This is a genomic window from Marinobacterium lutimaris (assembly GCF_900108065.1).
Taxonomy (GTDB): Bacteria; Pseudomonadota; Gammaproteobacteria; order Pseudomonadales; family Balneatricaceae; genus Marinobacterium_D; species Marinobacterium_D lutimaris.
The window spans coordinates 171867-228141 of record NZ_FNVQ01000005.1 but is presented as its reverse complement, the minus strand read 5'-3'; the positions used below and the strand labels follow the sequence as shown (position 1 = coordinate 228141).

The following is a 56275-nucleotide window of genomic DNA, read 5'->3' as shown; positions in this document are numbered from 1 at the left end:
CGCGTTATCCAGATCGACGGTCTTTGTCACGATCTGCGCAGGATCAAAGCGGCCCTCGGCGATGTGGTTGATCAGCGCAGGATAGACGTCGCGGTAGCCCACCGAGGTTTGCAGCCGTATCTCCCTGTTCACCAGGTCGAAGGCATCCAGGCTTATCTCTCCCATCAGCCCGACCAGCACCACTTCGCCGCCTTTCTTGGCTGCCTGCAGTGCGGTGGTGAAGGTGGCCTGGCTGCCAGCCGCCTCAAACACCGTGTCAAAGCCGCCGGCGGAGAGCTGCTGCAGCAGTGCGTGCAGATCATCCTGGCGGCCGTCCAAAACGCTCGTGGCGCCAAGCTGACGGGCCTTTTCCAGGCGCTCCGGGCTGACGTCGACCGCACAGATCTCTTGGATGCCTCTCAGCCGTGCCAGCATGATCAGCAGCAGCCCGATAGGACCAAGCCCGATCACCAGGCAGCGGCCGCCGGGCTGGAGCGAGCTCTGGTTCAGCGCATGCTCGGCCACGGCCGCAGGTTCCAGTACCGCCGCCTGGCGGTAACTGACACTGTCTGGCAGCGGGTTCAGCATATAGTCGGGAACGGCTACCTGTTCGGCCATGCCGCCGTTACCCATCAGGCCGATAAAACCCATGGATTCGCACAGGTTGTAATCGCCGGCCAGGCAGTAGCGACACTCCTGGCAACGGTATTCCGGCTCGATGGCGACCCGGTCGCCCACCTGGACGCCGCGGACATGATCACCCACGGCCACCACCTGGCCACAGAATTCATGCCCCAGGGTCAGCGGCGCCTGTTCTCCGGATACCGGATGCACCGAGCCGCAGGGTATCGCGTGTGGGCCATCCTGGTACTCGTGAAGATCGCTGCCGCAGATTCCGCAGTAAGCCACCTGCACCAGTACTTCGTTATCCCGGTTCACGGCGGCGGGAACTTCGCTTACGCGCAGATCTCTGGCGCCGTGCCAGCGTAATACCTTCATCCGTTATTCCTCAGGTAGGCGGGGCTGTTGGTTTCAGTGTCGTCAGCGACTGGCTGAGCCTGGTTGCGGCGCGCCAGGACGGCGGGAGCCGTTTCCTTCAGCAGCAGCGAGAGGGCAGCAGCGACAATAGCGGCGCCACTGCTGACAAACATGACGATCTGCAGGCCGTACTGGTCGGCGGCGAAGCCGGCCAGGGTGGGGGAGACAAACCCGCCGATCAGCTCGCCTATGCCCATGATCAGGCCCAGCGCGGTGGCGATCTGGCCGCGGGAGACGGTCTCCGCGGGGATGGTCGCCATAAACAGGGTGAAGCAGCCAAGGCCGGTATAGGTCAGGATCACCAGCGCACCCATCACCATGGGCGTTTCGCTGTAGAGCAGCACCATGGGGCAGCAGGCCGCCAGCAGCGTGAAAATGACCAGTGTGGGTTTGCGACCGATCCGGTCCGATACGCCGGCGACGACAAAGCCCCAGATCACCCAGGCCACGCCCAGACAGCTCATGATGCTGCCCATGGTGGCGGGCTCAAAACCACGCACCTTGACCAGGAAGGTCGGCGTGAAGGAGATCAGTACCACGAACCAGGTCAGGTAGAAGCAGCTGATCAGGGTGCAGAGCAGAATATTGCGGTTGGACAGCAGCGTTGTATAAGCCTTGAGGCCGCGCGGTTTAGGCTCTTCCTGATCCGCGCTTCCATCCAACGACTGATCCACGGGCTGAGCCGCAGTTTGGCTGGCGCTCTGGCTGGCAGTATCCGGTTTAACGTATTTCCACACCAGAAAGGCGATGATCAGGCCGGGAATCAGCGACAGGATAAATGCCTGACGCCAGCCCCAGGCTTCCGCCATGGCGATGATCACTGGCGGCCCGATAACCGCTCCAAGCAGACCCGCGGCCGACCCCTGCAGCAGGCCCATGTTCAGACCGCGACGATGCGGTGACGAGGCTTCCACCATCATCGATTGCGACAGCGGCAGTATCGGTCCCTCGGCCAGGCCCATCACGGCGCGGAATATCAGCAGGCTGATAAAGCCTGTGACCATGCCGGACAGAGCCGAACAGAGCGAGAACAGGATGATGGCGACAATCAGGATCGGCTTGCGTTTGCCGATGCGATCGGACCAGGCGCCGACCAGCGCACCGGAGACGGCCCAGGCCAGCGCCAGGACCGAAGACAGCAGCCCCAGATGGCTGTTGCTGAGTTGCAGTTCCTCCTCCATGAAGGGGAACAGGAAAGACAGCGCCAGCCGGTCGAAAAACACAAAGCCGAAGGTCAGGAACAGGACGCTGAGCAGGACATTTTCGTAAGTGGCGTATTTATTGTTGTTCACCGGGGTGTTCTCCTGACCGCACGCAGCGCGATACCGCGTGCGGTACAACGTTGGGATTGAGACGGACGGAGATCAGCGGAACAGGGTGTCGACGTAGGCGGCGCCGATGCCGACTTTTTCGTAGTGCTCACGGCACATGGCGATGTAGTCATGCACATCGAAAATGCCCTCGGTCTCGCCTTTTTCGTCGAGCCAGATCAGCGGGCCCTTGACGATAAAGAAGGCGCGCATCGGCTCTTCGTGCTCGTAGGCGACCAGGGTGTGGCCCTCGCCCGGAGTCTCGTAAACAAAGTCACCGGCGGTGGCGGTCCAGTCGTGCTCTAGGTAACCCCATTTGCCCGAAATGGTGTAGGCAAATACCTCATGCGGGTGGTAATGACGATTGACCAGCCCGGCACTCTTGGCCATCAGAATATCGCACCAGCGGTTCTCGGTTGGCGAGATCCACAACGGGCGTGAGGAGACGGTTTCGGTAAACGGGACGTAGAGTTTTTCGTCTTCGGTGGGCGCATTGGAGATATACACCTCCGGCTTGGCGTCCGGCTTGAAGCAGTTGGGGATGGCGGGGATATCTTTCCAGAATTCTGATTTGGCAAGCTCCGGCATTTGGGGACCTTCAGCATTGTTGTTATAGGAAGCGACAGTCTAGGCTGGAGGCAAACCCTGGTTTTGTGAAAACCGGACCGGATGTTTGTATTTTTCGGACATAAAAGAGCGCTGAAAACGCAGTTTCTGCCGTCAATTATTGACCTGGATCAGGCTTTTTCGGTTAATTAGCACCAGACGTTCAGTGAGTTGAGACGTAGCGATAGCCGGCGGAGACTGGCTTCGGAGAATAACTATTATGCAGCATCCAGCGACTCTCACCGTCCAGACAGCCTCTACCCGGAATGTAGCGCCGGAGCAGCGGTTTCAGTACTGGGACCAGTTTAACGCCAGCCATTTTGTCGGTATCCGCTGCTCCTCCTACGTGCCGGAGGGGCTGGCCGCCACCCAGCACAGCCTGCACCTGGACGGCATGAAGCTGAACTGGATCGAGGGCAATGGTCATGTGGTTGAACGTGATCTGACCCTGGTCCAGGCCGAGCCGAAAGAGTCGGTGCTGGTCTCTATTGGCATGGGCAAGAACGCCTTTTTCCATCAGGGCAAAAGCTGTGAAATGCTCGAAGGTCAGTATGCGCTGCTGTATCGCACCGACCGGCCCTATCTCGTTGGCTTCACCGACCAGATGCACCAGCTCACCATCGATATCCCGCTGGAAAAATTCCATCAGCACTCACAGTACAGCTTCGACAGTCCGCTGCGCATCGACACCCATGATCGCCTGGTCAACCTGCTGATCCGCAGCCTCTACCGTCAGGTAAACCGTTTTATGCAGACGCCTGATGCTGGTGAGGCCGAAGCTTTTCAGCGTCAGGCCTGGCGCCTGATCGACGCCATGCTGGTGCGACAGAATTCGGCGGGCGATGCATCGTCCGTCGCCATGCATCACCGCCTGATGGCCAAACAGTATATGGATGAGAACCTCGGTAGAGCCGATCTCGGCGTTGAAGAGGTGGCCGCTGCGTTAGGAATCACCAGCCGTCATCTTAACCGGCTGTTCTCGGAAGAGGCGCTGACCCCGCGCCAGTATCTGCTGGATCAGCGTCTACAGCAGGCCTGGGCCCTGCTGACCGATCCCCGCCGCAATGGCTACGGTATCGCCGATGTGGCCTATCAGTGCGGCTTTTCCAGCCAGGCCTATTTTGCGCGGGTGTTCCGTCGCCAGTTTGGACTGACGCCAACCGATGCGCGACAGAAACATATCTCTGCACCTCTCGGCTGAAGGGCGCAGTTGATCAGTTCTGACAGGTCTTCAATACGCAGAATAAGCGCAAGGAAAGCGCAATAGAGGCGGCAAGAGAGAGGAAAGCGGTGCGCAAACCGCTGGAGCTGATCCAGGCGGATCAGTTATCCAGCATCGCTTCCAGTTCGCGCTCCAGCAGGGCTTCGTCGCCCAGGTTCAGCTCCACCAGACGGCGCAGGTGGCTGACACTCTCGATCTCCATATCGCCGGCCACGAAACCGTATTGCTCGCCTTCGATATGTTTCACCGTGCCGGGCATGCGGATCAGAATGTCGTTGGCCAGGTAGATATGCAGCTCGGCGGTCTCGCCGGGTTCCAGCTGCAGCGGCCGGGCTGACTCGATCAGGGCACCTCGCAGCGAGATATCCACCAGCTGTACCTCCGCAGGTCCCTTGGGAGTATGGAGTTCACAGCCCGCATCAAACCGGATTCGGCTGAAACGGCGGCGTTCGTTTTGGTTCTCGGTCACGCTAATCACCCTGGAATGCATTTATGTTGAGCGCGGGGCTCTGAAACAGGGCCTGACTGGCCAGGTTGGGTCTATGCATGTTATTACACAGCGCCTAGTTTGTGAAAGTGATGACGCCACGCAAGGATGGCTGATTTAAAACAGAGTAGGGTTAAAAACAGGGTTGTTTTCGCTGGTTACATGGAAGGTTTGAGGGCGGGTTTGGTCAAAATGTTGCTTGATATATTGGATGTGTTTTCGGTATCGCGGCATTCGCGATATTTCAATCAGACTCGTGCGCATCATCTGTACAGACGCGTACGCCTGATAGCGCTGCTGCTGGCCGTATTGCAGACAGCCTGGGTGTTTGTCGATCAACTGCTGTTGCCGGCGGAGGTACAGAACAGCATAGCGATCGGGCGAGTGATCAGTAGCGGTGCGTTGCTGCTTCTGCTGGTCTGGTACAAGCATCCCTATAACCTGGGGTGCGCGCTGCTGCGCCTGGCACTGCTGATAATGATTCTTTCCGGTTTTCAGACCTATTCAAACACCGTGCTCTTTACGGCCGGCTACGAACACTCGGTGGCGGGCTACCAGTTTTTCCCCTTTATGATCGTTGCCATGCAGGCGATCTTTCCGCTGACCGTGGTTGAGGTGGTGGCGGTGACCGCTGCCGTGATGTTGATTGAGGTGCTGACACAGACTCTGTCGGGCCAGTTTGGCGGTGTCGCGGAGCTCAACGCGCTCTGGCTGCTGGGTGTGCTGGCGGTGATTGCGGGCTGGGCCTCGATCAACCAGCTGGGCATGTTGCTGGGGCTGTATCGTCAGGCAACGCGTGATGCGCTGACTGGCCTCGCGAACCGCCGTCAGGTGATGGAGCACCTGGAGGGCGACGTGCTGCTGTGCCAGGAAGAGGGACGACCGATCTCGATCCTGATGATGGATCTGGACAAGTTCAAGGGCTTCAATGACAACTACGGTCACGCGGCCGGCGATATTGTCCTCAAACAGTTTGCCAAGATTCTGCGCAAGCAGGTGCAGCCCAAGGCGCGTGATCGCAAGGGTAACCTGGCCGGGCGTTTCGGCGGTGAGGAGTTTCTGATCATCCTGCCGGGGCAGGCTGCGGAGCAGGCGGTAGAGATGGCCGAGCAGATCTGTGCGGCCTGCCGACTGTCGCCGGTGCGGATTCCCAGCGGTGAACAGGTGGGCTTCACCACCAGTATCGGCGTGGCCGCCTTGCTGCCGGACGAAACGCCATCCGATCTGCTGCGCCGGGCCGATGAAGCTCTGTATGCTGCCAAGTCTTCAGGCCGTGATCGCTACGTTGTCGCCAACAGGGAAGATGAACAGTCAAATAATGAATATCGCTATGAGCCGGCTTGATTAACCGGCTAGAAAAAACCATTTGTTTAATAGTGGTATTCGATTGATTTGGGCGATTGCCGGAAAATATTTTAGTCAATGTAGAGTTATCAGTTATAAATAAATGCCTGGCGGGATAGTTCCAGTAATAAGTCATCCCGCCAAGCAGGGGAAAAAAGCGCTTTGTGTAAATTAATTGTTACACTTTGAGAATGCTGCAATGATAGGGTGCTTCAGGATTGCGCCCGCCGATGCGCCGCATGGGCGATGATTGAACAGTTTTTCTTGATTGATAACCCTTATTGTTGTGCGTGTTATGTCAGGCTTTATATGCCCGGTACATCTCGATTGATCTGATTATCTCCTTTCTCCAGGATAACGTCGTTTTATAAAACTCTGTTTTTCATTTAACTTTGTTAATACCTCCCACCATAGATAAAAAACGCTGCTAGAATCCCGCGCTTGCTTTCCGGTTGGGCATATTTTCTTAATCGGGACTATCCTCTCAGTTATTCCTCACTCCGTTTAAAGAATCAAATGAATAGCAATCACTCCAAAACCGGTGTGACGCGCAGGGGTTTTCTGGCTGCCAGCCTGGCGGCCGGCAGTCTGACCCTGATTCCCCATGCGTTAGCCAGCACCACCCCAGCAAGCGTGGCGGACAGCGATGCCTACCGGGCGTTTATCGCAGTGTCCCAGCAGATCACCGCCAATACGGCCCTCAAGCCCGCCATGGCCGAACGTCTTTACCTGGCCCTGGTGCGGCACGACGACTCCTTTGCCGGGCGTATCAAGCAGCTTGATCGTTTTATCACCGATCAGGCGGTTGCAGTCTCTGAACTTCAGGCGCGGGTTGAAGCTGAAGCGCCCGAGCTGAAAGATCTGCCGCCGGCTATCGCCACCGGCTGGTTCGAAGGCCTGGTCGGCAGTGGCAAGGACCTTGAGCTGATCGCTTTCAGTGAAGCACTGATGTATGTCGCCGTTGCCGATGTGCTCAAGCCGCCCAGCTATTCCCTGGGTGAGTACGGTATCTGGCAGAGCAAGCCGGCCAAGGCGTAGGAGTTTTTATGGCACAGCAAACTACATCAGCCGACGTTGTTATCGTCGGTTCAGGCATTGTCGGCTCGCTGATGGCGGAAAAGCTGGCACTGAGCGGTCTCTCCGTGATGATTCTGGAGGGCGGTCCGCGTATCGACCGCAACCAGGTGGTGGCGCGTTTCCGTCACGAGACCAACAAAAGCGATTTCATGGCGCCTTACCCCTATAACGACTGGGCACCGGAACCGCGCAAGGACAACGGCTACTTCCAGCAGGAGGGGCCGGTTCCTTACTCCGCGTCCTATATCCGTGGTGTGGGCGGCACCTCCTGGCACTGGGCCGGCATGGCCTGGCGCTACCTGCCCAACGACTTCCAGCTGCAGAGCAAATACGGCGTGGGTCGTGACTGGCCGTTCAGCTACGACGACCTGGAGCCGTTCTACTACGAAGCCGAAGTGAAGATGGGCGTTTCCGGGCCGCTGAATAACGGCTCGCCCCGTACCAAGCCGTTTCCGATGGAGCCGGTGACGCCATCCTGGGCACACCAGCGTGTGCGTGATCGCCTTGCTCCTCTGGGCTTTGAGGTCACCACCAACACCTCGGCACGTAACAGCCGTAACTACGACGGTCGCCCGGCCTGCTGCGGCAACAACAACTGCATGCCGGTCTGCCCGATCGATGCCCAGTATCACGGCGGTATCTCAGCCCAGGCGGCAGAGCGCGCCGGCGCAAAGATCATCACCGAGGCGGTGGTCTACAAGATCGAGCACGGCGCCGACGACAAGATACAGGCGGTGCATTACTACACGCCGAACAAAGAAAGCCATCGCGTCACCGGCAAGATCTTCGTGCTGGCAGCCAACGCCATCGAAACACCGAAACTGATGCTGATGTCCACCAGCGACAAGTTCGCCAACGGTATCGGCAACAGCAACGATATGGTCGGTCGTAACCTCTGTGACCATCCGCGTACCAAGGTCAGCTTCGATGTGGATGAGGAGATCTGGCCGGGTCGCGGCCCTGTCAGCGAATACTCCATCCAGAGTGAGCGCGACGGCGACTGGCGTGGCGAAGAGGCTGCGTTCCGTATCGACTTCTCCAACTCCAACCCGGTGGCGGGAGTGACCTCCAAACTGATCAGCCAGGGGGTTTACGGCAAGGATCTGATTGCTGGTATCCGCCAGCAGTCCTCAGTGACTCTGGGGCTTAAGAATATCGTTGAGCAGCTTTCGGACCCGAATAACCGGGTGATGCTCGGTGATCGTCGCGACTCCCTCGGTATCCCCAATCCCAAGTTCTACTTCTCGGTGGATGATTACACCCGCCGCGGTAATGCCCGCGCCCGTCGAGTGTTCCAGGAGATCGCCGAAGGTCTGGGTGGCACCAATATCAAGTTTATGGACGAGAACAAGTTCAGCCTGGCCAACCACATCACCGGTACCCTGGGGATGGGCAACAACCGGGCGACCACGGTCTGTAACGGTGAAGGCCGTTCCCACGACCATGAGAACCTGTTCCTGGCCGGCACCGGCGTGCTGCCCACAGTAGCGACCGTCAACTCCACGCTGACCGCCGTGGCCGTGGGCCTGCGTACCGCGGAGTTCATCATGGAGGACCTGGCATGAAGCAGACGCTGATGCTGAGCGCCGCGTTGGCGCTGGGTTCGCTGAGTAGCGCGGCGATTGCCGCCGAAAGCGATTACGCCCTGATCGAACGCGGCCACTACATCTCCACCGCCAGCGACTGTGTCGCCTGTCACACCACCGAGGGCGGTGCCGAGTTTGCCGGCGGTAAGGCGATCGAAACGCCCCTGGGTGAGATCTTCGCGCCGAACATTACGCCGTCCAAAACCGGTATCGGTTCGTACACCTACGAGCAATTCGATGCTGCCGTACGCGAGGGGATCCGTGCCGATGGTGCGCATCTCTATCCGGCGATGCCCTATACCGCTTACGCCAAGATCACCGATGAGGATATGAAGGCGCTCTACGCCTACTTCATGCAGGGTGTTGAGCCGGTGGAGCAGGCGTCGCCCGAGAGCGAGCTGCCGTTTCCGTTCAACATCCGCCTGTCGATGCTGGGCTGGAACCTGCTGTTTCTCGACGGCAAGCCCTACCAGGCTGACAGCAGCAAGAGCGATCAGTGGAACCGCGGCGCCTACCTCGGTGAAGCGCTGGCGCACTGCTCAACCTGTCATACGCCGCGTAACCTGATGATGGCGGAAGATCGTGGCCAGCTGCTCGGTGGCGCAAGCCTGGGTACCTGGTACGCGCCCAATATCAGTTCGGATGTGAACAGCGGCATCGGCAACTGGTCTGAGGCGGAGATCGTCAGCTACCTGAAAAGCGGCCATGCTGATGGTAAATCCCAGGCAGCAGGTCCCATGGCCGAAGCGATCGCTCACTCGCTGCAGCATCTGAACGATGAGGATCTGCAGGCACTGGCGGTGTGGCTGAAGTCGGTTCCGGCGGTCAGCGATGCGGGCGATACCCAGCCGGCGGACAGCCATGGTCAGGCGCTGGCCGATCCCGATGCGGTGCTGATGGAGCCCCTGCCGGAGGATATGGCGGATATGAGCGGCGCCCAGCTGTATGAAGCGGCCTGCTCCTCCTGTCACCAGGCGGATGGCACCGGGGCCGGCGGCCTGCCGTCACTGGTGAACAACACCGTGCTCGGGCGCAGTAACACCGATAACCTGGTGATGGCGATTCTCGATGGCGTGAAATATCGCAACGAGATCAAGACCAGTTACGGCGTCGATATGCTGGCGTTTCGCAACGAGCTGAGCGATGCGCAGATCGCCCGGGTGGCCAACTACACGCTGGAAAACTTTGGCCGTGCCGAAGTGGCTGATATCAGTGCCGATGAAGTGGCGGTGTTGCGCAACGGTGGTCCTGCCTCCAACTTGCTGCCGATGGCTCGTTGGGGTATGGGGCTGGGCGCTGCTGTAGTTGTGCTGTTGCTGCTGGTATGGGTTGTTCGCCGCCGGGCGAAGTAGAAACGATCCAGCCCTGACGGGCGGCCAGTAAAAAAGCCACCGGGTTTCCCTCGGTGGCTTTTTTGTGTGCGTCAGATGATCAGCTCATGCGGCGGTATTTGATCCGCTCCGGCTGATGATCCTTGCCGTAACGACGTTTGTAGTCTTCGGCGTACTCGGTGTAGTTACCCTCGAAGAACTCCACGTTGGACTCGCCTTCGTACGCGATGATGTGCGTACAGATACGGTCGAGGAACCAGCGGTCGTGCGAGATCACCACGGCGCAGCCCGGGAAGGCCAGCAGCGCTTCTTCAAGCGCACGCAGGGTTTCGATATCCAGGTCGTTGGTCGGCTCGTCAAGCAGCAGCACGTTGCCGCCTTCTTTCAGCAGCTTGGCCATGTGCAGACGGTTACGCTCACCGCCGGACAGATCCTTGACGAACTTCTGCTGGTCGGAACCCTTGAAGTTGAAACGACCGCAGTAGGCGCGCGCCGGCGTCTGGTAGTTGCCAACGGTGATGATGTCCTGACCGTCGGAGATCTCCTGGAATACGGTGTTGTTGCCTTCCAGCTCACGGGACTGGTTGACGTAGGAGAGCTGCACGGTGGAGCCGATCTCGATCTCACCGGAATCCGGCTGTTCTTCGCCGCTGAGCATGCGGAACAGGGTGGACTTACCGGCGCCGTTGGGGCCGATGATGCCGACGATGGCACCCGGCGGGATGGAGAGGTTAAGGTTTTCAAACAGCAGCTTGTCGCCGTAAGACTTGGTGACGTTGTGCAGCTCGATCACCTTGTCACCCAGGCGTGGGCCAGGCGGAATGTAGATCTCCTGGGTTTCGTTGCGCTGCTGGAACTCGCGGGAGTTCATCTCTTCGAACGCTTTCAGACGCGCCTTGGACTTGGTCTGGCGACCTTTGGCCCCCTGGCGCACCCACTCCAGCTCGGATTTCATCGCCTTGCGGTGAGCCGCTTCAGACTTGGCTTCCTGCTCCAGGCGGGCTTCCTTCTGCTCCAGCCAGCTGGAGTAGTTGCCTTCCCAGGGGATGCCGTGGCCGCGGTCCAGTTCCAGGATCCAGCCGGCAGCGTTGTCGAGGAAGTAACGGTCGTGGGTGATCGCTACCACGGTGCCCGGGTATTCCTGCAGGAAGCGTTCGATCCAGGCGATCGACTCGGCATCCAGGTGGTTGGTGGGCTCGTCCAGCAGCAGCATGTCCGGGTGGTCCAGCAGCAGGCGGCACAGCGCCACACGGCGGCGTTCACCACCGGAGAGGTTCTTCACCTCGGCGTCCCAGGGCGGCAGACGCATGGCGTCGGCGGCACGCTCCAGCGCCTGGTCCAGGTTGTGACCATCTTTGGCGGTGATCAGGTTTTCCAGCTCGGCCTGTTTCTTGGCCAGCTCGTCGAAGTCGGCATCCGGATCGGCATAGGCCGCGTAAACCTGGTCCAGCTCGGCCAGGGCGCCCTTGACGTCGGAAACCGCTTCCTCGACCACTTCGCGCACGGTCTTGGTGTCGTCCAGTTCGGGCTCCTGCGGCAGGTAACCGACCTTCATGTTCGGCATCGGGCGCGCTTCACCGACATAGTCTTTATCGACACCGGCCATGATGCGCAGCAGGGTGGATTTACCGGCGCCGTTCAGACCCAGTACACCGATCTTGGCGCCCGGGAAGAAGGAGAGGGAGATATCTTTGAGAATCTCGCGTTTCGGCGGAACAACCTTGCCGACGCGGTTCATCGTGTAAACGTACTGAGCCATCCAGAAGGACCTCTGGTTTGTAAACGGTTAAAAGGAGAATGGCGCCGATTTTACCTCTGGGCAGGGGTTAATACCAATCTGCTGCCAAGCGTCTACTCTTTACGACATGACCGGGGACAATAGCGCTCCCTTGGCATCGCCAGGCGACTGAGATAGCATGCACACCCGCTTGGAAGCTGGCCAGTGATGCCGGAAAAAACGTAGGGCTAAAAACGCGTTTTTTCTTAATCGTTGGAAATACATATTTAAGGAAGAAAAATGACTCAGGTTGCAGAAAACCCTTACGCCGCCCCTGAAGCCGATCTCGAAGTCCAGCAGAACGCTGGCGATCTCTCCGTATTCAGCCGATTCAGCACCTGGTGGGTGTTCCTGCTGTCGATTGTGACTATCGGTATCTATCCGCTGTTCTGGATTCACGGCCGTACCCGCAAGCTCAACTCTATCAGCGAGCATGAAAAGGTCCCCACCGGTCTGGTCACCACCTATATCGTGGTGAGCCTGGCCGCACTGATCCTGCCGACACTGTTTGGATTTGTTCTGGCAAGCGGCGCTGGCAGCATGGGCGCCCTGACTGCGATCAACATCTTCGGCAACCTGCTGAGCCTGACCGGCTTTATACTGCTTGAAGTTTGGGCGTTTAAATTCCGCGGTGTTCTCAACCGCGTGACGCAGAGCGAAGGCAAACGCACCTGGGCTGGTGGCGTGATGACCTTCTTCTTCACCATGCTCTACATGAACTACAAGATCAATCAGCATATCGACTCACGCCGCTAAGCGGTTGTTTGTAGTGCCAGCTTCCAAGCTTATTGATAACCAGGTCCGTGTCGAAACGCCGGAGGGCATAGATTTTGTCCAGGCGGCGGCGGGGCCTGTACCGCGTATCCTTGCCTACATGGTCGATCTCGGCTGGCGCTGCCTGGTGTATATGGTCATCGGCATTCTCAGCGCTTTTGTGGGTGGTCTGGGTAGCGGTGCCTTTCTGATTCTGACCTTCCTGCTGGAATGGTTCTATCCGGTCTTTTTCGAGGTGCTGCGCAAGGGGCAGACACCGGGTAAAAAGGCGCTGGGCCTCAGGGTCGTCAACGCGGACTTTACGCCCATCGGTTGGGGCGCTTCTATCGTCCGCAACCTGCTCCGGGCAGCAGATTTTTTCCCCGCCTTTTATGCCACAGGCCTGATCTCCATGATGCTGACCGGACGTTTTCAACGCCTCGGTGATCTGGCGGCGGGCAGCCTGGTGATCTACCAGGAAGCCGAACGGCCGCTGACGGTAGATCCGCAGATCAAGCCGTTGATGCCGTCCGTGCCACTGACACGGGAGGAGCGCCAGGGCATAGTCGATCTTACGCTCAGAAGCGGTTCCATCAGCGAGTCTCGCCAGGAGGAACTGGCCAATCTGCTGACACCGGTAACCGGCGAGTCGGGCACTGCCGGGCTTAACCGGCTCAAGGGGATAGGTGTCTGGTTGCTGGGCGGCAAGCGATGATGGCGAAGGAAGGTTAACGCGCATGAGAGAGAGGGATTTCGAACAGCGCTACGCCGAGTTCTGGAAGGCGTTTGAATCCGGCCTGGAAGCGGCCGGCAAGTCTGGCCAGACTCCGGATAAAGGCTTCCCGGAAGCCTATCGCCAGCTGTGTAACCACCTGGCGATGGCCCGTCAGCGGGATTATTCCGAGGCGCTGGTGGCTTACCTCAACCGTCTTGTCATGGCGGGTCATCATCTGCTCTACCAGCCGGAATCCCGTGTCGGCATCGGTCGCCTGGCTGGTGCGCTGGCGCTGTTTCTCACCACCTTGAGGCGCAATCGCCGATTTGTCATCTGCTCAGCGCTGCTGTTCCTGCTGCCGGCGCTGGTCATGGGGGTTGGCACCTATCACGATGAGTCGATCACCTACAGCCTGATATCGCCGCCCCAGGCTGCGGAGATGGAGTCGATGTATGACCCCGCCAACGCCCGCATCGGGCCTGAGCGGGATGCCGAGACCGATCTGGAAATGTTTGGCTACTACATTCAGCACAACATCAGTATCGCCTTTCAGTCCTTTGCCGGCGGTATCTTTTTCGGTGTCGGCTCGGTGGTTGTGGTGCTCTATAACGGCCTTTTCCTCGGTGCGGTCAGTGGTCATCTGACCCAGGCTGGCTTCAGCGAGACCTTCTATCCCTTCGTGATTGGCCACGGCGCTTTTGAACTGACGGCGATCGTTATCAGTGGCGCTGCCGGGATGATGCTCGGCTATGCGCTGATCAGCCCCGGCCGGCTGCGGCGCCTGGAGGCGCTGCGCAGGGCGGCAGCCGAGGCGGTCAAGCTGATGTACGGCGCCACCTTCATGCTGTTTATCGCCGCCTTTCTTGAGGCGTTCTGGTCCTCCAGCACCTCGTTGCCGGTGGCACTGAAGCTCTCCGTCGGTGCGCTGCTGTGGATTTTTGTGCTCTGGTTCTGTTTCTTCTCATCCCTGGGAGAACGCCGTGAACCTGAATGAGCTGCAGCTGAAAACCCGGGTCAGAAGCTCCTGGCAGGCGCTGGATATCGGTGTGCTGATGGCGCGGCGCTGGTACCGGCCGTTGCTGCTTGCCTGGATGCTGCCGGCGCTGCTGCTTTACGGGCTATTGAATCTCGTGCTGTATGACAGCCCCGCCTGGGCGATGCTGGGTCTCTGGTGGTGCAAGCCGCTGCTGGACCGGCTGCCGTTGCTGATGCTCAGCCGTTATATCTTCAACGAACGGCCAACCGGACTGTTTAACTGGCGCAGTCTGCTGCGACTCTATCGCTTCGATATGCTTGCGGCGCTGCTCTGGCGCCGCGCCGATATGCGGCGTTCGTTCAACCTGGCCGTCACCGTGCTGGAGCAGCAGAAGGGCGCTGCCCGAGCCAAGCGCTGCGCTGCGCTGAACCCGGGATGCGGCAGAGCCGCTTCCTGGCTGACTCTGGTGATGGTGCATCTCGAGTTGCTGGTGCCAATTAGTATCGTGCTGGCGCTGGTCGCTTTCGCCGGCAGTTACATCGACATCGATCCCGATCTTTTCCTCAGTGTCGATGCCGGGGTTTACGCTCATCTTTCTAACCTGGGCATGCTGCTGGGTATGAGCCTGGTCGCCCCGTTTTATCTCGGCTGTGGTTTTTCGCTGTATCTGAACCGCCGCATCGAACTGGAGGCCTGGGACCTGGAGCTGCTGTTCCGTGAAAGCCATCGCCGCCGCAGCGACGTTGATACAGGTATTGAGGCCGGTGTTGAGGCCGGTGTTGAGGCAAAGTCTGCCGAACAGGCTGAAGCCAAAAATAGCGCCAAGCCGGCGGCCTCAGACTCTGCGAATGTTCTCGGCCTGGCTCTGGCTGCATGGGTCGGACTTGGGTTGCTGTCGCCGCTTGCGGCCACGCCGGCAGAGGCCAGCGTCTACAGCACTGAGGCGGCAGGTGCAGAGCAGGCCAGGGAAGAGATTCGCCAGATTCTGGAAACGCCACCCTTCGTGATCGAGAAACAGGTGGAAGAGTGGGAGTGGAAGGATAAACCCACCGAGGTGCCAGAACCTGAGTCGCTGGAGGGCTGGGAGTGGCTCGCCGATCTCGCCCGCTGGATGGATCAGATGAACCTGGGGTGGCTGTTTCAGCTGGTCGAGGTGCTCCTTTGGGCAGCGCTGGGCCTGCTGCTGTTCCTGTTGACCAGGGCGCTGGTCAAGCATCTGAAAGCCTATAACGGGCCCGAGTATAAGCCGCCGCAGCCGGTGGCCGGGCCGAGGGTCATCATGGGGATGGAGATCTCGGCAGACAGCCTGCCCGAGGATATGGATGCAGCCATTACCCGCGCTTTTGAACAGGGCGATATGCGTTTGGCCGTATCGCTGATCTATCGCCACATCCTGCATCTGCTGGTGGATGCGCGACGGGTGCCGCTGGAATCCTGGTATACCGAGCTGGAGTGTGCGGCGGCCGTCCGTTCCCGCGCGGAACTCAATGTGGATAGCCGCTTTGACGAACTGACCCGGCTTTGGCTGCGCCTGGCCTACGCCCATCAGGCGCCAGACCGGCAGCAGGCCGAGCGCCTGTACCGCGAGCTCAGGGAGGTACTGGCCGTATGAACCGAATGGTCGTGCGGATTCTGGTGATCCTGCTGCTGGCGCTGCTCGTCCTGCTGCTGTTCAGCAAACTGCATAGGGTTGAGCGGCTGGTCAATCAGGGCCCCACTGCGGAGGTGCTTCGCAACGCTTATTTTGCCGCTGGGCGCTTTATCGAAGAGCAGGGCATCAGTGTCGAGCACAAGGTCTATCCGGTGGAAGTGGACGAGCTTGATGCTACAGATGCACTGCTGCTGACCGATGTCTCCTATCTGGAAACGCGTCCGGACAAGGCGCACCGATTGCTTGACTGGGTCAGCGGTGGCGGGCATCTGATCTGGCAGTACACGCCTGCATTGAGCGATGGGCCGCTGGAAGAGTTGCTGGGCATAGGCAGTGCAACCTACGACAGCCGGTACGATGATGATGCTTCGGACTACTCCGAGGACGACTCCGAAGAGTCGGTCGAGGATAGCGACGCAGCCGAACAGCCGCCAGAAACAGCGCTTGAGCAACTGAATGCCGCCCTGGAGCAGGCAGCACAGGATCCGAGCCTGCTGGACAATGCCGCCGATGAACACCAGCGCACTCCCACCGAAGAGGTGCGCTACCTTCTCGATCAGCGGGAAGAGCAGGCCGATGAACCTAATATCAGCCGTCTTCAGATGCCCGGCAACGAGTCGCTTCAAAGTCTGATCTACTCACACTATTCGTTGCTGCAGGATCCTGATTGGGCTACCGCCAACTACCGGCTGGACCTGAGGGCCGAGTCCCTGGCCGGTGAGCGGGTGGATCTGATGAACTTCCACCTTGGCCTTGGCCAGGTCAGCGTCGTCAGCGATGCCAGCATCTGGTCCAACGATGATATTGGCCTGTTTGACCATGCAGCGCTGCTGCGCTGGCTGGTGGCCGATGCCGATCGTCTTTATATCCAGCGCTATACCCAATGGCCGACATTGAATCAGCTGATCTGGCAGCAGGCGCGTGAACCAGCACTGATTATCTTGCTGATGCTGCTGCTCTGGGCGTTGGCCAGGGCCAGGCGCTTTGGTCCTCTGCAGGTGACACATGGCGGCGAGCGGCGTGCACTGGGAGAGCATGTGGAGGCGGTGGCCCGCTTCCATCAGCAGCATCGTCAGTTCGATCATCTGCTGGGGCCGTTGCGTCGGCAGGTACTGAAGCGCGCCAGCCGCTATCACGCTGGCTTTGACCAGCTGAACGACTCTGCCCAGTACGGGCTGATTGCCGATCGCGCGGAGGTGACCAGTGACGAGGTGTCCCGCGTCATGACCGAAGCGGGGCAGTACACCCAGCAGGAGCTGGTCGAAACGGTGAAATTACTTATCAAAATCAGGAATCAGTTATGACTCAGGAGAGCGGAGCCGGCGAAGGCCTGGACAGGGACGCGGTGCAAGAGACAGCTGCCGTTGAAGCCGGGGGCACAGCGAAGCAGATCGAGTTCCTGCGCAGCAATATCAAGGCGCTGCTGATCGGCCAGGATGATGTGATTGATCAGGTGCTGATCGCGCTGCTGTGTCGCGGTCATGTCCTGCTAGAGGGCGTGCCGGGCCTGGGTAAAACGCTGCTGGTGCGTGCCATGGCGCGCTGTTTTGATGGCGATTTCCACCGTATCCAGTTCACCCCGGACCTGATGCCCGCCGATATGACCGGCCACGCTATCTACAACATGCAGGAGGGGCGCTTCCATATCCGCAAGGGGCCGATTTTCACCAACCTGCTGCTGGCCGATGAGATCAACCGTTCACCGGCGAAAACCCAGGCGGCACTGCTGGAAGTGATGCAGGAGCGCCAGGTGACCATCGAGGGCAAGGCCTACACGCTGAACCCGCCGTTCATGGTGCTGGCGACCCAGAACCCGATCGAGCAGGAGGGCACCTACCCGCTGCCGGAAGCGCAGCTGGACCGTTTTCTGCTCAAGGTGTTTATCGACTATCCGAGCCTGGAAGATGAAACCCGCCTGGTCAGCCGTGTTACCAGTGGTCAGCTGAACATGGAAGAGATCGGTGGCAACAGCGAAGGTGCGCTGGTGGCAGCCGATATCCTGGCGTTGCAGGATGCCACCGAAGCGGTGTCTGTGGATCAACAGGTGCTCAATTATGCGGTGCGCCTGGTGCAGGCGACCCGCAGCACCAGCAGCATCCTCAAGGGAGCGGGCCCCCGGGCCAGCATCGGTCTGGTCAGCGCGGCCAAGGCCTGGGCGCTGATCAACGGTCGTGACTTTGTGCTGCCGGACGATATCAAGCAGGTTGCGTTGCCGGTGATGCGTCACCGTATCCTGCTGTCGCCGGAGAGCGAGATCGAAGGCTTCACGCCGGATCAGGTGTTGCAGCAACTGATGCAGACGGTCGACGCGCCACGCCAATGAGATTCCCGGTTCTGAATCTGCTCCCCGACCGTGGGCTTTTCAAATACCTGCTGATTTTCCTCGGGCTGGGCCTGGGGTTGGCGCTGCTGCGGGTTTTATCCACAGTGGCGCCGTCCTGGCTCGCCTACCTCTGGTGGGGCCTGTTTGTGCTGGCAGCGGTTGCGGCGGCACTGGATGCGCTGGCGCTCTACACCGGCAGGATGCCCGACGCCGGGCGTCAGTTGCCGGGTAATCTTGCGCTGGGCAGCCCGGCAACGATTCGCCTGCGTTTTGAAAACCCGGGGCGACGCGATCTGCGCCTGGAATATACCGACCGCTATCCCGATGCACTGAGCTGCGAGCAGCTGCCGGCGCAGCTGGATCTGCCCGCCGATACCAGCCTGATTGTTGAATACCAGGTGCGGCCGGTGCAGCGCGGCGATGCGCATTTCGGTGCCATCGAACTCAGGGTGCAATCGCCGCTGGGGCTCTGGCGCCGGCAGCTGCATATCGAGGCGGAGCAGTCGGTAAAGGTCTATCCCAACTTCATGGCGCTCAGCGGCATGGACTTTCTTGATGATGAACAGCGCGTTGCGCACCTGGGCGCACATCTTACCCAGAGGCGCGGTTCCGGCCTGGAGTTTCGCCAGCTACGCGAGTACCAGCGCGGCGATGAGATCCGTCAGATCGACTGGAAAGCCACGGCGCGGCAGCAGAAACTGATCTCCCGCGAGTATCAGGATGAGCGTGACCAGGAGGTGCTGTTCATGCTCGATACCGGGCGTCGCATGCGTGCGCTCGATGGCGAGCTGAGCCATTTCGATCACTCCCTCAATGCGCTGCTGCTGACCGCTTACATGGCGCTGGGGATGGGCGATTCGGTGGGTGTGCTCGGCTTTGCCGGCAGCAATCGCTGGGTCAGCCCGGTGAAAGGGCGCCAGGGGATCAACCGGCTGCTGAACCAGCTTTACGATATCCAGAGCAGCACCGAGGCCAGCGATCTGAGCCAGGCCGCCGAGGCGTTGATGCTGAAACAGCAGAAGCGCGCACTGGTGGTGATCGTCTCCAACATGCGTGATGACGACAGCGAAGAGCTGCAGCTGGCGGCGCGGATACTTGGCCGCAAGCACCTGGTGATGGTGGCCTGCCTGCGTGAGAGTTTTCTCGATCGCGAGCTGGAAGAGGAGCCGGGCTATCAGGCTGCGCTCGACCACTGTGCCCGCGAGCTCTACCGCGAACAGCGTGCAGATCTGATCGCCCAGCTTAAGGCGCGGGGCGTGATGGTAGTCGACTCGCCGCCCCAGCAGATGCATGTCGCGCTGATCCAGGAATACCTCGCGCTGAAGCGTGCAGGAAGAATCTGAGCCAGTGTTGTCCCCGGTCAATACCGGTATTTGAAGCAGCTCATTCCGCTTTCTATATTCAGATTGGAGATCGGGTGGTTGTGATTCTGCAACCGAATCCGCCGCCCCTAACCTGAAAATAAAATGAAAAAGGGGGTGATCTTATGAGCCGCAATCTAACCCGCTTTAACAGCCTGTTTGACGATACCTTCCTCAACGATTTCTTCCGGCCGCTTAGCGTTCGGGAGAATGGCGAAAAGGTGCCGGCGATCGATGTACATGAAAGTGATGGTGCCTATACCGTCAATGTGGATCTGCCCGGCGTCAAGAAAGAGGATATCAGTGTCAGCCTGGAAAACGGTGTGCTCAGCGTACGCGGGGAAACCCGTAAAGAGGACAAGGAAGAGAAAGACGGCAAGCTGATCCGCCAGGAACGTCATGTCGGCCAGTTTATCCGCCAGCTCAGTATCGGTTCGGATGTGGACCCGGCGGCGGTGAAAGCCAGCTTCAACGACGGCGTGCTGTCACTGACGCTGCCTAAGCGAGCGCCACAGGAAAAAGAGGGCGTGAATATCGCGGTTGAGTGAATCCCGTTTAAGACGGTGAATCGCTGCGAATAACAGGCGTTCAGCATGTCCGGCGGCCCGCTTCCCGTTCGTTGGGGGCGGGCCGTTTTAGCTTGTGGGTTGGCTGCACCGAATATGAAACCTGTTCCAGCCCGCCTGACGCTATTTCATGTGCCCAGCGAGTGCTTTTTCGACTATAATGCTGGCCTTTTCACGGCAGTTGGCCCCATCGGTTTCGCTTTTCGCCAATGACCGGTCGCTGCCGACGACGTTGCTCAATCAGGGGACAGTAATGTTTAGCAAAGATATGTCTATCGCCAGCTTCGACAAGGATCTCTGGGACGCGATGCAGTCCGAGGTGACCCGCCAGGAGGAGCACATCGAGCTGATCGCTTCCGAAAACTACACCAGCCCGCGTGTAATGGAAGCTCAGGGTTCCGCGCTGACCAACAAATACGCGGAAGGCTATCCGGCCAAACGTTACTACGGTGGCTGCGAATACGTCGACATCGTTGAGAACCTGGCTATCGACCGTGCCAAAGAGCTGTTTGGCGCAACTTTCGCCAACGTTCAGCCGCACTCCGGTTCCCAGGCTAACGCCGCTGTCTACATGGCGCTGTGCAAGCCGGGCGATACCGTTCTGGGTATGAGCCTGGCCCACGGTGGTCACCTGACCCACGGCGCGTCTGTTTCCTTCTCTGGTCGTATCTACAACGCTGTACAGTACGGTCTGAACCCGGAAACCGGCGAAATCGATTACGCCGAAGTTGAGCGTCTGGCGCTGGAGCACAAGCCGAAGATGATCGTTGCGGGCTTCTCTGCCTACTCCATGATCATCGACTGGGCCAAGTTCCGCGAGATCGCTGACAAGGTCGGTGCTTACCTGTTTGTCGATATGGCGCACGTTGCCGGTCTGGTTGCTGCCGGTCAGTACCCGTCTCCGATGCAGTACGCTGACGTCGTTACTACCACTACCCACAAAACCCTGGGTGGCCCGCGTGGTGGTCTGATCCTGTCTGCCCGTGCCGATGAAGAGCTGCAGAAGAAGCTGAACTTCGCTGTATTCCCTGAATCTCAGGGCGGCCCGCTGATGCACATCGTTGCGGCCAAGGCGGTTTGTTTCAAAGAAGCGATGGAGCCGGAGTGGAAAGAGTACCAGGCTCAGGTCGTTAAAAACGCCAAGGCGATGGTCAAGGTGTTCCTGGAGCGCGGTATCGATATCGTTTCCGGCGGTACCGAAGATCACCTGTTCCTGGTTGACCTGGTCAGCAAGGACATCACCGGTAAGGATGCGGACGCTGCCCTGGGTCGCGCCAACATCACCGTGAACAAGAACGCTGTCCCGAACGATCCGCGTTCACCATTCGTTACCTCCGGTCTGCGTATCGGTACTCCGGCGGTTACCCGTCGCGGCTTCAAGGAAGCTGAAGTGACCGAACTGACCGGCTGGATCTGCGACGTTCTGGAAGATATCAACAACGAGGAAGTGATCGAAGCGGTCAAGGCCAAGGTTGTCGATATCTGCGCACGTTTCCCGGTTTACAAGTAAAACCGGATATAAACGACGCCCAGGGGTAAAACCCTGGCTGCGGAGGCTGGAAAGTTGGTTCCTGCCTCCCTAGAATAGCGGGGCGGTTTTAAACCGCCCCGTTTGCTTTATCTGGCGCTTGGCAAAAAGCGCTGTGAAAAATTTAAAACGCTCTTTTCTTTCCGGTCTTCTGGACCGACGCTCTTTATTCGAGGCTGAGGATGCATTGTCCCTTCTGTGGCGCAAGTGATACCAAGGTTGTCGACTCGCGACTGGTGTCCGAGGGACAGCAGGTGCGCAGACGGCGTGAATGCGTTAAGTGCCACGAGCGCTTTACCACCTTCGAAGAAGCAGAACTCGTCATGCCCCGCGTCATTAAAGGTGACGGCACCCGGCAACCCTTCGACGAGGCCAAACTGCGTGGCGGCATTCAGCGTGCGCTGGAGAAACGCCCGGTTGGCATCGAGGCTGTAGAAGCCTGCATTACCCGAATCAAACTGAAACTGCGCGCCACCGGCGAGCGTGAACTTCCCTCCCGTGAAGTGGGCGAGATCGTTATGGAAGAGCTGCGCAAGCTCGACCAGGTCGCCTATGTGCGCTTTGCGTCCGTTTACCGCAGTTTCCAGGATATTAACGAGTTCAAGGAAGAGATCGAACGTCTCTCCGCCAACGCGGAAGCGAATGGCAACGGGCAGGCGGAGTCTTAAAGCCTATGTCCGGTTTCTCCTCACTCGATCATCAATTTATGGGCCGCGCCATCGCGCTGGCACGCCGGGGTCTGTTTACCACCGACCCGAATCCCCGCGTGGGCTGCGTGCTGGTGAAAGAGGGCGAGATTATCGGCGAGGGCTACCATGTCCGTGCCGGTGAGGGCCACGCCGAGGTCAACGCGCTGAAACAGGCCGGCGACCAGGTCCGTGGCGCTACCGCTTATGTCACGCTGGAACCCTGCAGCCATTACGGCCGTACCCCTCCCTGCGCCGAGGCGCTGGTTGAGGCGGGCATCTCCCGTATGGTCTGCGCCATGGTCGATCCAAACCCCGCCGTTGCCGGCCGGGGGCTGGAGCGTCTGCGCCAGGCGGGTATCGAGGTTGCCAGCGGGCTGATGGAGACCGAAGCCCAACAGCTGAACCCCGGTTTTATCCGGCGTATGGAAAAGGGCCTGCCCTATGTCCGCGCCAAGCTGGCGATGAGTGCCGATGGCCGTACCGCCATGGCCAGTGGCGAGTCTCAGTGGATCACCGGCAGCGCCGCCCGTGCCGATGTGCAGCGCCTGCGCGCGCGCAGCTCGGCGATCCTGACCGGTATCGATTCCGTGCTGCTGGACGATTCCTCGCTGACGCTGAGGGAAAACGAGCTCGGTGTGGAGAACGCCGCCGAGATCGTGAAACGCCAGCCGCTGCGCGTGGTGCTGGATACACACCTGCGTCTGCCGCTGACAGCTAAGATTCTGCGTCAGCCCGGGCGTACGCTGGTGATGACCCTGAGTTCCGATGAGGCGAGAATCAACGCACTCAAGGAAGCCGGGGCGGAAGTTCAGGTGCGTGAAGACGGTGAGCGCCTGGATCTGGGCGCTATCCTTGAGTGGCTGGCGCAACATGAACAGTGTAACGAACTGCTGGTTGAGTGCGGCGCGACACTGGCTGGCGCTTTTGTCGGCGCAGGTCTGGTGAACGAACTGGTGGTGTACATGGCGCCCAAGCTGCTCGGCAGCAGCGCCAGGCCTTTGCTGCAGCTACCGCTGGAACGTATGGACCAGCAGATCCCGCTGGTACTGGACGAGGTACGCCACCTGGGCCAGGATCTGCGACTGAACTGGAAACTGGCCGGCGTCGAGGAGTCTGATAACTGATGTTTACCGGCATTATTGAAGCGATTGGTGAAATTGCCGATATCCGCATGATTGATGGCGATATGCGCGTGCGTGTGCGCACCGGCGAGCTGGACCTCGGTGATGTAAAACTGGGTGACAGTATCGCCACCAACGGCATCTGCCTGACCGCCGTGGAACTGCCCGGTGATGGCTTTGTGGCCGATGTGTCCAAGGAAACCCTGGCGCACAGCCGCTTTCCGGATATGAGCGTGGGTGAGAAGGTCAACCTGGAAAAGGCGATGATGCCGGTGAGCCGTTTTGGCGGGCATATCGTCAGCGGTCACGTGGATGGCCTGGGCCAGATCGTGGATCGTCACGACGATGCCCGCTCCGTGCGGCTGACGATCCAGGCGCCGAAGTCGCTGCAGCGCTACATCGCAGCCAAGGGCTCGATCACCATTGATGGCGTGAGTCTTACCGTCAACAGTGTGAACGGCGCGGATTTCGGCCTCAATATCGTGCCACATACGGCGCAGGAAACCATTATCGATAGCTATCGCCAGGGCCGCTGGGTCCACCTGGAAGTGGATCTCATTGCACGCTACCTGGAACGCCTGATGGGCGCCTCCGACAGCGATGCTGAGCCGGGCGAAGGGCTGACAATGAACAAGCTGGCTGCGGCCGGATTCATGCGTCGCTAGGGCGCTGGAGATAAGTATGCAACTGAACACCACTGAAGAGATTATCGAGGATATCCGTCAGGGCAAGATGGTTATCCTGATGGACGACGAAGACCGCGAGAACGAAGGCGACCTGATCATCGCCGCCGAGATGGTGCGTGCCGAAGATATCAACTTCTTCGCTACCCACGCCCGCGGCCTGATCTGCCTGACGCTGACCCGCGAGCGCTGCGAACAGCTCAAGCTGCCGCTGATGGTGCAGAGCAACGGTGCGGCTTTCTCCACCAACTTTACGCTGTCGATCGAAGCGGCCAACGGCGTGACCACCGGTATATCTGCGGCGGACCGTGCGCACACCGTGCGTGTTGCCGTGCGTCATGATGCCAAGCCGGAAGATATCGTTCAGCCGGGTCACATCTTCCCGCTGATGGCGCAGCCCGGCGGCGTGCTGAGCCGTGCCGGCCACACCGAAGCCGGTTGCGACCTGGCGCGCCTGGCAGGCCTGACGCCGGCGGCAGCCATCGTTGAGGTGATGAACGAAGACGGCAGCATGGCGCGTCGTCCGGACCTGGAAAAATTCGCTGCCAAGCACGGCCTGAAGATCGGCACCATCGCCGATCTGATCCACTACCGTGCCATGAACGAGCATACCGTTGAACGTGCCGACGAAGGCGTGCTGGAAACCGAGTACGGCGAGTTCAAATACGCGGTTTACCGTGACGAGATCCAGAACTGCAGCCACCTGGCGCTGTACCAGGGCGAGATCACCCCGGAAGAGCCGACGCTGGTGCGTGTGCATATCCGTGGCGAAGTGCTGCGTGATGTGGTCGGTGGCATGGTGCCCGGCGAAGAGAAAAAATGGACCATGCGCCGTGCCCTTGAGCGTGTAGCTCAGGAAGGCAAGGGTGTTGTGATCCTGATCGATTCCGGTCAGCGGGTCGATCTCGGTGATGCCCTTCAGGGTCTCACCACCAGCCCGAGAAAACACTCCAAGGTAACCGTCAGTGCATCTGGGGCTTATCTGCAGGTGGGTACGGGCTCACAGATTCTGCGTGAACTGGGCGTGGGCAAGATGCGCCTGCTCAGCTCGCCGATGAAGTTCAATGCAATTTCGGGCTTCGATCTCGAAGTCGAAGAATATATCTCTTGCGAAGAGTAACCGAGCAGTCACTCTTCTTTGTAATCACAGGACAGATCCGATGTCAGTAAAAGTTTATGAAGGCGACTTCGTCAGCGCCGACGGCAAATACGCGATCCTGGTTGGTCGCTTCAACTCCTTCGTTGTAGAAAGCCTGCTTGAAGGCGCGCTGGACGCGCTCAAGCGTCACGGCGTCAGCGAAGACAACATCCGTATCATCCGCGTACCGGGTGCTTTCGAGATCCCGCTGGCGGCACAGAAAGTCGCTGCTCAGAAAAAAGATGATGCCATCATCGCCCTGGGTGCGGTGATTCGTGGTGGTACTCCGCACTTTGAATACGTTTCTGCCGAGAGCTCCAAGGGCTGTGCACAGGTTTCCCTGGAGTACGGCGTGCCTGTTGCCAACGGTATCCTGACCGTCAACAGCATCGAACAGGCGATCGAACGTTCCGGCACCAAGGCCGGTAACAAAGGCGCTGAAGCTGCTCTCTCCGCTCTGGAGATGGTCAGCCTGCTGCGTCAGCTTGAGGCCTAAGAAAATGAGCGACACCTCCAGCTCCAAAGACAGTTCCAACGGAAGCTCTAACGACAGCGCGCCGAAGAAAAATCGCAAGCCGTCTCTGACCGAGCAGCGCCGTAACGCGCGTAAGCTCACCCTGCAGGCCCTGTACCAGTGGCAGGTGGGCGGTCAGCCGGCCAACGAGATCGAAGCTCAGTTCCGCATCAACCCGGACATGAAAGAAGCCGATGTGCAGCTGTTCAGCCAGCTGCTGCGCGGAGTGATCAACGAAAAGGCCGAGCTGGACGTAACCTTCTCGCCGTTCCTTGATCGCAACATCGATGAGCTGGATCCGGTTGAGGTCAACGTGCTGCGTATTGGCAGTTTCGAACTGCTGCGCCGTATGGAAGTGCCTTACCGCGTGGCGATCAACGAGAGCGTTGAGCTGGCCAAGGTCTTCGGTGCCACCGACAGCCACCGTTACGTTAACGGTGTGCTCGACAAGGTTGCGCAGAAGTCCCGCAGGGCGGAGATCGCCGCACGGCGTTAAGGTCTGGCACGACAGTGGGCGAGTTTGAACTGATCAATACCTATTTTGCCCGGTCCGCCGCGCGGCGTGACGATGTGGCTCTGGGGATCGGTGACGACTGTGCTCTGCTGGTGCCGCCGACCGGCGCGCAGCTGGCGGTGTCCATCGATACCCTGGTGGAAGGTGTCCACTTTCTGCCAGGGAGCGATCCTGCGTTGATCGCCGAGCGTCTTTTGGGTGCGGCGGTCAGCGATCTGGCTGCCATGGCGGCCGAGCCCGCATGGTTTACCCTGGCACTGACTCTTCCCACCGCTGATATCAACTGGCTGGAGCCTTTTGCGGCTGCCTTGGCCCGGCGCGCGGCCGAGCTGAATATCGCCCTGGTGGGCGGTGATACCACCCGTGGTCCGCTGGCACTCAGTGTTCAGGTCCATGGCTGGGTGAAAGCCAATGAAGCCTTGACCCGATCCGGTGCCCGCGAGGGTGATCTGGTGCTGGTCAGTGGCACCCTGGGTGATAGCCGCGGTGGTCTGCAGGTTCAGCTGGATAGCGACCTGTCCGCACCGAGCGCTTATCTGCGACAGCGGTTTTTCCGCCCGGAGCCGCGTATCGCGCTGGCCCGAGGGCTGTGCCGCTATGCATCGGCTGCGATCGATCTGTCGGACGGCCTGGTCTCCGATCTTGGTCATATCGCCCGGCAGAGTGGCCTTGCCGCCCGTATCAATCTCGAGCAGCTGCCGCTATCAGCAGAGCTAGAAGCCTATGCCGGGGCTGACAAGGCGCGGCAGTGGGCGCTTAGCGGTGGTGAAGACTTCGAGCTTTGCCTGACTATCGCACCGGAGCGCCTGGACGAGTGCCAGGCCGTCGCCGCAGAGCTGCAACTGCCGCTGACCTGTGTCGGTCAGATGCAGGCCGGCAGCGGCGTCAGTGTTTTCAGCGATGGCCAGCCGTGGAACAGCAGCGCGCAAGGCTACGATCATTTTGGCGAGCATTTTGGCGATCATATTGGAGAGCGACGATGAACCGGGCTCCGGCGTCCGTCTGGCGTAACCCGATCCACTTTCTGGCCTTTGGTCTGGGCAGCGGCGCATCGCCCTGGGCTCCAGGTACCGTGGGCACCCTGGCCGCTGTACCGCTCTGGTACCTGCTGGCGCAGCTGCCGTTGGTCACCTATCTACTGGTCGTTCTGGCCGCCTTTGCGGTGGGCTGCTGGCTCTGCCAGCGTACCTCCGAGGATCTGGGTGTACACGATCACGGCGGTATCGTCTGGGACGAATTTGTCGGTTACTGGGTCACCATGATCGCTGTACCGGTGGCGCCGCTTTGGGCGCTGCTGGGGTTCGTGCTGTTCCGGGTGTTCGATATTCTCAAGCCCTGGCCAATCCGTTGGGCCGACCAGCGCGTACACGGGGGATTCGGCATTATGCTGGATGACCTGATCGCGGGTGTTTTTGCCGCGCTGGTTCTGCAAATCATAATGCACGTTATCGCATGAACCGGCTGGTCGAGCTGTCAGCCGCTATGCTTTATAATATTGGCCCCGCCAAGGGCGAGGCGGTCACCAAAGGTGCTGTCGCCAACGGTATTGGCGTCAAAGATCCCCGGGCCGCCCATATAGAGGTGTAATTTCGTGACTGTTCAGTATGTAGCCGACTCCAAACTGCCAACCCCCTGGGGTGTCTTCACCATGGTCGGTTTTGAGGATAAGACCAGTGGTAAAGAGCACGTGGCGCTGGTATTCGGCGATGTGGATACCGACGAGCCGGTGCTCGGTCGTATCCATTCCGAGTGCCTGACCGGCGATGCCCTGTTCAGCCTGCGCTGCGACTGCGGTTTCCAGCTGCAGGAAGCGCTCAAGCGTATCGCCGAAGAGGGGCGGGGCGTGCTGCTGTACCTGCGCCAGGAAGGTCGTGGTATTGGCCTGCTGAACAAGATCCGCGCCTACCATCTGCAGGATCAGGGCGCGGACACGGTGGAAGCCAACGAGAAGCTGGGTTTTGCTGCCGATATGCGTGATTACAGCATGTGCCTGCCGATGCTCAAGCACCTGGGCGTGCGCTCGCTGCGTCTGATGACCAACAACCCGCGCAAGGTTTCTGCGCTGGAGCAGTACGGTCTGACCGTGGCGAATCGCGAACCGCTGCAGGTGGGCAAAAACAGCCACAATGAACATTATCTGGAAACGAAAATGGGCAAACTCGGCCATATGATGACCGAAGTTCATTTTCAGAACGCAGAAGAAAGCAGCTCCTGAAATTTCTTTAAGTCGCTTTCTGCTCCCGCCGCCTGGGCTGATCAGCTCAGGCGCTGCTCCACCGCCGCTTTAATCCCTTCTGCATCCAGTCCACATTCCGCCAGTTGCGCGCCGCGCGAAGCGTGCTCAATCCAGTGATCGGGAATTCCCAACTGGAGGAGCTGCGTTTGTGTGCCACGGGACTGAAGATACTCACCGACCGCCGAACCTGCACCACCTGCGATGGCGTGATCTTCCAGCGTTACCAGCAGTTCATGGCTCTGCGCCAGTTGGTCAATTAGCGCGGTATCCAGAGGTTTTACGAAGCGCATATCCACAAGCGTCAGGTTCTGCTGATCAGCCGCCTGTTGTGCTGCGGGCAGCAGCGGGCCGAAGTTAAGAATCGCCGCTTTTTGGCCGCTACGAATCAGCTTGGCCCTGCCGGGCTCAAGTGCAGGCAGTGTCGGATCGACCTCGATTTCGCAGCCAGACCCACGCGGATAGCGCACCGCGGCGGGGCCCTGGAAGTCGTAGCCGGTTTTCAGCAGTTGATAGAGTTCCTGCTCGTCAGAGGGCGTCATCAACATCACGCCGGGTAGACAGCGCAGGTAAGCGAGATCGAACAGCCCCGCATGGGTGGCGCCATCTTCGCCAACCAGACCTGCCCGGTCCACGGCCAGCAGTACATCCAGATCCTGAATAGCAATATCGTGGACGAACTGATCGTAGGCGCGCTGCAGGAAGGTGGAGTAGATCGCCAGCACCGGTTTCATCCCCTCGCAGGCGAAGCCCGCGGCCAGCGTGGCGGCATGCTGCTCGGCGATGGCAACGTCAAAATAGCGTGCGGGGAACTGCTCGGAGAAGGCGATCAGGTCCGAGCCTTCACGCATGGCCGGGGTGATCCCTACCAGGCGGTCATCATTCCTGGCGGTGTCGCAGAGCCAGCGACCGAAGATGTTGCAGAACTTCGGCTTCTTCGGCTTAACGGGAGCGTCCAGCGGCTCGATCTTGGTGATGGAGTGATAACCCACCGGATCGGATTCGGCCGGTTCAAAACCCTTGCCCTTGCGTGTCACCAGGTGCAGAAACTGCGGGCCTTCGCTGTTAAGCGCCTGCTGCAGAGCGGGCAGCAGCTTGTCGAAGTCGTTGCCGTCCACCGGGCCCTGGTAGTCAAAGGTGAGCGCGCCAAACAGTGCGCCGGTGGCGTTGCCGTCCAGTTCCGGACCCTTATGGTGTCCCGACAGGTGGCCGGCACGCAGATGCTCTTCCAGGTAGGTGGCCAGGCCGCCTTCGTTGGGTGAGATCGACATTTCGTTATCGTTCAGGATCACCAGCATGTCCGCCTGGGTATGGGCGGCGTGGCTCAGCGCTTCGAACGCCATACCGGCGGTCATGGCGCCATCGCCGATCACGGCTACTGTCTTGCGCTGTTCGCCCTTAAGGCGGCTGGCCAGCGCCATGCCTAGCGCTGCGCTGATCGAGGTGCTGGAGTGACCGGTACCAAAGCTGTCATAGGGGCTTTCGGCGCGCTTGGGGAAGGGTGCGAGGCCATTGGGCTGTCGCATGCTGAGCATCTGCTCGCGCCGGCCGGTAAGAATCTTGTGTGGATAGGTTTGATGACCCACATCCCAGACCAGGTGATCCGCAGGGGTGTCCAGCAGATAGTGCAGCGCGATGGTCAGCTCAACGACACCGAGGCCTGCGCCAAAGTGGCCGCCGGTAACTCCGACGCTGTAGAGCAGCCAGTCACGCAGCTCCTGCGCCAGTTGTGGCAACTGGGAAGGATCCAGCTGCGACAGCTCGGCGGGGGAGTTGATCTGGTCCAGCAGCGGTGTGACCGAACGTTGGGTGGGTATCTGTGTGCGCATCAGTGGTCGCGGGTGACAATAAAATTGGCCAGTTCAAGCAGCGGGGTGGCGCTGGGGCCAAAGGGTTCCAGGCTCTCCAGTGCTTCACGGTGCAACTGTTCCAATTTAGCACGGGCGCCGGCAATACCCAGCAGTGCCGGGTAGGTCGGTTTGTTTTGTGCCTGGTCCGAGCCCTGGGGTTTGCCCAGGGTTTCTGTGTCGCCCTCGATATCGAGCAGGTCATCCTGCACCTGAAATGCCAGGCCGATCAGATCGCCGTAACGCTGCAGCCGTTCCAGGGTTTCCGGATCTTCACAGCCGGCTGCGGCTGCGCCCAGCTGCAGAGCGGCGGTGATCAGGCGCCCGGTCTTGAAGGCGTGCATCGCCTGCAGCTGCTCCAGGGTCAGGCTGTCGCCCACATGGGCCAGGTCATAGGCCTGACCGGCCACCATGCCGCTGGCGCCGCTGGCGCCTGACAGGATATTCAGCATGCGCAGCTGTCGATCCGGGAGCAGTTCGCTGTTGCGCGCGCTGAGCAGCTCGAACGCAAAGCACTGCAGCGCATCACCGGCGAGAATAGCGGTGGCTTCATCAAAGGCGATATGACAGGTGGGCTGGCCTCGGCGCAGGTCGTCGTCGTCCATGGCAGGCAGGTCATCGTGCACCAGCGAGTAGCTGTGCACCGCCTCGATCGCCGCCGCTGCGCGGTCCGCCAGTTCCGGCGATCCGCCGCAGAAGTTGCAGCTCATGTAAACCAGTGCGGGGCGAATGCGTTTGCCGCCGTTCAGCAGCGCATAGTGCATCGCCTCGATCAGGCGTGGTTCCAGTGCGGAACAGTCCTGCAGGTACAGGGGCAGGTTGGTCTCGACCCGTTCGGCCCAGACGGTTAGCTGATCGCTAAGCTCCACGGTCAGTCGTCCTGCTCTTCCTGGAAGGGGCGGGTTTTCATCTCGCCCTGCTGTTCCACCAGCACCTGAACCTTTTGTTCGGTCTGCTGCAGGATATCCTGGCACTCGCGGGTCAGTTTGACGCCTTCTTCAAACGCTTTCAGCGCCTCTTCGATAGGCAGGTCGCCCTGTTCCATGCGTTCAACGACAGCTTCGAGCTGGCTCAGGGACTGTTCAAAATCGGGTGCTTTGCGGGTGCGGGCCATAATCTGATCGAGGTCGGATAAAGAGTGGGGTGAAAGAGGCAGTCAACTTAACTAACTGCCCGCGCGGGGTCAATCGGTTCGCGCCGCAGGTAGGCCAGCCGCGGCGCTATTCGACGTGGAATAACCTAGTTGTTCAGTACGTGAACGCTTGTATAAATCTGGTATTATCACAGCATCATCTCAAAAACCTGTGCCATCAGTCAGGCTATAGGACGGCTATAGGAGCTTCAATCAGTGGATCTGGCAACGATAGTAGGATTGATTGGTGCGCTGGGTATCATCATTGCCGCCATGGTGCTCGGCGGTGATGTCGGCATTTTCGTCAATGTTCCTTCCATTTTGATCGTTATCGGCGGCAGCCTGCTGGTGGTACTCATGAAGTTCACCCTCGGGCAGTTTCTCGGCGCCGGTAAAATTGCCGCCAAGGCGTTTATGTTCAAGTCGGTGATGCCGGAAGAGATTATCGCCGAGACCGTTGATCTGGCAGACGCTGCGCGCAAGGGCGGTCTGCTGTCGCTGGAGGAGAAAGAGGTCTCCAGCCCGTTTATGCAGCGTGGCATCCAGTTGCTGGTGGATGGCCACGATCCCGAGGTGGTTAAAAACCTCCTGCATAAAGAGGCCAGCCTGACCGACGAGCGCCACGATTTTGGCGCCAAGATTTTCCGCGCGATAGGCGATGTGGGCCCGGCGATGGGGATGATCGGTACGTTGGTCGGCCTGGTGCAGATGCTCTCCAACATGTCCGATCCCAAGTCGATCGGCCCGGCCATGGCGGTGGCGCTGCTGACCACCCTTTATGGCGCGATGCTGGCGACCATGATCTGCCTGCCGATCGCCGACAAACTGGAAAACCGCAAGGATGAGGAGGCGCTGAACCAGGCGCTGATCATCGATGGTCTGCTGGCTATCCAGGCGGGTCAGAACCCGCGTGTGATCGAGCAGATGCTGCGCAACTATCTGCCCGAGAAAAAACGCCAGCAGGCTGAGGCCTGAGCCACTCAAGCTAGCTAAGCCAGTCAAGCAAGAGAAGTAGATGAGCGACGAGCAGAAAAAATGTAAATGTCCGCCGCCGGGAGCGCCGGCATGGATGGCGACATTCTCTGATCTGATGTCGCTGCTCATGTGCTTTTTCGTGCTGCTGCTCTCCTTTTCCGAGATGGACGTGCTCAAGTTCAAGCAGCTGGCCGGCTCCATGCGCGAGGCCTTTGGCGTGCAGGCGCAGATCAAGGTTGAGGATATCCCCAAGGGCACCTCGATCATCGCCCAGGAGTTCAGCCCGGGCCGGCCGGAGCCGACGCCACTGAACGAAGTACGGCAGATGACGATCAACAACGATATGAACACCCTCGATGTGCGCCCGGAAGTGGGTGAATCCGAGGTGCTTGACCAGCTGAAAGGTCTGGAGCAGCTGATCGAACAGCAGAAACAGGAAGCGCAGCAGGATGCCATCGAGTTTGCCCAGGTGCTGTCGGAGGAGATCGGCGATGGCGCCGTCGAGGTGGAAACCGATGGCTCTAAACTGATTATCCGCGTGAAGGAGCAGGGCTCCTTCGATTCCGGCTCGGCGGAGCTTAAATTTGATTACATCCCCGTTATCGCCAAGATCCGTGACGTGCTGCTCGATGTCAGCGGCCGTATATCGGTAGAAGGGCATACCGATAACATTCCCTATTCCGGCTCCCGTTTTACTTCCAACTGGGATCTTTCCGCGGCGCGAGCTCTGGCGGTGGCGGAGGAGCTGTTTTCCGACCCACGCATCGACCAGACTCGTTTTCAGGTTTCCGGCTTCGCCGACAGCAAGCCGCTGGTGCCGAACAATTCGCCGGAGAACCGTTCGCGTAACCGGCGCGTGGAGATCGTGATCCAGAAGGGAAATGATCAGGAGATGCTGGAACGGCTGCAGTCGCGGCCGGATGGCGATACCGAAGGGCAGCTGCTCGATCCGGGCGAGATTTTCTGACCTGAATACTTCGTTCCGATAACTAGCGACGTAAAAAAACCGCCTAGGCATGCCAGGCGGTTTTTTTGTAAACGGAGCAGACCTTGCTCGAGCCTTACTTGGCAGCGTCCAGCATGTACTGGATAGCAGCGGTCATTTCAGAGTCAGAGCAGTCAACGCAGGTGCCCATCGGCGGCATGGCGTTCAGACCGGACTTGGCGGTTGCCAGCAGTGCATCCATACCTTTCTCTGCACGCGGAGCCCAGGCAGCGGCATCACCGAACTTCGGCGCGCCAGCGACGCCAGCGGCGTGGCAAACGGAACATTTGGTGTTGTAAAGCTCTTCGCCGGAACGTTCTGCCATTGCAGCGGCCGGGGACAGCAGGGCAGCAACGGCTGCCAGTACAAGCGCTTTTTTCATGGTTGTTTCCTTTGACAGTGCTATCAATCGGACCTGCTGACTCAGACATCAGGGGCTCAGGCATAGGGTCCGGTTAAAAATAGATCAGGGCAAGTGTAGGAGCGACCCTACAAGTAGTAAATAGCGCTTAGGTGGTGAATATTGCCTGAATGGCCAAAGATTGATCTGTCTTGGATAGGAAACAGCGGACAGCGCCGACTAGCGACGCTGGAGACGCATGGCGTAGGTTGCCTGGCTGTGAAGGGCGCGGTCATGCTGACGCTGGCGGATTTCAGCCTGATACTGGGACAGTGCTTTTTCCACCAGTTCGCGCGGGAAACTAAGGTTGGTGGTGAGATCGTCAGCGGAGTAGCCACGACGCAGCAGCTGTTGTAGATCGTTGGTGATGTGATGATCGCTATGCATATTTATTTTCCTCTTTATATTCAGCGACGATTTAATCCTCAAGTTGTGACACTTAGGTTTCAGAAACTTTGGGGTCCTGTGAAACCTTTCTTCAATCCCCGGCGAATCTTCAGCTTGTGGGCTGGGGGCTCGTCAGGAGATTGCTCAGGCAGGAGTTGACCAAAGAGTCCAATTTATCTTTGATCAACAAGAAAAAGCTTTAGTTCCCTTCGGCTTTTGTTCATATTCGGGTTACGCGACGGCCGTGCAGATATGCGTCTGTCGAATAAAGCCGGGCCATCGATAGGAGCCCGGTTCTTCAGAGATCACTGCGGGAGATTGGATGCGATGAAACCTGCTTTTTTACCGATTGCCTCTCTGTCACTGTCCGTATCGTTGGCGCTGGCCACTACGGCTCAGGCTGAAGAGCTGCATATCTACAACTGGTCCGACTACATTGCCGAGGACACGGTCACCAATTTCGAGAAAGCGACCGGCATCGATGTGGTGTATGACGTCTACGATTCCAACGAGGTAGCGGAAGCCAAGCTGCTGGTTGGCAAAAGTGGTTACGACCTGCTGTTCCCCACCGCGCGCCCCTTTGCGGACCGCCACCTGAAGGCGGGTCTTTACCAGAAGCTGGATAAGTCCAAGCTGAGCAACTGGGATAACCTGGACCCGGTCATCCTGGATTCTCTGTCCGATATCGATCCGGGCAATGAATACCTGACCCCTTACATGTGGGGCACCACCGGCATCGGCTACAACGTCGACAAGGTGAAAGCGATTCTTGGCGATGATATGCCGCTGGATACCTGGCGCCTGGTGTTCGATCCGGAGATCGTCTCCAAGCTGGCCTCCTGTGGCGTGACGCTGATGGACGATGCCACGGAAGTGCTGACTGCAGCACGGGTCTACCTGGGTGAGCCTGTGGATGACTTCAGCCGTGAGGCGATCGACAAGGCGGCAGACGTGGTCGCAGCGGTGCGTCCGAATATTCGCTACTTCCACAGCTCCCAGTACATCAATGACCTGGCCAACGGCGATATCTGCGTAGCTCATGGCTACTCCGGCGACGTACTGCAGGCGCGCGACCGTGCCGCCGAAGCCGAGAACGGCGTCAACGTGGCCTACGCCGTGCCTTCAGAGGGTGCCGTGGTGTGGACCGACGTGATGGTGATCCCCACCGATGCGCCGAACCCGGATGCAGCCCACAAGTTCATCAACTACCTGCTTGAGCCGGAAGTGATTGCGCCGATCACCGACTACGTGGCCTATGCCAACGCCAACAAGGCTTCCGAAGAGCTGATCGATCCCGAGATCCGTAACGATCCGGGTATCTATCCGCCGCAGGAAACCCGCGAAAGCCTGGTGGTGCTGAAGACCCCGGCCGAGCGTGAAATCCGCACCATGAACCGAGCTTGGACCCGTGTGAAAACCGGTCACTAAGACGGCGCCACCATAAAAACGCCCTTACCTTCCGAGCCCGGAGAGTAAGGGCGTTTTTGTATCTGGCAGACCGGTTTAGGCGGTCAGATAATTATCCGTGATATGAAACAGGTCGGTGACCTCGATGGCAGAGATACGCGGATGCGGACACTCGCTGTCCGAGGCTTTGATATTCTGCCCAAACAGCGCCGCGCCGGTATCGATATAGATGCCGTTACCGCGTTTCTGTACCTGGGGCAGGATTACGTGGCCGTGCACCGTCAGGTCGATACCACTGACCTGGTGCTTAAAGTGCGGATCCTTCGCGGGACGATCCCAGATCAGCGCACTGCGCAGCGCCGGTTCGTTGGGCAGGCGCAGCTTCAGGTCGAGCCAGTCATCCACAGGGACTGAGCTGTGGCTGATACCGATCTTGCGGCCATCGGCCAGTGCCAGCTCTATCGCCCAGGGCATCTGTTCGGCCTGTTGCTCGGCGAAACGGCGAAACTCCGTATTCCGCATGAAAAAGTGATCGGGCCCTGGCCCGAGCCAGCTTTTGCCGCCAAAGCGCATCCAGTCCGCGGTATTGATGCTCGAATCCCCCCGCAGCCAGTCGAACAGGATCTGTTCATGGTTGCCACGCACGGCAAAGAACCAGGGTTCTTTCAGCAGCTCCAGACACTGCTGCGAATGAGGGCCGCGGTTGATCAGGTCGCCCACCGAAAACAGCCGATCCACCTCCTTGTTAAAGCAGACCGCATCCAGCTCCGCACGCAGCGGATCCAGCCAGCCGTGAATATCGCCAACCACGAAATCCCGTCCCCGGGTGTTCGCTTCAATGCATAAAACAGTGTTCATTTCCTGCGACTGTCTCCCTGCGTCAGGCTATCTCCCAAAGCTTAGGCTAACATCATTACAGAAGCAGTGGGCTTTGCGGTTAACAGAGTTGTCCGCTTGGCCGATCTACGAACAGCCGCCGGCATGTCCCGAAAACAGGAGAGAGAATGGCCAAGGATAGATCCAGCCTCAGGTTGCTGCTGATGCAGATTCGGGACGGAGCTCAGGTGCGGCGGGAGGAGCTGGAGAGCTTCACCCGCTATTGCCGCCTGGAGCCACAGCAGATCGACGTGCTTAACCTGTTCGATACGCCGGAGTTCAGCATCGATGCGGCCGACGGTTACGATGCCCTGCTGGTGGGCGGCGCCAGCGAAGCCAATGTGCTTGAGCCCGAGAAGTATCCCTTTGTGGAGCGTGCCCAGCAGCTGTTACTGAACTGCCTGGAGCGGGATCAACCGGTGTTCGCCTCCTGCTTCGGATTTCAACTTGCGGTGCTGGCCCTCGGTGGGCGGATACGTCACAAGGACCAGGGCTTTGAAATGGGCAGCCTGCCGATCTCACTGACTCTTGCTGCGGGCAAAGATCCACTGTTCTGGGATATGCCGGATCCGTTCATGGCGGTCTCCGTGCACCGCCAATACGCCACCGAGCTGCCAAGACGCTGCCAGGTGCTGGCGCTGACCGATGCCTGTATCCATGCCTTCAAGGTGAAAGACCATCGTTTCTGGGCGTTCCAGTTTCATCCTGAGGTAGACAAGCGGATCCTGGTGGAGCGCCTGACCTACTACAAGGCGCACTACACCGACGGCGACGATCACCTCGACGAGGTGCTGGCCAATGCGGTGGAAACCCCCGAGTCCAACGCCCTGATGGGTGCTTTTGTGGACAGGGTGCTATTGGGGTAACGACGGCTGGGAAAAAGCTCCGGCCGGTAAAGGCCGGAGTTGGGAAGAGAGTTGGGAAGAGGGCAGCAGCCAGTCGGCAGCCGCTGCCACGACACTCAAGCGCCCTTCAGTGACTGATCATCCAGGGACGCATGGACGGAAACATCTTGTTGCCATCAGCGGTGTAGAACAGTTTGCTCTTGCGCTCGCTGCTTAAGCCGCTATTACAGCCACAGCTGGAGCTGTGGCGATGTTTGTGAGCGGCGCGGGCTTTTTTCTCCGCTTCCTGTTCACGGTACTGGGCCGGGGTCAGGAATTGGGGTTCGTGCTGCGCCTTTTCGTTGCGCTCCATCGCCTCCTTTTTCTCTTTCAGCATCTCCAGCAACTGCGGTGGCAGGGTGATGACGCGCGCCGAGACCGCCCCGCACTGGGGGCAGTCGCAGGGCTTGTCATGGTCCGCCATCATCGCCAGCTCCTGAAATACACCGTGCTCGGGGCACTTGTAGTCATACAGTGGCATGGGGAGAACCTCCGTTAATCCAGATCAGGGGCCAGCGGGATATCGATGCTGCCATCGAGCTCCTTGGTGGGGCCGTCGCTGCCGGGTTTGACGTTGAAGTCGAAGATGTCGGTGGGCAGCCACAGGGTTGCGCAGGAGTTGGGGATATCCACCACGCCACTGATATGGCCCTGCACCGGTGCGCAACCAAGGATGGCGTAGCCCTGTGCCGGGGTGTAACCGAATTTGGTCAGGTAGTTGATGGCGTTGAGGCAGGCCTGACGGTAGGCCACGCTGGTATCCAGGTAGTGCTGCTTGCCATCTTCATCCACGGAGATACCTTCGAAGATCAGGTAGTCGTCGTACTTCGGTACCATCGGGCTTGGTTTGAAGATCGGGTTTTTGATGGCGTACTTGGACATACCGTCCTTGATCAGGTTGACGCGCATATGGATCCAGCCGGCCATTTCGATGGCGCCGCAGAAGGTGATTTCACCATCACCCTGACTGAAGTGCAGGTCACCTACGGAGAGGCCGGCACCATCCACATAGACCGGGAAGTAGATCTTGGCGCCACGGGTCAGGTCCTTGATATCGCAGTTACCGCCATGTTCGCGCGGCGGTACGGTGCGCGCACCCTCGGCAGCGGCCTTGTCGCGATCATCGCCCTTGAGGCGACCCATGTGTGCGGTGTCTCCGTACGGCAGACATGCCAGCGCCGGTTCACGCTCGGGGTCAGTGTCGAACAGCTCTTTCTCGCGGCTGTTCCACATATCCAGCATATCCTTGGAGGGCAGGCAGCCGATCAGGCCCGGATGCAGGATACCGGCGAACTCCACGCCCGGTACGTGACGGGACTTGGTGAACATACCGTTGAAGTCCCAGATCGACTTCTGTGCCGCAGGGAACTGATCGGTGAGAAAGCCACCGCCGTTTTTCTTCGAGAAGAAGCCGTTGAAGCCCCACTGCATTTCGTCGAAGGCGCCGATATCGAGGATATCCACCTCCAGCAGGTCGCCGGGTTCTGCGCCTTCCACGGCGATAGGTCCGGAAAGGAAGTGGACCTGGGTTAGGTCCACGTCACGGACGTCGGAAGCATCGTCGTCATTCTTGATCTGGCCGCCGGTCCAGTCGAAGCACTCCACAATGAAGTCGTCACCGGGCTTAACCGTTGCCACCATCGGAATGTCCGGGTGCCAGCGGTTGTGCACGTTGTCGTGCTCGTAGGCGGATTTGCTCAGATCGATCTTGATGATGGTATCGGTCATGGTTTCATCTCCTGTCCTGCCCTCTCCGGGCTTGGCTGGGTTTGTGAACTGATATTTTGTGAATTGATGCTTTGTGAATTGATGTTTTGTGGACTGATGCTTTGTGAATCGGTGTGTGAGCTGTTTGGTGAAGAGTGATTCTCTGAAGCGCTATTCGCCGAGGCCTGGCTGGCTGCAACCGGATTGAACTGAATCGCTTCCCCGCGCACCTGGCCGCGGAACAGGCTCACTCTGTTGCTGGCGCCGCCAGCACTGGCGGGAGGGTTGGCAAGCAGAGCGCTGGCCAGCGGCAGTACCACCATTTCCCTGAAGCTGCGGCGGATGGAACGGGCGCCGAACTCGGGGTCGAACCCCCTGGCGCGCAGCAAAGCCACTGCAGCGGGATCAAGCTGGGCTTCAACGCCCTTGCGTTTCAGCGTGCGGTTGGTGCGCTCCAGCTCCAGCGTGATGATGGTTTCGAGGTGTTCGTTGGTGAGCGGCTCAAACAGCTCGATGCGGTCGATACGATTGAGAAACTCGGGATCGAAGCGTTCATGCAGCGCATCTTCGATCAGTGCTGCGCGTGAGTGATGCACCGGTTTCAGGTGGTTCTTCAGCCGTTTGATCCAGGGACCGCGGGCTTCCCGCTGCAGGTCGACCCAGGCACGGGAACCTACGTTGCTGGTCATAAAGATCAGGCTGTTGCTGAAATCCAGTTCGCGGTTGCCGGAGGCCAGTTTCAGCTTGCCGGCATCGAGAATGTTCATCAGCGCCCGCGCCACATCGTTGCTGGCTTTCTCGATCTCATCGAACAGAACTATCCCCGGGCGGCCATAACTGCCGGCGATCAGATCTTCGTTGAACAGGGTGACGCCCTCCTTGCTGCCCACGTATCCCGGCGGTGCCCCGGTAATGGCCGCGCTGTAGTGGCTTTGCGAGAGGGTGTTCATGTCGATGCGGCAGAAGCTGTCTGGCGAGCCGTGAATGGCGTTGGCCAGCAGGCGCACGATCTCGGTTTTACCGACGCCGGTATCGCCGATAAACAGCGTGACGTAGAGCGGCCTGCCCGGTTCGCAGATATCCGCCTTGACCACCCGTAGCTGGGCGCCAAGCGCCTCGATCACCGGCCGCTGACCGGCGATCTTGCGCTTGAGCAGATCGACCACCGCGTCAGGGTCGAAGGTGAAGCGCGACTTGTAACCGCTGGCTGCAGCCGGCAGGGGCGAGCCCTGCTCCAATCCACGCTGGTTCTGGTCGAGCCTGTCGTTGATAAACGGCATAGGACGCTCCGTCTCCGGGAAACGGGCTCAGCCCGCTTCCTTCTCCTGCTCGGCCATCGGCAGACCGCCGACCGGACACTCCGCCACGCCGATGGTGTCGCGGGTCATCGCCTCGACATCGGCCTGGGTTTTCTCTGCATCCATGACCCAGGAGCGGTAGAACTCGAACGGGCAGTCCGCCACGCCCTTGTCGCCGTCGCCGGAGTTATAGACGCCGGTGTAGCCGCGATGCAGCAGCTTGAAGAGGTGGTTCTGGGACTGGTCGTTCTTGCGCGCATCGCGGATCTCGGTGAGCGAGAGCTGGGCGTACTGGATTCCCATCTCCTCCTCGCCACACTCGCCGAGGGTGCGGCCGTCAAAGCCGACGATGGCGGAGTGGCCGAAGTAGGAATACACGCCATCGAAGCCGGCGGCGTTGGCTACCGCCACGTAGGTGTTGTTGGCCCAGGCCATGGTCTTGGCCATCATCACCTGCTGCTCCTTGGCCGGGTACATGTAACCCTGGCAGCGTACGATCAGCTCGGCACCGCGCATGGCGCAGTCTCGCCAGATCTCGGGATAGTTACCGTCGTCGCAGATGATCAGGCTCAGCTTGAGCCCCTTGGGGCCTTCGGAGACATAAGTGCGATCGCCGGGATACCAGCCCTCGATCGGGCACCAGGGCAGGCATTTGCGGTACTTCTGCACGATCTCACCCTGGTCATTGATCAGTATCAGTGTGTTATAGGGCGCCTTGTTGGGGTGTTCCTCATGCTGTTCGCCGGTGAGCGAGAATACGCCCCAGGTTTTTGCCTGGCGGCAGGCCTCGGAGAAGATTGCCGTTTCTTCGCCCGGAATCGTCGTGGCGGTGGCCATCATCTCGCCCTTGTCGTACATGATCCCCATGGTGCTGTACTCGGGGAACACGATCAGGTCCATGCCGGGCAGGCCCTGCTTGATGCCGGTGATCATCTCGGCAATCTGGCGGGCATTGGCCAGCACATCGTCCTTGGTGTGCAGGCGCGGCATCTTGTAGTTGACCACCGCGACGCCGACGGTATCGGCACTGCTGGAAATATCACCGTGTCTCATGGCGCGGACTCCTCGTTAAAGCGGGTTAAACGGACAGATAGCGGGTGATGCTGGCCTGGTCAGCCTCGGCCACCGGCACGTCGTGAACGATGTTTCCCTTCTCGATCACCAGAATGCGGTCGGCCACATCGAGGGCGAAGCTGAGCACCTGCTCGGAGACCAGAATCGCCAGGCCGTGCTCGTCGCGGATCTTGCGCAGGGTGCGCGCCATCTCGCGGATGATGGAGGGCTGAATCCCCTCGGTGGGCTCATCGAGCAGCAAGAGCTTGGGGTTGCTGGCCAGGGCGCGGGCGATGGCCAGCTGTTGCTGCTGACCGCCTGAGAGGTTGCCGCCGCGGCGGTGCTTCATCTCCTTGAGCACCGGGAACAGGGTGTAGAGATGCTCAGGGATGGTGCTGCTGCCGGTGGTGGTGAGGCCGGTGCGGATATTTTCCTCCACGGTCATGGTGGAGAAGATCATCCGCCCCTGGGGCACAAAACCGACCCCTGCGGAGACGCGCTGGTAGCTTTTCAGGCCAGCTAGCTCGGTATCGTCGAGCTTGGCCGAGCCGCCGCTGGAGGGGATCATGCCGATCAGCGATTTCATCAGCGTGGTCTTGCCCATGCCGTTGCGGCCGAGGATGGCGATGATCTCGTTCTTGCCCAGCTCCAGGTTCATGCCGTTGATAACGCGGCTTTGACCGTAGGCGACGTCGTAATTGGATACATTGAGCATGTTGAGCTCCTGCCCTGTGGGCTGATTAGTGACCGAGGTAGACTTCGACGACCTTCGGGTCGCTCTTCACGCGCTCCAGCGAGCCTTCGGACAGCAGCTGTCCCTGGTGCAGAACGGTGACGCGGTGGGCGATATCCTCGACAAACTGCATGTCGTGCTCGATCACCAGCACCGAGCGGTCCTGGGTGATGCGGTTTAGCAGCTCCGCGGTTTTCTTGCGCTCCGCCACCGACATCCCCGCCACCGGCTCATCCAGCATCAGCAGGGCCGGGTCCTGGATCAGCAGCATGCCGATCTCCAGCCACTGCTTCTGGCCATGGCTGAGCAGGTCGGCGCGTTGGTGTAGCAGGTCCGAGAGGAAGATCATCTCGGCGATCTCGGTGACCTTGTTGATCACCTCCGCATTGCGGCGGAAGGTGAGGGCGCCGAACACGCTGTGGCCGCGGGGAAAGGAGAGCTCCAGGTTCTCGAATACCGTCAGATCCTCGTAGATCGACGGGTTCTGAAACTTGCGGCCGACGCCGGCGTGGACGATCTGGTGCTCCTTCATCTTGGTCAGCTCCTGGTTACGGAACTTGATGGAACCCTCGGTGGCCTTGGTGCGGCCGCAGATCAGGTCGAGCACCGTGGTCTTGCCGGCCCCGTTGGGGCCGATGATGACGCGGATCTCACCTTCATCGACGTAGAACGACAGGTCGTTCACCGCCTTGAAACCATCGAAAGAGACCGTCAGTCCTTCGACGGCGAGAACAAAATCCTGCGGGTTGTTGTGGGACAGGCTCATGATCGTCTCCTTAAGACTGGCTCGGTGCGGTGACGCCGCTGCTGGAATCGACCTGCTCTTTTTCTGCAGCCGGTGCAGACGTGCGATTGGCAGGAGCAGAAGAGTGCGCGCGTCGCTGTTTGAACTTATCCACAAGCAGGGTGTAGAGACCGGCCAGGCCGTTCGGGAAGGCCAGCACCACGCCGATGAACAGGGCGCCCATGGCGAACAGCCAGAGTTCCGGGAAGGCTTCGGACATGGTGGTCTTGGCGGCGTTGACCAGCAGCGCGCCATACACCGCGCCGATGATCGACAGGCGACCGCCGAGGGCGCAGAAGATCACCATCTCGATGGAGGGCACGATGCCGACCAGGGTGGGCGACATGAAGCCCACCTGCAGCGTGAACATGGCGCCGCCGATGGCGGACAGCATGGCTGCGAAGCAGAACACGAAGATCTTGAAGTTGGAGACGTCGTAGCCGGAGAAGCGGACGCGGTCTTCACGGTCGCGGATTGCGACCAGCAGGCGGCCCAGCTTGCTCTTCAGCACCAGGTGAGCCATCAGCAGGCAGAGGAACAGCATCGCTACGCCGAAGAAGTAGAGCACGTACTTGGCGGAGTCGCTGCGGATATCCCAGCCCATTAGCGTGCGCAGGTCGGTGATGCCGTTAACGCCACCGGTGTAGCCCTGCTGACCGATGATCAGGATGGTCAGGATCGCGGCGATCGCCTGGGTGATGATGGCGAAGTAGACCCCGCCCACCCGGCGCTTGAACATCGCCGTGGCGACCACGAAGGCGAACAGCGGCGCCACAAAAAGTATCGCCAGCACGGTAAAGCCAAGGGAGTTGAACGGCTCCCAGAACCAGGGTAGGGCGGTGAGCTGGTTCCAGTCCATAAAGTCGGGAATACCCGGAGTGGACTGGATCGCGGTCGCCTCGGGCGAGGAGGCCTCCAGCTTGAGGAACATCGCCATGGCGTAGCCGCCGATACCGAAGAATATACCCTGGCCAAGGCTCAGGATGCCGCCGTAACCCCAGCAGAGCACCAGGCCGATGGCGGCGAAGGCGTAAGAGAGATACTTACCTACCAGGTTGAGGCGGAAAATATCCAGCGTCAGTGGCAGGACCACCAGCAACAGCAGTGCCAGCAGCCCGTAATTGATCAGATCCTGACGTTTGAACAGATTACTTTTCATAACATTCATCGTGATTTCCTCCGTTCAGATCATCAGCGTCGAATCTTCAGTGAGAACAGACCCTGGGGGCGCAGCATCAGGATGCCGACCACTACCAGCAGCGTGAGCACCTTGGCCATGGAGCCGCTGAGGAAGAACTCCATCGTTGACTGGGCCTGGGAGATGGTGAACGCGGAGGCAATGGTGCCGAGCAGGCTGGAAGCGCCGCCGAAGACCACCACCAGAAAGGTATCGACGATATAGAGCTGGCCGGAGGTAGGGCCGGTGGAACCGATCATGGTGAACGCGCTACCGGCGACGCCGGCGATACCGCAGCCCAGGGCGAAGGTGGCACGGTCCACTTTCTCGGTGTTGATGCCGACGGCGCCGGCCATGGGACGGTTCTGCACCACGGCGCGTACCTGGCCACCCCAGTTGGAGCGGTACATCAGGTAGTAAACACCGGCGGCGATCAGCAGGGTCAGCACCATCACGAACAGGCCGTTGATCGGGATCTCGATCATGTCGGTCAGCGCGACCGAACCCATCAGCCAGTCCGGCAGGGTGACGCCCACTTCACGGGCACCGAAGATGGAGCGGTAGCATTGCTGCAGAATCAGGCTCAAGCCCCAAGTTGCCAGCAGCGTATCCAGAGGGCGGTGGTAGAGCCGCTTTATCAATGCCCACTCCACCAGGGCCCCAAGAGCCCCGGCGGCGACAAAGGCGACCACCATCGCGACGATAAAGTAGGCGCCGTAGAGGCCAGGCATCAGGCTTTCGAAAACGTGGGACGTGAGATAGGTCATGTAGGCGCCGAGGATCATGAACTCCCCGTGCGCCATGTTGATAACGCCCATCTGGCCGAAAATGATCGCCAGACCCAGCGCCATCAATACGAATATGGAGAACAGACTCAGGCCTGCGAAGCCTTGCATGGCAAAGATCGCCATGAGTTCAGAAGAGGAGTAATCAGCAAACATGATGAAAGGCTCCGTAGCTCGTGCTTGTCAGAAACAGGGAAGCTGAATGGGAGCCCGCCAATGGCAGGCTCCCGATAGAGCGATTGCTTACTGATAACCTTCCGGGAAGGGGTTCGGCTCGATCAGGTCGGCGCTTTCGTATACCACTTCGTACTGGCCGTCGGTATGGGCCTTGCCGATACGGGTCTTGGACCAGAGGTGATGGTTCTCGTGGATGCGGACATAGCCTTCAGGCGCGGTGGTCAGCTCGATCTCCGGTGAGGCTGCGCGCACCTTGTCGATATCGAAGGAGCCGGCTTTCTCGACAGCGGCTTTCCACAGCCAGGGACCGAGGTAGGCGGCCTGGGTTACGTCACCGATAACGATGTCGTCGCCATATTTCTCTTTGAATGCCTTCACGAACGCCTGGTTGTTATCGTTCGGCAGGCTCTGGAAGTACTTCATGGAGGCGTAGATACCGTCGATGTTTTCACCGCCGATACCCAGGATTTCATCCTCGGTCACGGAGATGGTCACGAACAGCGGCTTCTCCTGGGTCATGTCGATACCGGCAGCCTTGAGCTGCTTGTAGAAGGCCACGTTGGAGCCGCCCACCACGGAGATGAACACGACATCAGGCTTGCGCAGCTTGATCTTGTTGATAACGGAGTTGAACTGGGTGTGGCCCAGCGGGTAGTACTCTTCGCCCAGTACTTTCGCGCCCAGTTTGTTTTCGATGTGCTTGCGCGCAATCTTGTTGGAGGTACGTGGCCAGATGTAGTCGGATCCGAGCAGGTAGAAGGTTTTCGCGCCCTTCTCGCGGGATGCCCAGTCCAGACCTTCAAGGATCTGCTGAGTGGCTTCCTGGCCGGTGTATATCACGTTGGGAGACTCTTCCAGGCCCTCGTAGAAGGTAGGGTAGTAGAGCATGCCGTTGTACTGCTCAAACACCGGCAGTACCGCTTTGCGTGATGCGGAGGTCCAGCAACCAAATACGGCAGCCACCTTGTCGTTCACCAGTAGCTTGCGGGATTTCTCGGCGAAGGTCGGCCAGTCGCTGGCGCCGTCTTCCTGGATGTATTCGATCTGGCGACCGAGTACACCGCCCATGGCGTTGATCTGGTCGATGGCCAGTTTTTCCGCCTGAACGGAACCGGTTTCACTGATCGCCATGGTGCCGGTGATCGAGTGCAGGATACCGACCTTTACCGTGTCTTCGGTGACCGCAAGGCCTGTGGTATTCACCTCTTCAGCGCTGGCGATACTGGCATTGCCGAGTACAACAGCGGCCTGGAGCGCGATGAATCCTTTCAACAGCCGCCGGCGCAGCGGCGAGTGGGTAGTCGCTTTCTTGTCACGCATTCGCATGGTGTTTCTCCTGAGTTGTGGACCGGGTATTTCGCTACTTCGAATTGAAAGCCAGTATCGGGAACGACTCGGGAGAGGAACATTCGGCAAATGCTCCAAGCGGTATACGTCATTTACCCCATGGTTAAAAAACGCCGGGGAGGGGACACTCGCGGGTACGTTAGTTGCACACGTTCCTGATCCCCGGAAACGGGGCCGTACGTCCACAGCACAGAGAGTGCACAGAGAGTGAATGTTCACTGGCGGGGCAGTCGTTGGACGGAAGGTGTGCCTTGTCGGTGCGAAAAGTGAGCGTACATTGAGATGACGACACCGCAGCAACAGGTTTTCAGGGTCAGGCGCAAATATAACCAGTGGGTGGCCAACCAGACGCTGGAGGATTACTCCCTGCGCTTTACCGCCAAGGCGGCGCGCCGCTGGTCCCTCGGCAGGGTCGCTAATACCGCCTTGGGCGGCATTTCGTTCCTGGCGCTTGAGGCGATCGGCGGCGCCATTACGCTGAGTTACGGCTTTGACCATACGCTGGCGGCAACCCTGCTGGTGACACTGGTGATTCTGTTGACCGCGATCCCGATCACCTACTACGCGGCCCGCTACGGGGTGGATATCGATCTGCTGACCCGGGGTGCGGGTTTCGGCTATATCGGCTCTACCGTTACCTCGCTGATCTACGCCTCGTTCACCTTTATTTTTCTGGCGCTGGAAGCGGCGATCATGGCCAAGGCGCTGGAGCTGATGTTCTCAGTGCCGCTCTCCATCGGCTATTTCTTCAGCGCTTTCATGGTGATCCCGGTGGTGATCTACGGGTTTACCTTTATCAGCCGTTTCCAGATGCTGAGCCAGCCGCTCTGGGTGGCTCTGCAAATCCTGCCGCTGGCCTGTGTGTTGATCTACAGCGAGGATTCCATCAGTGGCTGGCTCGGTTATCAGGGCGCCAAGGAGCACAGCGAGGCGTTTGATTTCCTGCTGATGGGGGCTGCCTCTACTGTGGTGATGTCGCTGCTGGCGCAGATCGGGGAGCAGGTGGATTACCTGCGCTTTCTGCCGGAAAAAGGTTCTCATAACCGGCTTCGCTGGTGGAGCGCTCTACTGCTGGCGGGGCCGGGCTGGATTATCATGGGCGCGATCAAGATCCTGATCGGCTCCTTTCTTGCGGTGCTGGTGCTGCAGAGCGGCGGGCTGCTGGGCGATGCCGCGGAACCGACGCAGATGTATATGACCGCCTTTGAACACGTGACGGCTTCGCCGGAGCTGGCGCTGGCGCTGACCGGTCTATTCGTGATTCTGTCCCAGGTGAAGATCAATGTAACCAATGCCTATGCCGGTTCCCTGGCCTGGTCCAACTTCTTCTCCCGGCTGACCCATATTCACCCCGGCCGCGTGGTCTGGTTGGTATTCAACGTGGTTATCGCCTGGCTGCTGATGGAGCTGGGGATCTACGAAGCGTTCGAATCCATCCTGGGGATCTTCTCCATTCTTGTGGTGGCCTGGGTCGGTTCTCTGGTGGCCGATCTGGTGATCAACAAGCCGCTGGGTATAAGTCCGAGGGGGATAGAATTCAAACGCGCCCACCTCTATGACATCAACCCGGTGGGTGTTGGCTCCATGGCGATCTCGTCACTGATAGGGGTTGTCTGCATGCTCGGTATCTGCGGCCCCGAGTTGAAGGCGTTCGCACCGTTCGTGGCCCTGGCCGCGACCTTTGTGCTGGTGCCGCTGATCGCCCTGGCCACCAGAAGCCGTTACTACATCGCCCGCGAGCCGCTACCCGCCTGCGGCACCCAGTGTTCGATCTGCGAGCATCATTTCGAGCCCGAGGATATGACCGTATGCCCCCTCTACGGCGGTAATATCTGCTCACTCTGTTGCTCTCTCGATGCGCGCTGTAACGATGCCTGCAAGCAGGACAGTACCTTTTCTCACCAGATCTCCTCGGTACTCAGGGCGATACTGCCGGCGGCGCTGATGGGCAAGGTCAACTCACGCTTGGGTCACTTCATTGGTCTGATGCTGGTGTTCGATACCATCGTCGGCGCCTTCCTGTCGCTGATCTACTTCCAGATGCAGGGGCCGGAGCCGGACAGTGTGGGGTTGGTGGGCGCGGTGTTGTGGAAGGTGTTCTTCCTGCTGCAGATCATCATCGGTGTGGCGGCCTGGCTGTTCCTGCTGGCCCACGAAAGCCGGGTGCTGGCACAGGATGAAAGCGCCCAGCAGACCGAGCGGCTGATGGCGGAGATCCGCGCCCATGAGTTGACCGACCAGGAGCTGCAGGACGCCAAGGAGATGGCGGAGGCCGCCAGCCTCGCCAAGAGCCGTTACCTCACTGGTATCAGCCATGAACTGCGTACGCCGCTGAATGCGGTACTCGGTTATGCCCAGTTGCTGGATGTGGCCGCGGATATTCCGGGCCATCGCCGACCCGCGATCAACGTGATCAAGCGCAGCAGCGAGCACCTTGCCAACCTGATCGAAGAGCTGCTGGATATCTCGCGCATAGAGGCCGGTCGCCTGGAGCTGTATCGCAACGAGGTGGCGCTGATCAGTTTCATGGAGCAGATCGTTTATATGTTCCGGCTTCAGGCCGAGGCCAAGGGGATCAACTTCAGCTACACCCGACAGCAGCGGGTGCCGGAGTTTGTAGCCACCGATGAAAAGCGGTTGCGGCAGATACTGATCAACCTGCTCTCCAACGCGATCAAGTTCACAGACAAGGGCAGCGTATCGCTGACCCTGACCTACCGCAGCGAGGTGGCGGAGTTTGTCATCAGCGATACCGGCGTCGGGATCGCCGAAGAGGATCTGGAACGCATCTACAAACCGTTCGAACGGCTGGAGTCGGCGGCCAGCCACCAGCCGGGAACCGGACTTGGACTCACTATTACCAAGCTGCTCACCGATATCATGGGTGGCGATCTGCAGGTCGAAAGCGTACCCGGGCGCGGCACTACCTTCCGTCTGACGCTGATGATGACGAGCCTGACCAAACCGGTACAGATACCGGTCAGTCAGATCTGGCTCGGCGGATACCTGGGCGAGCGTAAAAGCGTGATGATCGTTGATGACGACCCGACCCACAGGGACCTGATCCGCGACATCCTCCAGCCCGTGGGTTTCAACGTGATAACCGCCCAGGATGGGGATAACTGCATTGAACTCTGCAGCCAGGATCTGCCGGACCTGTTTATCCTCGATGTCTCCATGCCCGGCATGACCGGCTGGGAGTTGCTGCACACCTTGCGTGAGCGGGGCGCGGCCGTACCGGTGATCATGCTTTCTGCGGATGCCCGGGAGTGGGCGCAGTTATCCGATGTACATCCGTTCGATGCCTACCTGGTCAAGCCGGTAAGGGTGGCGGAGCTGCTTGAGCAGATCGGCAAGCTGTTGCACCTGGAATGGGACAAGCAGGTGGAATGTCAGGGACGCGATGACGAGCCCGAAAATCCGAGTCTGCCGCTGGTCAATATCGGTCAGCTCAAGCGTTACGTGGAAATTGGATATCTCGAGGGTATTAAAAGCGAGGTGGAGCGAATCGCTCAGGAGGCCTCACTCTCAAATCAGGAAACAGAGGCGCTAAGGGCGATGGTGAACTCCTTCAATTTTACAGGAGTGATCGATCGGTTGATGACGCTCACCAGTCTTTATGGACAGTGTAATGAATGCCAAAGCGAAAGTACTTGTAGTTGATGACTCGCCAGAGGCGATCAGCATGCTCAATGAGTTGCTGTGCCAGCAGAATTTTCACGTCTTCGTGGCGCTGAACGGTGAGCAGGCGATCGGTATTGCCGAGCAGATCCAACCGGATGTGATCCTGCTCGATGCGATGATGCCGGGCATGTCCGGGTTCGACGTGTGCAAGCGGTTGAAATCTATGCCTGCCTTGATGCAGGTGCCGGTGATATTCATGACCGGGCTGAGCGAGACCGAGGATATCGTCAAGGCGTTCGAAGTAGGCGGCATCGATTACATCACCAAGCCGATTCGGCATGAGGAGCTGCTGGTACGGATGAAGGCGCACCTGGATAACGCCAAGCGTGCGGCCAGCGCCCATGAGGTGATGGATGGCCACGGCCTGATGACGCTATGCCTGCGCAGCGATGGTCAGATTGAATGGGCCACGCCCCAGGTGTACAAGCTGTTTCCCGAGACGGCGGCAGCGGCTATCGCAGAAGGGCTGCTGGAGTCTGTGGCGGATGCCCGTGTCGGTGGGCCGGCTTCGGTCGTTAGCTTGGGTGATGACAGCGTCACCTGCCACCTGATCGATGATGACGGGCTGGGGCGTTACCTTTACAAGATCGATGATCCGCGCCAGCCCAACGACGAGGAGAAGCTGGTGGACAGGTTCCAGCTGACCGAGCGCGAGGCTGAGGTGCTGATGTGGATAGTGCACGGCAAGACCAACAAGGAGATCGCGCTGATTCTGGATCTGAGCCCGCGCACCATCAACAAGCACCTGGAGCAGATCTTCCGCAAGCTGGGGGTGGAAAACCGAACCTCGGCGGCCTTCACTGCACTGGAGTGCATACGTCAGCGCTGGGAGCTGTGTTGAGCGGCTGCTCCAGCGCCTGACGGATCAGGTGCTGTTCCTTCTCTTCAATCTGCCGCAGTGAATCGCTGACGTGACGTACATGGGCCATGGCGGCCTTGCGCGCCCAGTGGGCCTGGCGGCTGATCACGGCGTGGTAGATCTGGCGGTGGTGTTTGTCGATCTGCTGCTTGAAGGCGCGACGGTGGTTCAGGTTAGCCACCGAGGCCTGCACCGAATTCAGCATCAGCCCCTTCAGGCTGCTCAGCACATGCACCAACACAGGATTATGCGAGGCTTCGACGATGGCGCGGTGAAAAGCGTGATCGAGTTCTGCGTTGGTCAGCGGGTCGGCCGCTTCCATCGCCTCGAACGCTTTGCGGATCTTGTACTGATCCTGCTCGGTGGCGCGCTCCGCGGCCAGCTCCGCTGCCTGTCCCTCTAGCTGTTCACGCACCTCAAACAGGTCGTAAAGCGTGCGGGCGTTGCCGGAGAAGGCCAGCATCAGCGCGCTATCCTCATCCACCGACGGCACGGCACAGGAGACAAACGAGCCCTTGCCGTGGCGGGTCTCGATCATGCCGCGCCCGTGCAGCTCATGCAGGGCTTCACGCACAATTGTGCGCGATACGCCGAGGCGGGCGGAAAGCTGGCGCTCGGAGGGGATCTTCTTTTCCGGGGTGAGGGTGCCGTCGAGAATCATCTGCTCAAGATGCGTGGCGATCGATTGAGCAGTGGATAAGTGCTGTTGTCTGTTCATTATCTCTGCTGGTTGGACCAGTTGTTTTTATTGTTGGTCTGCGAGCGTCGCACATTAGCGGCGCCTGAATAAATATCGGCTATTCCACCCTGTGCGTCCACCGACTGGATCCAAAAAACTGGTCCAACCAGTTGGCCTTGTGCTGGACGAAACCGTCTGTGTGGATAAATCTTCCTGCGCAAGTCGCCCCGAGCCCCCTATTTGCTGTGGTTTGGGGCCGATTCAGCCTTACTCAGCGTTGCAGATCCGTTCTAACAATAAAAAATCTTGGAGAGCGAACCGATGAGCAAAGATGATCTTCGCACTGATGTGCGGGAAGAGTCGCCACGGCGCCAGTTTCTGAAGACCTCTGTCGCGGCCGCCGGTGCTGCTGTTGCCGGCAGTTCCCTGATGATCACCACCAACGCCAGTGCGGCGACCACCTGGAAACTCCAGTCGGTGTGGGATGCCGGTACCGTGGGTTACACCCTGTTTGAGGAGTGGTGTAACGATATGGCGGAAAAATCCGGTGGTGAACTGGTGTTCAAGCCTTTCCCGGCCAAGTCGGTGGCGGCCGACAATAACGCGCTGTTCGATGCGGTGCGTAACGGCGTGCTGCAGGGGATGAACCCGTTCACCCTGTACTGGTCCGGCAAGATTCCGGCTTCCGTATTCCTTTCATCCTACCCGGCAGGTCCAGACCAGCCACACCAGTGGGACACCATGTTCTACGCCCTGGGAATGCTGGAAAAAACCCGTGAGATCTACAAGAAGTTCGGCCTGTTCTATGTGGGCCCGATCCAGCACGACGCCAACATTATTCACTCGAAGAAACCGGTGAATAGCCTCGATGACCTCAAGGGGATGAAGATCCGTCTGCCTGGCGGCATGGTCGCCGAGGTGTTCCAGCAGTTTGGTGTTTCCACCGTCAGCCTGCCCGGTTCCGATATCTTCCCGGCGCTGGAGAAGGGCACCATCGACGCGGCCGACTACGTGGGTCCGGCTGTGAACTACGAGCTGGGCTTCTCCCAGGTCACCGATTACATCCTGTTCGGACCGCCAGGGGTGATGTCGATCTACCAGCCGGTGGACCTGATGGACCTCACCGTGAACATGCGCGCCTGGAACAACCTCGATCCGAAACTGCAGCAACTAGTGGAAGAGCAGCTGGCCAACTACTCGCAGAAGCACTACCTGACGATTCAGAAGCGAAATATCGAGGCGATGGAGAAGTTCAGGGCCGATGGCGACACCGTTTCCCGCCTCAGCCAGGAAGATCTGATGCGCTTCCGTAAGGCGGCGATTCCGGTCTGGTATCGCTGGGCCAATAAGGATGCGGATGCCCGTGCCATCTTCGACATGCAGCTCAAGTACATGATGAACGACACCGTCGGCTATATCACCGAGGAGGATATCAAGGGGATGGAGTAAGACTCCGTACCAGTGTCGATCTTTCACAGGGGGGAGCCATCCCCCCTCAGTTATAAGCAGCTGTAAGACGAAGTTGTAAGAGGTAGCCGATAATGTCCGAACTCGAAGGCTTTGGCTTTGTTCTGCCGCACTGGCTCTATTGGGGCTGGCTGGCGGTAATGCCCCTGATCCTGATGGCGCTGTGCAAACGCGCTGAGAAAAAAAAGGGAGCGCTGGGCCAGGGACACCCCGTTATGGGCGAGGTCCAGGCCGATGAGGATCCGATCATTCACCAGCATTTTGAGGGTAATGCGTTTACCCGGGTGATCGACTGGATCAGTGAAAAGTCCGGTGTGTTCGTGGCCTTCTGGACTGTGAACGCCGTCTGTTTCTATTTCTACGAAGTGGTGATGCGCTACTTCTTCAACATGCCGACCATCTGGGTGCATGAAGCCAGCTATCTGCTGCTGGGGATGCAGTACCTGCTGGCAGGCTCCTACGCCATGCTGCATGGCGCTCATGTGCGGGTGGATGTGATGTACAACCTGCTGCCGGAGCGCGGCCGGGTGGGTATGGATATCTTCACCTCCATGTTCTTCTTTATTTTCACGCTGGCGCTGGCCGGCACCTCCTGGACCTTCTTCTTCGACGCCTACTCCATGCATGAAACAACGGTGGAAACCTGGGGCATTCAGTACTGGCCGGTTAAGGGCATGATGCTGCTCGGATCTGTGCTGATCCTGCTCGCGGGCCTGTCGAAATTGATCAAGGATATCGCGCTGTTCGTGCGCATGGGACGGGAGGGTGCGCAATGAGTACTAAAGTATCTGAAGCACCGATGGTGCATAACAACGGCTCGCTGGTGGGCAAGCTGGGCACCTGGCTGATGATTGTCGCCACGGTGGTGCTGGGCTTTGTCATCCTGGTGGAAACGATCAACACGGTTTTCTACGACCCCTACGGTGATGATTACTTCCTGTTCCGCCTGGCCGGTTCATTGTCCAGCGTGGCGATAGGTCCGCTGACCTACCTGATGTTCGGCTCGCTGCTGGTGGCGTTGATGATGGGTCTGCCGCTGGCGTTTGTGACCGGCGGTCTGGGGGTCATGTTCATCTACCTGGTGGGTGATGGGATGATGCTTAACATCATTCCGGGCCGCATCTTCCCGATGATGACCAACTCCGACCTGGCGGCGATCCCGCTGTTCATCTTCATGGCGTCGATGCTGGAAAGAGCGGGCCTGATCGAAGAGATGTTCAACGTGGTCTACAAGTGGATGGGCGGCCTCAGTGGTGGCCTGGCTACGGCAACGATTATCGCTTCGACCATCCTGGCGGCGATGGTCGGTGTCATCGGCGCTGCGGTTGTGACCATGGGTATTATCGCGCTGCCGGCGATGCTGAAGCGTAACTATGACCACCAGATCGCGCTCGGCTCGATCATGGCGGGCGGTACACTGGGTATCCTGATCCCGCCGTCGATTCTCGCCATTCTTTACGCGGTGGTGGCGCAGCAGTCGGTGGGTGAGCTCTATCTGGGTGCGGTTATTCCGGGTCTGCTGCTCTCCGGTATGTATATCGCTTATGTGCTGATCCGCACCATGCTGAACCCGAAGCTGGGTCCGCCGGTGCCGGTAGAAGAACGTATCTCCTTCGGTCAAAAGCTGATGTTGCTGAAGGACCTGATCGCTCCGATCATTCTGGTGATGCTGGTGCTCGGGCTGCTGTTCGGTGGCGTGGCGACGCCGGTTGAAGCGGCGGGTATAGGCTCCTTCGGCGCCATCCTGGTGGCCTGGAAGCACGGTTCCTTCTCGGTTCAGTCGCTGCGCGATGCCTCGATCACCACCGCCAAGGCTTCTGCCATGGTGCTGTGGATCATGTTCGGCGCTTCGGTGTTCGTGGGCTTCTACATCCTCCAGGGTGGCCAGAGCTTTATCACCGAAACCATCCTCGGCACCGGTCTGTCCGCTTACGGCATCCTGTTCCTGCTGATGGTGCTGCTGGTGATTCTGGGTATGTTCCTGGACTGGGTCGGCATCCTGCTGCTGGCGGTACCGATCTTTATCCCCATCGTGCAGGCGCTGGAGTTCGACGGACTCTTCGGTCTGCCGCCAGTACCGGGCGATGATGTGGTGCTCTGGTTCGGGGTGCTCTATCTGGTGAACATGCAGATGTCCTTCCTCAGCCCACCCTTTGGCTATGCCCTGTTCTACATCCGCGGTGTCTGCCCGCCGGAGATCTCCATGGCCACGATCTTCCGCTCTTCCCTGGTATTCCTGGCCCTGCAGGCAACGGGGCTGATCCTCTGCATCCTGTTCCCGGCACTGATCACCTGGCTGCCAAACCTGGTGTACGGCTGAGGTTGAGTCAAAGAACGGCGGGGTCGTTTGAAGGCCCCGCCAGATCCACATCCAGTTAAGTTAAAGCGAGATCCGGTTATGAGTAATCGAATTCAGGTAGGTAGCCTGGGGGTTGATGTCGCCCTCTATAAGCTGATTGAAGATGAAATCGCGCCCGGTACCGGCGTGGACCCGATAGCGTTCTGGCAGGCGTTTGAGGGGATAGTGAAGGATCTTGGGCCGGTAAATCGCGCCTTGCTGAAAAAACGCGATGATCTGCAGGCGCAGATCGACCAGTGGCACCGCGCCCACAAGCATAAGCCGTTCGATGTTAAGAGCTACATGGGCTTCCTGAGTGAAATTGGCTACCTGGTCCCCGAGGGAGAGCCGTTCAACGTGACTACGGCCCATGTGGATGTGGAGATCGCCCAGGTGGCCGGTCCACAGCTGGTGGTGCCCTGCAGTAACGCCCGTTTCGCGCTCAATGCCGCCAATGCGCGCTGGGGCAGCCTTTACGATGCGCTCTATGGCACCGATGTAATTGCCGAGAGCGATGGCTGCGAGAAGGGCTCTGGCTTCAATCCCGCGCGTGGCAAAAAGGTGATCGAATGGGCGGCGCGTTTCCTCGATAGCGTGGCGCCGCTGAACGAGGGCTCCCATACCCGCGTGGTCGAATACCGCCTGCACACCGAGAAGGGCCGCATGGTGCTGTCGATGGTGCTGGATAATGGCGAGGTCACAGGCCTTTCCGACCCCACCCGCTTTGCCGGTTACCACGAGGAGGGTGCCTCCTTCGGCGTGCTGCTGCGCC

Annotated in this window: 54 protein-coding genes (2 of these 54 only partly in view); 33 read left to right on the top strand and 21 right to left on the bottom strand. The window is 59.4% G+C overall.

The features are described 5' to 3' along the window. The 3 genes from C4S72_RS20435 to C4S72_RS20425 form a co-directional block, all read right to left on the bottom strand. Window positions 1–978 carry the 5' portion of a 2,3-butanediol dehydrogenase gene (locus C4S72_RS20435; protein ID WP_104005037.1) on the bottom strand. It extends 105 nt beyond the left edge of the window, so 978 of the gene's 1083 nt are visible here — the first part of the coding sequence; its start codon is at window positions 976–978; the stop codon falls past the left edge of the window. Continuing rightward, on the bottom strand, window positions 975–2309 hold the full coding sequence (locus tag C4S72_RS20430; protein ID WP_104005036.1) for an MFS transporter: 1335 nt from the start codon (window positions 2307–2309) through the stop codon (window positions 975–977). The genes C4S72_RS20435 and C4S72_RS20430 overlap by 4 nt, the downstream gene beginning before the upstream one ends. A gap of 72 nt (window positions 2310–2381) precedes the next feature. After that, window positions 2382–2915 (bottom strand): 2,4'-dihydroxyacetophenone dioxygenase family protein, encoded by a 534-nt coding sequence (locus tag C4S72_RS20425; protein ID WP_104005035.1) that lies wholly within the window; start codon window positions 2913–2915, stop codon window positions 2382–2384. 238 nt (window positions 2916–3153) lie between these two features. Between C4S72_RS20425 and C4S72_RS20420 the strand changes: the two genes are divergently transcribed. Next, window positions 3154–4134 carry a helix-turn-helix transcriptional regulator gene (locus C4S72_RS20420; RefSeq protein ID WP_104005034.1) on the top strand — a complete coding sequence of 327 codons (981 nt, stop codon included), beginning with the start codon at window positions 3154–3156 and terminating at the stop codon, window positions 4132–4134. A 121-nt stretch (window positions 4135–4255) separates the two neighbouring features. Here the strand turns inward: C4S72_RS20420 and C4S72_RS20415 are convergent, their stop codons facing one another. After that, complete coding sequence (locus C4S72_RS20415; RefSeq protein WP_235009214.1) at window positions 4256–4624, bottom strand: PilZ domain-containing protein; 369 nt, start codon at window positions 4622–4624, stop codon at window positions 4256–4258. Between the two features lie 210 nt (window positions 4625–4834). On the opposite strand from C4S72_RS20415, the gene C4S72_RS20410 reads away from it, so the two are divergent. The 4 genes from C4S72_RS20410 (at window position 4835) to C4S72_RS20395 (ending at window position 10001) form a co-directional block, all read left to right on the top strand. Next, window positions 4835–5986, top strand: coding sequence for a GGDEF domain-containing protein (locus C4S72_RS20410; protein ID WP_235009213.1), 1152 nt, complete (start codon window positions 4835–4837; stop codon window positions 5984–5986). A gap of 516 nt (window positions 5987–6502) precedes the next feature. Further along, complete coding sequence (locus C4S72_RS20405) at window positions 6503–7024, top strand: sugar dehydrogenase complex small subunit (RefSeq protein ID WP_104005032.1); 522 nt, start codon at window positions 6503–6505, stop codon at window positions 7022–7024. An 8-nt stretch (window positions 7025–7032) separates the two neighbouring features. After that, on the top strand, window positions 7033–8628 hold the full coding sequence (locus C4S72_RS20400) for a GMC family oxidoreductase (RefSeq protein WP_104005031.1): 1596 nt from the start codon (window positions 7033–7035) through the stop codon (window positions 8626–8628). After that, window positions 8625–10001 (top strand): c-type cytochrome, encoded by a 1377-nt coding sequence (locus C4S72_RS20395; protein ID WP_104005030.1) that lies wholly within the window; start codon window positions 8625–8627, stop codon window positions 9999–10001. The genes C4S72_RS20400 and C4S72_RS20395 overlap by 4 nt, the downstream gene beginning before the upstream one ends. A gap of 79 nt (window positions 10002–10080) precedes the next feature. On the opposite strand, the gene ettA is transcribed toward C4S72_RS20395, so the two are convergent. Then, on the bottom strand, window positions 10081–11739 hold the full coding sequence (ettA, locus tag C4S72_RS20390) for an energy-dependent translational throttle protein EttA (RefSeq protein WP_104005029.1): 1659 nt from the start codon (window positions 11737–11739) through the stop codon (window positions 10081–10083). A gap of 258 nt (window positions 11740–11997) precedes the next feature. On the opposite strand from ettA, the gene C4S72_RS20385 reads away from it, so the two are divergent. From C4S72_RS20385 to ribA, 18 genes are all read left to right on the top strand, one after another. Next, window positions 11998–12513, top strand: coding sequence for a DUF4234 domain-containing protein (locus tag C4S72_RS20385; RefSeq protein WP_104005028.1), 516 nt, complete (start codon window positions 11998–12000; stop codon window positions 12511–12513). Window positions 12514–12526: 13 nt separating this feature from the next. Then, window positions 12527–13225, top strand: coding sequence for an RDD family protein (locus C4S72_RS20380; RefSeq protein WP_200826845.1), 699 nt, complete (start codon window positions 12527–12529; stop codon window positions 13223–13225). A gap of 22 nt (window positions 13226–13247) precedes the next feature. Next, entirely contained in the window at window positions 13248–14219 is a 972-nt protein-coding gene (locus tag C4S72_RS20375; RefSeq protein WP_104005027.1) for a stage II sporulation protein M, read from the top strand. Further along, window positions 14206–15813, top strand: coding sequence for a DUF4129 domain-containing protein (locus tag C4S72_RS20370; RefSeq protein WP_104005026.1), 1608 nt, complete (start codon window positions 14206–14208; stop codon window positions 15811–15813). Before C4S72_RS20375 ends, C4S72_RS20370 begins: the two co-directional genes overlap by 14 nt. Then, window positions 15810–17156: a DUF4350 domain-containing protein gene (locus C4S72_RS25820; RefSeq protein ID WP_160115557.1), complete on the top strand. Its 1347-nt coding sequence runs from the start codon at window positions 15810–15812 to the stop codon at window positions 17154–17156. Before C4S72_RS20370 ends, C4S72_RS25820 begins: the two co-directional genes overlap by 4 nt. Next, complete coding sequence (locus tag C4S72_RS20360; RefSeq protein ID WP_104005025.1) at window positions 17153–18175, top strand: AAA family ATPase; 1023 nt, start codon at window positions 17153–17155, stop codon at window positions 18173–18175. The genes C4S72_RS25820 and C4S72_RS20360 overlap by 4 nt, the downstream gene beginning before the upstream one ends. Beyond that, entirely contained in the window at window positions 18172–19518 is a 1347-nt protein-coding gene (locus C4S72_RS20355; RefSeq protein ID WP_104005024.1) for a DUF58 domain-containing protein, read from the top strand. The genes C4S72_RS20360 and C4S72_RS20355 overlap by 4 nt, the downstream gene beginning before the upstream one ends. A gap of 143 nt (window positions 19519–19661) precedes the next feature. Beyond that, a complete protein-coding gene (locus C4S72_RS20350; protein WP_104005023.1) occupies window positions 19662–20084 on the top strand; it encodes an Hsp20/alpha crystallin family protein in 423 nt (140 codons plus the stop codon). 271 nt (window positions 20085–20355) lie between these two features. Next, window positions 20356–21612, top strand: a complete 1257-nt coding sequence (gene glyA / locus C4S72_RS20345) for a serine hydroxymethyltransferase (protein WP_104005022.1) — start codon at window positions 20356–20358, stop codon at window positions 21610–21612. 200 nt (window positions 21613–21812) lie between these two features. Then, complete coding sequence (gene nrdR, locus C4S72_RS20340; protein ID WP_104005021.1) at window positions 21813–22298, top strand: transcriptional regulator NrdR; 486 nt, start codon at window positions 21813–21815, stop codon at window positions 22296–22298. Between the two features lie 5 nt (window positions 22299–22303). Continuing rightward, complete coding sequence (ribD, locus tag C4S72_RS20335; RefSeq protein WP_104005020.1) at window positions 22304–23443, top strand: bifunctional diaminohydroxyphosphoribosylaminopyrimidine deaminase/5-amino-6-(5-phosphoribosylamino)uracil reductase RibD; 1140 nt, start codon at window positions 22304–22306, stop codon at window positions 23441–23443. Next, a complete protein-coding gene (locus tag C4S72_RS20330) occupies window positions 23443–24105 on the top strand; it encodes a riboflavin synthase (protein WP_104005019.1) in 663 nt (220 codons plus the stop codon). Before ribD ends, C4S72_RS20330 begins: the two co-directional genes overlap by 1 nt. Before the next feature lie 16 nt (window positions 24106–24121). Beyond that, entirely contained in the window at window positions 24122–25243 is a 1122-nt protein-coding gene (gene ribBA, locus C4S72_RS20325) for a bifunctional 3,4-dihydroxy-2-butanone-4-phosphate synthase/GTP cyclohydrolase II (RefSeq protein WP_104005018.1), read from the top strand. A 40-nt stretch (window positions 25244–25283) separates the two neighbouring features. Then, window positions 25284–25757, top strand: coding sequence for a 6,7-dimethyl-8-ribityllumazine synthase (gene ribH, locus C4S72_RS20320; protein ID WP_104005017.1), 474 nt, complete (start codon window positions 25284–25286; stop codon window positions 25755–25757). A 4-nt stretch (window positions 25758–25761) separates the two neighbouring features. Further along, complete coding sequence (gene nusB, locus C4S72_RS20315) at window positions 25762–26271, top strand: transcription antitermination factor NusB (RefSeq protein WP_104005016.1); 510 nt, start codon at window positions 25762–25764, stop codon at window positions 26269–26271. Window positions 26272–26285: 14 nt separating this feature from the next. After that, window positions 26286–27272 (top strand): thiamine-phosphate kinase, encoded by a 987-nt coding sequence (gene thiL, locus C4S72_RS20310; protein ID WP_104005015.1) that lies wholly within the window; start codon window positions 26286–26288, stop codon window positions 27270–27272. After that, the gene (locus tag C4S72_RS20305; protein WP_104005014.1) at window positions 27269–27745 is read left to right on the top strand and encodes a phosphatidylglycerophosphatase A family protein; all 477 of its coding nucleotides are present in this window, start codon (window positions 27269–27271) and stop codon (window positions 27743–27745) included. Before thiL ends, C4S72_RS20305 begins: the two co-directional genes overlap by 4 nt. A gap of 135 nt (window positions 27746–27880) precedes the next feature. Continuing rightward, entirely contained in the window at window positions 27881–28504 is a 624-nt protein-coding gene (gene ribA, locus C4S72_RS20300) for a GTP cyclohydrolase II (protein WP_104005013.1), read from the top strand. A gap of 41 nt (window positions 28505–28545) precedes the next feature. Here ribA and dxs read toward each other — a convergent pair whose 3' ends face one another. The 3 genes from dxs to C4S72_RS20285 are packed head-to-tail and all read right to left on the bottom strand — an operon-like array spanning window position 28546 to window position 31483. Further along, complete coding sequence (gene dxs, locus C4S72_RS20295; RefSeq protein ID WP_104005012.1) at window positions 28546–30351, bottom strand: 1-deoxy-D-xylulose-5-phosphate synthase; 1806 nt, start codon at window positions 30349–30351, stop codon at window positions 28546–28548. After that, window positions 30351–31238 carry a polyprenyl synthetase family protein gene (locus C4S72_RS20290; protein WP_235009212.1) on the bottom strand — a complete coding sequence of 296 codons (888 nt, stop codon included), beginning with the start codon at window positions 31236–31238 and terminating at the stop codon, window positions 30351–30353. Before C4S72_RS20290 ends, dxs begins: the two co-directional genes overlap by 1 nt. A 2-nt stretch (window positions 31239–31240) precedes the next feature. Beyond that, a complete protein-coding gene (locus C4S72_RS20285; RefSeq protein WP_104005011.1) occupies window positions 31241–31483 on the bottom strand; it encodes an exodeoxyribonuclease VII small subunit in 243 nt (80 codons plus the stop codon). A gap of 234 nt (window positions 31484–31717) precedes the next feature. Between C4S72_RS20285 and pomA the strand changes: the two genes are divergently transcribed. Then, window positions 31718–32476 (top strand): flagellar motor protein PomA, encoded by a 759-nt coding sequence (gene pomA, locus C4S72_RS20280; RefSeq protein ID WP_104005010.1) that lies wholly within the window; start codon window positions 31718–31720, stop codon window positions 32474–32476. A gap of 40 nt (window positions 32477–32516) precedes the next feature. Further along, complete coding sequence (locus C4S72_RS20275; RefSeq protein WP_104005009.1) at window positions 32517–33443, top strand: flagellar motor protein MotB; 927 nt, start codon at window positions 32517–32519, stop codon at window positions 33441–33443. A 94-nt stretch (window positions 33444–33537) separates the two neighbouring features. On the opposite strand, the gene C4S72_RS20270 is transcribed toward C4S72_RS20275, so the two are convergent. Next, window positions 33538–33843: a c-type cytochrome gene (locus C4S72_RS20270; RefSeq protein WP_104005008.1), complete on the bottom strand. Its 306-nt coding sequence runs from the start codon at window positions 33841–33843 to the stop codon at window positions 33538–33540. 198 nt (window positions 33844–34041) lie between these two features. Further along, the gene (locus C4S72_RS20265) at window positions 34042–34248 is read right to left on the bottom strand and encodes a hypothetical protein (protein ID WP_104005007.1); all 207 of its coding nucleotides are present in this window, start codon (window positions 34246–34248) and stop codon (window positions 34042–34044) included. Between the two features lie 327 nt (window positions 34249–34575). On the opposite strand from C4S72_RS20265, the gene C4S72_RS20260 reads away from it, so the two are divergent. Beyond that, window positions 34576–35676: a polyamine ABC transporter substrate-binding protein gene (locus C4S72_RS20260; RefSeq protein WP_104005006.1), complete on the top strand. Its 1101-nt coding sequence runs from the start codon at window positions 34576–34578 to the stop codon at window positions 35674–35676. Window positions 35677–35751: 75 nt separating this feature from the next. Here C4S72_RS20260 and C4S72_RS20255 read toward each other — a convergent pair whose 3' ends face one another. After that, window positions 35752–36513 (bottom strand): metallophosphoesterase, encoded by a 762-nt coding sequence (locus tag C4S72_RS20255; RefSeq protein WP_104005005.1) that lies wholly within the window; start codon window positions 36511–36513, stop codon window positions 35752–35754. 146 nt (window positions 36514–36659) lie between these two features. On the opposite strand from C4S72_RS20255, the gene C4S72_RS20250 reads away from it, so the two are divergent. Continuing rightward, the gene (locus C4S72_RS20250; protein WP_104005004.1) at window positions 36660–37397 is read left to right on the top strand and encodes a type 1 glutamine amidotransferase; all 738 of its coding nucleotides are present in this window, start codon (window positions 36660–36662) and stop codon (window positions 37395–37397) included. Window positions 37398–37503: 106 nt separating this feature from the next. On the opposite strand, the gene C4S72_RS20245 is transcribed toward C4S72_RS20250, so the two are convergent. The 9 genes from C4S72_RS20245 to urtA all read right to left on the bottom strand — a co-directional run bounded on the left by C4S72_RS20245 (window position 37504) and on the right by urtA (window position 46449). Further along, window positions 37504–37896 carry a zinc ribbon domain-containing protein gene (locus tag C4S72_RS20245; protein WP_104005003.1) on the bottom strand — a complete coding sequence of 131 codons (393 nt, stop codon included), beginning with the start codon at window positions 37894–37896 and terminating at the stop codon, window positions 37504–37506. A gap of 14 nt (window positions 37897–37910) precedes the next feature. Beyond that, window positions 37911–39143 (bottom strand): formamidase, encoded by a 1233-nt coding sequence (fmdA, locus tag C4S72_RS20240; RefSeq protein WP_104005002.1) that lies wholly within the window; start codon window positions 39141–39143, stop codon window positions 37911–37913. Continuing rightward, window positions 39140–40402 carry an AAA family ATPase gene (locus C4S72_RS20235; RefSeq protein ID WP_104005001.1) on the bottom strand — a complete coding sequence of 421 codons (1263 nt, stop codon included), beginning with the start codon at window positions 40400–40402 and terminating at the stop codon, window positions 39140–39142. The genes fmdA and C4S72_RS20235 overlap by 4 nt, the downstream gene beginning before the upstream one ends. 27 nt (window positions 40403–40429) lie before the next feature. Continuing rightward, entirely contained in the window at window positions 40430–41473 is a 1044-nt protein-coding gene (locus tag C4S72_RS20230) for an aliphatic amidase (RefSeq protein WP_104005000.1), read from the bottom strand. Between the two features lie 25 nt (window positions 41474–41498). Further along, window positions 41499–42188: an urea ABC transporter ATP-binding subunit UrtE gene (gene urtE / locus C4S72_RS20225; RefSeq protein WP_104004999.1), complete on the bottom strand. Its 690-nt coding sequence runs from the start codon at window positions 42186–42188 to the stop codon at window positions 41499–41501. A gap of 25 nt (window positions 42189–42213) precedes the next feature. Further along, the gene (gene urtD, locus C4S72_RS20220; protein ID WP_104004998.1) at window positions 42214–42972 is read right to left on the bottom strand and encodes an urea ABC transporter ATP-binding protein UrtD; all 759 of its coding nucleotides are present in this window, start codon (window positions 42970–42972) and stop codon (window positions 42214–42216) included. 10 nt (window positions 42973–42982) lie between these two features. Next, a complete protein-coding gene (gene urtC / locus C4S72_RS20215) occupies window positions 42983–44149 on the bottom strand; it encodes an urea ABC transporter permease subunit UrtC (protein ID WP_200826854.1) in 1167 nt (388 codons plus the stop codon). Window positions 44150–44181: 32 nt separating this feature from the next. Next, entirely contained in the window at window positions 44182–45108 is a 927-nt protein-coding gene (gene urtB / locus C4S72_RS20210) for an urea ABC transporter permease subunit UrtB (protein ID WP_104004996.1), read from the bottom strand. A gap of 87 nt (window positions 45109–45195) precedes the next feature. After that, entirely contained in the window at window positions 45196–46449 is a 1254-nt protein-coding gene (gene urtA / locus C4S72_RS20205; protein WP_407657727.1) for an urea ABC transporter substrate-binding protein, read from the bottom strand. Between the two features lie 309 nt (window positions 46450–46758). Here urtA and C4S72_RS20200 point away from each other — a divergent pair, with 309 nt between their 5' ends. Both C4S72_RS20200 and C4S72_RS20195 read left to right on the top strand, forming a co-directional pair. Further along, window positions 46759–50139, top strand: coding sequence for a hybrid sensor histidine kinase/response regulator (locus C4S72_RS20200; protein WP_104004994.1), 3381 nt, complete (start codon window positions 46759–46761; stop codon window positions 50137–50139). Next, window positions 50108–51001 (top strand): response regulator, encoded by an 894-nt coding sequence (locus C4S72_RS20195; protein ID WP_235009211.1) that lies wholly within the window; start codon window positions 50108–50110, stop codon window positions 50999–51001. The genes C4S72_RS20200 and C4S72_RS20195 overlap by 32 nt, the downstream gene beginning before the upstream one ends. Here the strand turns inward: C4S72_RS20195 and C4S72_RS20190 are convergent. After that, window positions 50958–51737 (bottom strand): FCD domain-containing protein, encoded by a 780-nt coding sequence (locus C4S72_RS20190; protein WP_104004992.1) that lies wholly within the window; start codon window positions 51735–51737, stop codon window positions 50958–50960. The two genes, C4S72_RS20195 and C4S72_RS20190, sit on opposite strands and share 44 nt — an antisense overlap. 282 nt (window positions 51738–52019) lie before the next feature. On the opposite strand from C4S72_RS20190, the gene dctP reads away from it, so the two are divergent. The 4 genes from dctP to C4S72_RS20170 all read left to right on the top strand — a co-directional run. After that, complete coding sequence (dctP, locus tag C4S72_RS20185; protein ID WP_104004991.1) at window positions 52020–53147, top strand: TRAP transporter substrate-binding protein DctP; 1128 nt, start codon at window positions 52020–52022, stop codon at window positions 53145–53147. 92 nt (window positions 53148–53239) lie between these two features. After that, window positions 53240–53941, top strand: coding sequence for a TRAP transporter small permease subunit (locus C4S72_RS20180; protein ID WP_104004990.1), 702 nt, complete (start codon window positions 53240–53242; stop codon window positions 53939–53941). After that, window positions 53938–55485 (top strand): TRAP transporter large permease, encoded by a 1548-nt coding sequence (locus tag C4S72_RS20175; RefSeq protein ID WP_104004989.1) that lies wholly within the window; start codon window positions 53938–53940, stop codon window positions 55483–55485. The genes C4S72_RS20180 and C4S72_RS20175 overlap by 4 nt, the downstream gene beginning before the upstream one ends. A gap of 78 nt (window positions 55486–55563) precedes the next feature. Continuing rightward, window positions 55564–56275, top strand: the beginning of a protein-coding gene (locus tag C4S72_RS20170; RefSeq protein ID WP_104004988.1) for a malate synthase G. The gene runs 1469 nt beyond the window's last position; only the first 712 of its 2181 coding nucleotides appear in the window; its start codon is at window positions 55564–55566; the stop codon falls past the right edge of the window.

Excerpts from the sequence above, each read along its gene's own strand:
- C4S72_RS20425 (WP_104005035.1), bottom strand. The coding sequence starts at position 2,915 with ATGCCGGAGCTTGCCAAATCAGAATTCTGGAAAGATATCCCCGCCATC.
- C4S72_RS20420 (WP_104005034.1), top strand. The coding sequence starts at position 3,154 with ATGCAGCATCCAGCGACTCTCACCGTCCAGACAGCCTCTACCCGGAAT.
- C4S72_RS20410 (WP_235009213.1), top strand. The coding sequence starts at position 4,835 with ATGTTGCTTGATATATTGGATGTGTTTTCGGTATCGCGGCATTCGCGA.
- C4S72_RS20405 (WP_104005032.1), top strand. The coding sequence starts at position 6,503 with ATGAATAGCAATCACTCCAAAACCGGTGTGACGCGCAGGGGTTTTCTG.
- C4S72_RS20400 (WP_104005031.1), top strand. The coding sequence starts at position 7,033 with ATGGCACAGCAAACTACATCAGCCGACGTTGTTATCGTCGGTTCAGGC.
- C4S72_RS20395 (WP_104005030.1), top strand. The coding sequence starts at position 8,625 with ATGAAGCAGACGCTGATGCTGAGCGCCGCGTTGGCGCTGGGTTCGCTG.
- ettA (WP_104005029.1), bottom strand. The coding sequence starts at position 11,739 with ATGGCTCAGTACGTTTACACGATGAACCGCGTCGGCAAGGTTGTTCCG.
- C4S72_RS20385 (WP_104005028.1), top strand. The coding sequence starts at position 11,998 with ATGACTCAGGTTGCAGAAAACCCTTACGCCGCCCCTGAAGCCGATCTC.
- C4S72_RS20375 (WP_104005027.1), top strand. The coding sequence starts at position 13,248 with ATGAGAGAGAGGGATTTCGAACAGCGCTACGCCGAGTTCTGGAAGGCG.
- C4S72_RS25820 (WP_160115557.1), top strand. The coding sequence starts at position 15,810 with ATGAACCGAATGGTCGTGCGGATTCTGGTGATCCTGCTGCTGGCGCTG.
- C4S72_RS20360 (WP_104005025.1), top strand. The coding sequence starts at position 17,153 with ATGACTCAGGAGAGCGGAGCCGGCGAAGGCCTGGACAGGGACGCGGTG.
- C4S72_RS20355 (WP_104005024.1), top strand. The coding sequence starts at position 18,172 with ATGAGATTCCCGGTTCTGAATCTGCTCCCCGACCGTGGGCTTTTCAAA.
- C4S72_RS20350 (WP_104005023.1), top strand. The coding sequence starts at position 19,662 with ATGAGCCGCAATCTAACCCGCTTTAACAGCCTGTTTGACGATACCTTC.
- glyA (WP_104005022.1), top strand. The coding sequence starts at position 20,356 with ATGTTTAGCAAAGATATGTCTATCGCCAGCTTCGACAAGGATCTCTGG.
- nrdR (WP_104005021.1), top strand. The coding sequence starts at position 21,813 with ATGCATTGTCCCTTCTGTGGCGCAAGTGATACCAAGGTTGTCGACTCG.
- ribD (WP_104005020.1), top strand. The coding sequence starts at position 22,304 with ATGTCCGGTTTCTCCTCACTCGATCATCAATTTATGGGCCGCGCCATC.
- C4S72_RS20330 (WP_104005019.1), top strand. The coding sequence starts at position 23,443 with ATGTTTACCGGCATTATTGAAGCGATTGGTGAAATTGCCGATATCCGC.
- ribBA (WP_104005018.1), top strand. The coding sequence starts at position 24,122 with ATGCAACTGAACACCACTGAAGAGATTATCGAGGATATCCGTCAGGGC.
- ribH (WP_104005017.1), top strand. The coding sequence starts at position 25,284 with ATGTCAGTAAAAGTTTATGAAGGCGACTTCGTCAGCGCCGACGGCAAA.
- nusB (WP_104005016.1), top strand. The coding sequence starts at position 25,762 with ATGAGCGACACCTCCAGCTCCAAAGACAGTTCCAACGGAAGCTCTAAC.
- C4S72_RS20305 (WP_104005014.1), top strand. The coding sequence starts at position 27,269 with ATGAACCGGGCTCCGGCGTCCGTCTGGCGTAACCCGATCCACTTTCTG.
- dxs (WP_104005012.1), bottom strand. The coding sequence starts at position 30,351 with ATGCGCACACAGATACCCACCCAACGTTCGGTCACACCGCTGCTGGAC.
- C4S72_RS20285 (WP_104005011.1), bottom strand. The coding sequence starts at position 31,483 with ATGGCCCGCACCCGCAAAGCACCCGATTTTGAACAGTCCCTGAGCCAG.
- C4S72_RS20275 (WP_104005009.1), top strand. The coding sequence starts at position 32,517 with ATGAGCGACGAGCAGAAAAAATGTAAATGTCCGCCGCCGGGAGCGCCG.
- C4S72_RS20270 (WP_104005008.1), bottom strand. The coding sequence starts at position 33,843 with ATGAAAAAAGCGCTTGTACTGGCAGCCGTTGCTGCCCTGCTGTCCCCG.
- C4S72_RS20265 (WP_104005007.1), bottom strand. The coding sequence starts at position 34,248 with ATGCATAGCGATCATCACATCACCAACGATCTACAACAGCTGCTGCGT.
- C4S72_RS20260 (WP_104005006.1), top strand. The coding sequence starts at position 34,576 with ATGAAACCTGCTTTTTTACCGATTGCCTCTCTGTCACTGTCCGTATCG.
- C4S72_RS20255 (WP_104005005.1), bottom strand. The coding sequence starts at position 36,513 with ATGAACACTGTTTTATGCATTGAAGCGAACACCCGGGGACGGGATTTC.
- C4S72_RS20250 (WP_104005004.1), top strand. The coding sequence starts at position 36,660 with ATGGCCAAGGATAGATCCAGCCTCAGGTTGCTGCTGATGCAGATTCGG.
- C4S72_RS20245 (WP_104005003.1), bottom strand. The coding sequence starts at position 37,896 with ATGCCACTGTATGACTACAAGTGCCCCGAGCACGGTGTATTTCAGGAG.
- fmdA (WP_104005002.1), bottom strand. The coding sequence starts at position 39,143 with ATGACCGATACCATCATCAAGATCGATCTGAGCAAATCCGCCTACGAG.
- C4S72_RS20235 (WP_104005001.1), bottom strand. The coding sequence starts at position 40,402 with ATGCCGTTTATCAACGACAGGCTCGACCAGAACCAGCGTGGATTGGAG.
- C4S72_RS20230 (WP_104005000.1), bottom strand. The coding sequence starts at position 41,473 with ATGAGACACGGTGATATTTCCAGCAGTGCCGATACCGTCGGCGTCGCG.
- urtE (WP_104004999.1), bottom strand. The coding sequence starts at position 42,188 with ATGCTCAATGTATCCAATTACGACGTCGCCTACGGTCAAAGCCGCGTT.
- urtD (WP_104004998.1), bottom strand. The coding sequence starts at position 42,972 with ATGAGCCTGTCCCACAACAACCCGCAGGATTTTGTTCTCGCCGTCGAA.
- urtC (WP_200826854.1), bottom strand. The coding sequence starts at position 44,149 with ATGAAAAGTAATCTGTTCAAACGTCAGGATCTGATCAATTACGGGCTG.
- urtB (WP_104004996.1), bottom strand. The coding sequence starts at position 45,108 with ATGTTTGCTGATTACTCCTCTTCTGAACTCATGGCGATCTTTGCCATG.
- urtA (WP_407657727.1), bottom strand. The coding sequence starts at position 46,449 with ATGCGTGACAAGAAAGCGACTACCCACTCGCCGCTGCGCCGGCGGCTG.
- C4S72_RS20200 (WP_104004994.1), top strand. The coding sequence starts at position 46,759 with ATGACGACACCGCAGCAACAGGTTTTCAGGGTCAGGCGCAAATATAAC.
- C4S72_RS20195 (WP_235009211.1), top strand. The coding sequence starts at position 50,108 with ATGAATGCCAAAGCGAAAGTACTTGTAGTTGATGACTCGCCAGAGGCG.
- C4S72_RS20190 (WP_104004992.1), bottom strand. The coding sequence starts at position 51,737 with ATGAACAGACAACAGCACTTATCCACTGCTCAATCGATCGCCACGCAT.
- dctP (WP_104004991.1), top strand. The coding sequence starts at position 52,020 with ATGAGCAAAGATGATCTTCGCACTGATGTGCGGGAAGAGTCGCCACGG.
- C4S72_RS20180 (WP_104004990.1), top strand. The coding sequence starts at position 53,240 with ATGTCCGAACTCGAAGGCTTTGGCTTTGTTCTGCCGCACTGGCTCTAT.
- C4S72_RS20175 (WP_104004989.1), top strand. The coding sequence starts at position 53,938 with ATGAGTACTAAAGTATCTGAAGCACCGATGGTGCATAACAACGGCTCG.